Annotated in this window: 53 protein-coding genes and 2 tRNA genes (1 of these 55 running past the window's edge); 39 read left to right on the top strand and 16 right to left on the bottom strand. The window is 54.2% G+C overall.

Annotation, left to right across the window (positions count from 1 at the left end):
* The 7 genes in view from sufB to Abin_RS03110 are tightly spaced (at most 19 nt apart) and all read left to right on the top strand, a layout consistent with a single transcriptional unit that may run on beyond the window.
* Positions 1-1,204, top strand: partial view of a Fe-S cluster assembly protein SufB gene (gene sufB, locus Abin_RS03140; protein ID WP_048844907.1) — the 3' portion only. Its footprint begins 287 nt before the window's first position; 1,204 of the gene's 1,491 nt are visible here — the last part of the coding sequence; the start codon falls outside the window, past its left edge; it ends in the stop codon at positions 1,202-1,204.
* A 13-nt stretch (positions 1,205-1,217) separates the two neighbouring features.
* Positions 1,218-1,988, top strand: coding sequence for a Fe-S cluster assembly ATPase SufC (gene sufC, locus Abin_RS03135; RefSeq protein ID WP_048844906.1), 771 nt, complete (start codon positions 1,218-1,220; stop codon positions 1,986-1,988).
* Positions 1,985-3,259, top strand: coding sequence for a Fe-S cluster assembly protein SufD (gene sufD, locus Abin_RS03130; RefSeq protein WP_048844905.1), 1,275 nt, complete (start codon positions 1,985-1,987; stop codon positions 3,257-3,259). The genes sufC and sufD overlap by 4 nt, the downstream gene beginning before the upstream one ends.
* A gap of 2 nt (positions 3,260-3,261) precedes the next feature.
* Positions 3,262-4,512, top strand: coding sequence for an aminotransferase class V-fold PLP-dependent enzyme (locus Abin_RS03125; protein ID WP_048844904.1), 1,251 nt, complete (start codon positions 3,262-3,264; stop codon positions 4,510-4,512).
* Positions 4,509-4,973, top strand: a complete 465-nt coding sequence (gene sufU, locus Abin_RS03120) for a Fe-S cluster assembly sulfur transfer protein SufU (protein ID WP_048844903.1) — start codon at positions 4,509-4,511, stop codon at positions 4,971-4,973. The genes Abin_RS03125 and sufU overlap by 4 nt, the downstream gene beginning before the upstream one ends.
* Complete coding sequence (locus tag Abin_RS03115) at positions 4,960-5,442, top strand: SUF system Fe-S cluster assembly protein (protein ID WP_084593424.1); 483 nt, start codon at positions 4,960-4,962, stop codon at positions 5,440-5,442. The genes sufU and Abin_RS03115 overlap by 14 nt, the downstream gene beginning before the upstream one ends.
* Positions 5,443-5,461: 19 nt before the next feature.
* Complete coding sequence (locus Abin_RS03110; RefSeq protein WP_048844902.1) at positions 5,462-5,830, top strand: HesB/IscA family protein; 369 nt, start codon at positions 5,462-5,464, stop codon at positions 5,828-5,830.
* Here Abin_RS03110 and Abin_RS03105 read toward each other — a convergent pair.
* From Abin_RS03105 to Abin_RS03095, 3 genes are all read right to left on the bottom strand, one after another.
* Positions 5,778-7,106 (bottom strand): class I SAM-dependent RNA methyltransferase, encoded by a 1,329-nt coding sequence (locus Abin_RS03105; protein WP_255319303.1) that lies wholly within the window; start codon positions 7,104-7,106, stop codon positions 5,778-5,780. The genes Abin_RS03110 and Abin_RS03105 overlap by 53 nt on opposite strands.
* A gap of 2 nt (positions 7,107-7,108) precedes the next feature.
* Complete coding sequence (locus Abin_RS03100) at positions 7,109-9,175, bottom strand: DEAD/DEAH box helicase (RefSeq protein ID WP_048844901.1); 2,067 nt, start codon at positions 9,173-9,175, stop codon at positions 7,109-7,111.
* A gap of 169 nt (positions 9,176-9,344) precedes the next feature.
* Complete coding sequence (locus tag Abin_RS03095; RefSeq protein ID WP_048844900.1) at positions 9,345-9,800, bottom strand: CopD family protein; 456 nt, start codon at positions 9,798-9,800, stop codon at positions 9,345-9,347.
* 171 nt (positions 9,801-9,971) lie between these two features.
* Between Abin_RS03095 and Abin_RS03090 the strand changes: the two genes are divergently transcribed.
* The 27 genes from Abin_RS03090 to Abin_RS02960 all read left to right on the top strand — a co-directional run bounded on the left by Abin_RS03090 (position 9,972) and on the right by Abin_RS02960 (position 38,375).
* The gene (locus tag Abin_RS03090) at positions 9,972-11,447 is read left to right on the top strand and encodes a bifunctional ADP-dependent NAD(P)H-hydrate dehydratase/NAD(P)H-hydrate epimerase (RefSeq protein ID WP_048844899.1); all 1,476 of its coding nucleotides are present in this window, start codon (positions 9,972-9,974) and stop codon (positions 11,445-11,447) included.
* A 38-nt stretch (positions 11,448-11,485) separates the two neighbouring features.
* A tRNA-Leu gene (locus Abin_RS03085) sits at positions 11,486-11,570 on the top strand.
* 88 nt (positions 11,571-11,658) lie between these two features.
* Positions 11,659-12,990 carry a trigger factor gene (gene tig / locus Abin_RS03080; protein WP_048844898.1) on the top strand — a complete coding sequence of 444 codons (1,332 nt, stop codon included), beginning with the start codon at positions 11,659-11,661 and terminating at the stop codon, positions 12,988-12,990.
* Positions 12,991-13,159: 169 nt separating this feature from the next.
* Positions 13,160-13,825 (top strand): ATP-dependent Clp endopeptidase proteolytic subunit ClpP, encoded by a 666-nt coding sequence (gene clpP, locus Abin_RS03075; protein WP_174766843.1) that lies wholly within the window; start codon positions 13,160-13,162, stop codon positions 13,823-13,825.
* Positions 13,826-13,945: 120 nt separating this feature from the next.
* Positions 13,946-15,211 carry an ATP-dependent Clp protease ATP-binding subunit ClpX gene (clpX, locus tag Abin_RS03070; RefSeq protein ID WP_048844897.1) on the top strand — a complete coding sequence of 422 codons (1,266 nt, stop codon included), beginning with the start codon at positions 13,946-13,948 and terminating at the stop codon, positions 15,209-15,211.
* Positions 15,212-15,405: 194 nt separating this feature from the next.
* Positions 15,406-17,931 carry an endopeptidase La gene (gene lon / locus Abin_RS03065; protein WP_048845021.1) on the top strand — a complete coding sequence of 842 codons (2,526 nt, stop codon included), beginning with the start codon at positions 15,406-15,408 and terminating at the stop codon, positions 17,929-17,931.
* A 143-nt stretch (positions 17,932-18,074) separates the two neighbouring features.
* Positions 18,075-18,359, top strand: coding sequence for an HU family DNA-binding protein (locus Abin_RS03060; protein ID WP_006559067.1), 285 nt, complete (start codon positions 18,075-18,077; stop codon positions 18,357-18,359).
* Between the two features lie 92 nt (positions 18,360-18,451).
* A tRNA-Val gene (locus tag Abin_RS03055) sits at positions 18,452-18,526 on the top strand.
* Positions 18,527-18,749: 223 nt separating this feature from the next.
* Entirely contained in the window at positions 18,750-19,115 is a 366-nt protein-coding gene (gene ndhC / locus Abin_RS03050; RefSeq protein WP_048844896.1) for an NADH-quinone oxidoreductase subunit A, read from the top strand.
* A gap of 13 nt (positions 19,116-19,128) precedes the next feature.
* The gene (locus Abin_RS03045; protein ID WP_048844895.1) at positions 19,129-19,692 is read left to right on the top strand and encodes a NuoB/complex I 20 kDa subunit family protein; all 564 of its coding nucleotides are present in this window, start codon (positions 19,129-19,131) and stop codon (positions 19,690-19,692) included.
* Positions 19,685-20,347, top strand: a complete 663-nt coding sequence (locus Abin_RS03040) for an NADH-quinone oxidoreductase subunit C (protein ID WP_048844894.1) — start codon at positions 19,685-19,687, stop codon at positions 20,345-20,347. Before Abin_RS03045 ends, Abin_RS03040 begins: the two co-directional genes overlap by 8 nt.
* Positions 20,348-20,352: 5 nt before the next feature.
* Positions 20,353-21,627, top strand: coding sequence for an NADH-quinone oxidoreductase subunit D (locus Abin_RS03035; RefSeq protein ID WP_371862213.1), 1,275 nt, complete (start codon positions 20,353-20,355; stop codon positions 21,625-21,627).
* Positions 21,624-22,265 (top strand): complex I 24 kDa subunit family protein, encoded by a 642-nt coding sequence (locus Abin_RS03030; RefSeq protein ID WP_048844892.1) that lies wholly within the window; start codon positions 21,624-21,626, stop codon positions 22,263-22,265. The genes Abin_RS03035 and Abin_RS03030 overlap by 4 nt, the downstream gene beginning before the upstream one ends.
* A gap of 11 nt (positions 22,266-22,276) precedes the next feature.
* Positions 22,277-23,605 (top strand): NADH-quinone oxidoreductase subunit NuoF, encoded by a 1,329-nt coding sequence (gene nuoF / locus Abin_RS03025; RefSeq protein ID WP_048844891.1) that lies wholly within the window; start codon positions 22,277-22,279, stop codon positions 23,603-23,605.
* A gap of 5 nt (positions 23,606-23,610) precedes the next feature.
* The gene (gene nuoG, locus Abin_RS03020; protein WP_048844890.1) at positions 23,611-25,692 is read left to right on the top strand and encodes an NADH-quinone oxidoreductase subunit NuoG; all 2,082 of its coding nucleotides are present in this window, start codon (positions 23,611-23,613) and stop codon (positions 25,690-25,692) included.
* Positions 25,693-25,698: 6 nt separating this feature from the next.
* Positions 25,699-26,727 (top strand): NADH-quinone oxidoreductase subunit NuoH, encoded by a 1,029-nt coding sequence (gene nuoH / locus Abin_RS03015; protein ID WP_048844889.1) that lies wholly within the window; start codon positions 25,699-25,701, stop codon positions 26,725-26,727.
* Positions 26,727-27,215, top strand: a complete 489-nt coding sequence (nuoI, locus tag Abin_RS03010; RefSeq protein WP_048844888.1) for an NADH-quinone oxidoreductase subunit NuoI — start codon at positions 26,727-26,729, stop codon at positions 27,213-27,215. Before nuoH ends, nuoI begins: the two co-directional genes overlap by 1 nt.
* A gap of 36 nt (positions 27,216-27,251) precedes the next feature.
* Positions 27,252-27,965, top strand: coding sequence for an NADH-quinone oxidoreductase subunit J (locus Abin_RS03005; protein WP_048844887.1), 714 nt, complete (start codon positions 27,252-27,254; stop codon positions 27,963-27,965).
* Positions 27,962-28,285, top strand: coding sequence for an NADH-quinone oxidoreductase subunit NuoK (nuoK, locus tag Abin_RS03000; RefSeq protein ID WP_048844886.1), 324 nt, complete (start codon positions 27,962-27,964; stop codon positions 28,283-28,285). Before Abin_RS03005 ends, nuoK begins: the two co-directional genes overlap by 4 nt.
* Before the next feature lie 8 nt (positions 28,286-28,293).
* Positions 28,294-30,234, top strand: a complete 1,941-nt coding sequence (nuoL, locus tag Abin_RS02995) for an NADH-quinone oxidoreductase subunit L (RefSeq protein ID WP_048845020.1) — start codon at positions 28,294-28,296, stop codon at positions 30,232-30,234.
* A 60-nt stretch (positions 30,235-30,294) separates the two neighbouring features.
* A complete protein-coding gene (gene nuoN / locus Abin_RS02990; RefSeq protein ID WP_048844885.1) occupies positions 30,295-31,746 on the top strand; it encodes an NADH-quinone oxidoreductase subunit NuoN in 1,452 nt (483 codons plus the stop codon).
* A gap of 10 nt (positions 31,747-31,756) precedes the next feature.
* Complete coding sequence (locus Abin_RS02985; protein ID WP_048844884.1) at positions 31,757-32,521, top strand: biotin--[acetyl-CoA-carboxylase] ligase; 765 nt, start codon at positions 31,757-31,759, stop codon at positions 32,519-32,521.
* A complete protein-coding gene (locus Abin_RS02980) occupies positions 32,505-33,317 on the top strand; it encodes a type III pantothenate kinase (protein WP_048844883.1) in 813 nt (270 codons plus the stop codon). Before Abin_RS02985 ends, Abin_RS02980 begins: the two co-directional genes overlap by 17 nt.
* 8 nt (positions 33,318-33,325) lie before the next feature.
* Positions 33,326-34,972 (top strand): ribonuclease J, encoded by a 1,647-nt coding sequence (locus tag Abin_RS02975; RefSeq protein ID WP_048844882.1) that lies wholly within the window; start codon positions 33,326-33,328, stop codon positions 34,970-34,972.
* 160 nt (positions 34,973-35,132) lie between these two features.
* Positions 35,133-36,449 (top strand): proline--tRNA ligase, encoded by a 1,317-nt coding sequence (gene proS, locus Abin_RS02970; protein ID WP_048844881.1) that lies wholly within the window; start codon positions 35,133-35,135, stop codon positions 36,447-36,449.
* A 2-nt stretch (positions 36,450-36,451) separates the two neighbouring features.
* Positions 36,452-37,699, top strand: a complete 1,248-nt coding sequence (locus Abin_RS02965; protein ID WP_048844880.1) for a lipoprotein-releasing ABC transporter permease subunit — start codon at positions 36,452-36,454, stop codon at positions 37,697-37,699.
* A complete protein-coding gene (locus tag Abin_RS02960; RefSeq protein WP_048844879.1) occupies positions 37,692-38,375 on the top strand; it encodes an ABC transporter ATP-binding protein in 684 nt (227 codons plus the stop codon). Before Abin_RS02965 ends, Abin_RS02960 begins: the two co-directional genes overlap by 8 nt.
* A 23-nt stretch (positions 38,376-38,398) precedes the next feature.
* On the opposite strand, the gene Abin_RS02955 is transcribed toward Abin_RS02960, so the two are convergent.
* Positions 38,399-38,884: a glutathione peroxidase gene (locus Abin_RS02955; RefSeq protein WP_048844878.1), complete on the bottom strand. Its 486-nt coding sequence runs from the start codon at positions 38,882-38,884 to the stop codon at positions 38,399-38,401.
* A 250-nt stretch (positions 38,885-39,134) separates the two neighbouring features.
* Here Abin_RS02955 and Abin_RS02950 point away from each other — a divergent pair, with 250 nt between their 5' ends.
* Both Abin_RS02950 and Abin_RS02945 read left to right on the top strand, forming a co-directional pair.
* Positions 39,135-39,935 (top strand): IclR family transcriptional regulator, encoded by an 801-nt coding sequence (locus tag Abin_RS02950; RefSeq protein WP_048844877.1) that lies wholly within the window; start codon positions 39,135-39,137, stop codon positions 39,933-39,935.
* A 77-nt stretch (positions 39,936-40,012) separates the two neighbouring features.
* Positions 40,013-40,843, top strand: coding sequence for a DUF3108 domain-containing protein (locus Abin_RS02945; protein ID WP_052948154.1), 831 nt, complete (start codon positions 40,013-40,015; stop codon positions 40,841-40,843).
* An 86-nt stretch (positions 40,844-40,929) separates the two neighbouring features.
* On the opposite strand, the gene glmS is transcribed toward Abin_RS02945, so the two are convergent.
* Together glmS and glmU are read right to left on the bottom strand one after the other, a co-directional pair.
* A complete protein-coding gene (gene glmS, locus Abin_RS02940) occupies positions 40,930-42,753 on the bottom strand; it encodes a glutamine--fructose-6-phosphate transaminase (isomerizing) (protein WP_048844876.1) in 1,824 nt (607 codons plus the stop codon).
* The gene (glmU, locus tag Abin_RS02935) at positions 42,753-44,099 is read right to left on the bottom strand and encodes a bifunctional UDP-N-acetylglucosamine diphosphorylase/glucosamine-1-phosphate N-acetyltransferase GlmU (protein WP_048845018.1); all 1,347 of its coding nucleotides are present in this window, start codon (positions 44,097-44,099) and stop codon (positions 42,753-42,755) included. Before glmU ends, glmS begins: the two co-directional genes overlap by 1 nt.
* Before the next feature lie 110 nt (positions 44,100-44,209).
* Between glmU and Abin_RS02930 the strand changes: the two genes are divergently transcribed.
* Positions 44,210-44,899, top strand: coding sequence for an HAD hydrolase-like protein (locus Abin_RS02930; RefSeq protein ID WP_174766844.1), 690 nt, complete (start codon positions 44,210-44,212; stop codon positions 44,897-44,899).
* 37 nt (positions 44,900-44,936) lie between these two features.
* Here the strand turns inward: Abin_RS02930 and Abin_RS02925 are convergent, their stop codons facing one another.
* The 6 genes from Abin_RS02925 to Abin_RS02900 are packed head-to-tail and all read right to left on the bottom strand — an operon-like array spanning position 44,937 to position 50,812.
* Positions 44,937-46,022: a glycosyltransferase gene (locus Abin_RS02925; protein ID WP_048845016.1), complete on the bottom strand. Its 1,086-nt coding sequence runs from the start codon at positions 46,020-46,022 to the stop codon at positions 44,937-44,939.
* Positions 46,023-46,035: 13 nt separating this feature from the next.
* The gene (locus tag Abin_RS02920; RefSeq protein WP_048844875.1) at positions 46,036-46,818 is read right to left on the bottom strand and encodes a nucleotidyltransferase family protein; all 783 of its coding nucleotides are present in this window, start codon (positions 46,816-46,818) and stop codon (positions 46,036-46,038) included.
* Positions 46,815-47,615: a sterol desaturase family protein gene (locus Abin_RS02915; protein WP_048844874.1), complete on the bottom strand. Its 801-nt coding sequence runs from the start codon at positions 47,613-47,615 to the stop codon at positions 46,815-46,817. The genes Abin_RS02920 and Abin_RS02915 overlap by 4 nt, the downstream gene beginning before the upstream one ends.
* Complete coding sequence (locus tag Abin_RS02910; RefSeq protein ID WP_048844873.1) at positions 47,612-48,706, bottom strand: LptF/LptG family permease; 1,095 nt, start codon at positions 48,704-48,706, stop codon at positions 47,612-47,614. Before Abin_RS02910 ends, Abin_RS02915 begins: the two co-directional genes overlap by 4 nt.
* Entirely contained in the window at positions 48,703-49,905 is a 1,203-nt protein-coding gene (locus tag Abin_RS02905; RefSeq protein ID WP_048844872.1) for an LptF/LptG family permease, read from the bottom strand. The genes Abin_RS02910 and Abin_RS02905 overlap by 4 nt, the downstream gene beginning before the upstream one ends.
* A 7-nt stretch (positions 49,906-49,912) precedes the next feature.
* The gene (locus Abin_RS02900; protein ID WP_255319304.1) at positions 49,913-50,812 is read right to left on the bottom strand and encodes a metallophosphoesterase family protein; all 900 of its coding nucleotides are present in this window, start codon (positions 50,810-50,812) and stop codon (positions 49,913-49,915) included.
* A gap of 131 nt (positions 50,813-50,943) precedes the next feature.
* Between Abin_RS02900 and Abin_RS02895 the strand changes: the two genes are divergently transcribed.
* On the top strand, positions 50,944-51,924 hold the full coding sequence (locus Abin_RS02895) for a diacylglycerol/lipid kinase family protein (protein WP_048844871.1): 981 nt from the start codon (positions 50,944-50,946) through the stop codon (positions 51,922-51,924).
* A 32-nt stretch (positions 51,925-51,956) separates the two neighbouring features.
* A complete protein-coding gene (locus tag Abin_RS02890) occupies positions 51,957-52,907 on the top strand; it encodes a hypothetical protein (protein WP_048845015.1) in 951 nt (316 codons plus the stop codon).
* On the opposite strand, the gene spt is transcribed toward Abin_RS02890, so the two are convergent.
* The 4 genes from spt to Abin_RS02870 all read right to left on the bottom strand — a co-directional run bounded on the left by spt (position 52,904) and on the right by Abin_RS02870 (position 57,410).
* Entirely contained in the window at positions 52,904-54,115 is a 1,212-nt protein-coding gene (spt, locus tag Abin_RS02885) for a serine palmitoyltransferase (RefSeq protein WP_048845014.1), read from the bottom strand. The genes Abin_RS02890 and spt overlap by 4 nt on opposite strands.
* Positions 54,116-54,121: 6 nt before the next feature.
* On the bottom strand, positions 54,122-54,373 hold the full coding sequence (locus tag Abin_RS02880; protein WP_048844870.1) for an acyl carrier protein: 252 nt from the start codon (positions 54,371-54,373) through the stop codon (positions 54,122-54,124).
* A gap of 131 nt (positions 54,374-54,504) precedes the next feature.
* The gene (locus Abin_RS02875; protein WP_174766845.1) at positions 54,505-56,280 is read right to left on the bottom strand and encodes a fatty acyl-AMP ligase; all 1,776 of its coding nucleotides are present in this window, start codon (positions 56,278-56,280) and stop codon (positions 54,505-54,507) included.
* Entirely contained in the window at positions 56,280-57,410 is a 1,131-nt protein-coding gene (locus tag Abin_RS02870) for a hypothetical protein (RefSeq protein WP_048844869.1), read from the bottom strand. The genes Abin_RS02875 and Abin_RS02870 overlap by 1 nt, the downstream gene beginning before the upstream one ends.
* Positions 57,411-57,671 lie beyond the last annotated feature (261 nt).

Below are 57,671 nucleotides of genomic sequence, written 5' to 3'. Positions count from 1 at the left end.
CGGCCCGAAGTCGCTGGAAGAAGTCGATCCGGAACTGCTGCGCACCTATGAAAAATTAGGTATTCCGCTGCATGAGCAGGCTATGCTGGCCGGAGTTGAATTGCCGGAAGGTGAAACAGCCCGTCCGCCTGTTGCTGTTGACGCGGTGTTTGACAGTGTTTCTGTCGTCACAACTTTTCGGAAAACGCTTGAAGAAGCAGGCGTGATTTTCTGCCCGATTTCCGAGGCCGTGAAAGACCACCCTGACTTGGTGCGGAAGTATCTGGGCACGGTGGTTCCAGCAGGCGATAACTTCTTTGCAGCACTGAACTCAGCCGCCTTTACCGATGGCTCCTTTGTGTTCGTGCCCAAAGGCGTGCGCTGCCCGATGGAGCTTTCTACCTATTTCCGCATCAATGCCCGGAATACCGGGCAGTTTGAGCGCACCCTGATTGTAGTGGAAGACGGCGCATCTGTTTCCTATCTGGAAGGCTGCACTGCCCCCATGCGGGATGAAAACCAGCTTCATGCCGCTGTGGTTGAACTGGTAGCTATGGAAGATGCGTCCATCAAATATTCCACAGTGCAAAACTGGTATCCGGGCGATGAAAACGGCCGTGGGGGTATCTATAACTTCGTGACCAAGCGTGGCGCATGCCGTGGTGCGCGCTCCAAAATCTCCTGGACACAGGTTGAAACCGGGTCTGCCATTACCTGGAAATACCCGTCCTGCATTTTGCAGGGTGAGGGCTCGGTCGGCGAGTTTTATTCGGTTGCGGTGACAAACAACCACCAGCAGGCTGATACCGGCACGAAGATGATTCATATCGGGCGCAATACGCGCTCAACCATCATCGCCAAAACAATCAGCGCCGGGCAGTCAGACAGCACCTATCGTGGGTTGGTGCGGGTACTGCCAAAGGCATACGGTGCGCGTAACTTTACACAGTGTGACAGCCTTCTGATTGGCGACCGCTGTGGGGCACATACCGTGCCGTATATTGAAAACCGGAACATGGGTGCGCGGATTGAGCATGAAGCCACCACATCGAAAATTTCGGAAGATCAACTGTTCTATTGCCGTCAGCGTGGCCTGTCGGAAGAAGATGCAGTTGGTTTGATTGTCAACGGCTTCTGCCGGGATGTGCTGAAAGAGCTGCCCATGGAATTTGCTGTTGAAGCACAGAAACTTTTGCAGATTAGCCTTGAAGGCAGCGTAGGGTAAGGGAGTGCAAGACATGACCCAGTTTTTGGATATAGCCGGTCTGTGCGCCCGGATTGATGCTGACGGGCAGGAAAAGGAAATTCTGCGTGGGGTGGATCTGAGCATCCCGCCGGGTGAAGTTCATGCCATCATGGGGCCGAATGGTTCTGGTAAATCCACTCTTTCTTACGTGTTGGCAGGGCGTGAGGACTATGAAGTCACAGCCGGTAGCGTGACCTTTCAGGGGCAGGATTTGCTGGCAATGGAGCCGGAAGAACGCGCTGCTGCAGGTCTTTTTCTGGCGTTCCAGTCTCCTATTGAATTGCCGGGTGTGAACAACGCCAATTTTCTGCGCACTGCTGTTAATGCTGTGCGTCGTGCCCGTGGTCAGGAAGAGCTTGATGCCGTCGCGTTTCTGAAAACGGCGCGTGAAGCATCCAAGGCTCTGTCCATGGCCCCGGATATGCTGAAGCGTAACGTCAATGTTGGCTTTTCCGGCGGTGAGAAAAAGCGAAACGAAGTGCTGCAAATGACACTTCTTCAGCCGTCTTTTGCCATTCTGGACGAAACAGATAGCGGGCTGGATGTAGATGCGCTGCGGATTGTGGCAGAGGGTGTTAACCGTCTGCGTTCGCCCAGCTTCTCTGCATTGGTGATTACTCACCATCAGCGTCTGCTTGATTATCTGGTGCCAGACCGCATCCATGTGATGGCAAAAGGACGTATTATCCATTCTGGTGGGCCAGAACTGGCCAAACAGATTGATAGCGAAGGCTACACCCGGTTTCTTGCGGAGGCGGCGTGAACGCAATCATCAAAGATCCCTCAGCCTCACTCGTACCGTTCAAGGCGCGTCTTGACGCGGTAACGGACCCGGCACGACGGGCGGCTTTGGGGGCGTTGCACAGGGTTGGTCTGCCAGACCGCCGTGTGGAAGCATGGAAATATACGGGGTTGCGTTTTTTAAACGAAACAGCCTTTGCCACAGCACCTCAAGAGATCGATCGCGTAAAAGCCCGTGCAGAACTGGAGCGACTGGGCCTGACGTTGGGTGAAGCCGCAAGCCTGCCTCGACTAGTGTTCGTGAACGGTCGTTACGCAGCTGACCTGTCCGTTGAGCCTGAAAATGTTGATCTGACATTTTTCAGCAAGATGCAGGCGTTTGGTTCACTCTCCAGCCCAGACCGCGATGCACTGACCGCCCTGAACGCTGCGCTGGCTACCGATGGTGTTCAGCTAACGGTTCCGGCCGGGATTGATGCTGGTCGTCTGCTGCTGGTGTCTTTGGGGCAGGCTGCTGACCCGATTTCTTTCCATCCGCGTCACTCTGTTACTTTGGAAAATGGCGCAAACCTTTCCCTGCTATGTGTCCAAAGTGGGGAAGGGCGTTACCTGCACAATCCAGTCATGGAACTGTCTGTTGCAGACAATGCCCGCCTACAACATTTGACCATTCAGACAGAAGGTGACGATGCTGCATGTTTGGCAACGCTGTATGCGCAGATTGAAGAGCACGGGTCGTATGACAGTTTTGTGCTTGGCCTAGGGGCGGCTCTTTCCCGGCATGAAGTGCATGCCCGTCTGAACGCTGCGCATGCACAGGTTCATGTCAACGGCGCACAGCGTTTGCAGGGCCGTCAGCTTGGGGATGTTACCAGCGTCATTACCCACGCTGCGCCTGACTGCAATTCACGTCAGACGGTTCGTAATGTGCTTGATGGACAGTCTCGCGGTGTGTTTCAGGGCAAGGTGCTGGTGGAGCGTATTGCCCAGAAAACCGATGGCTATCAGATGAATCAGGCGCTTCTGCTGTCTGAAACAGCAGAAATTGATGCCAAGCCGGAACTGGAAATTTACGCTGACGATGTGAAGTGCAGTCACGGTGCGACAGTCGGCGCACTGGATGATGAACAGATGTTCTATCTGCGCAGCCGTGGCGTGCCAGAAGCCGAAGCACGGCAGATACTCATTCATGCATTTCTGGCGGAAGCATTGGGGCTGATCCCTGATGAACTTGCCCAGACCATTGCAACGCGCATCATGGAACTTCGCTTTCCGGTAACAGGGGAGGCCTGATTATGTCTGCCACAGTTGAAAAACGGCCAGCACACCAGTTAGACAGCGCGGCCATTCGCCAGCAGTTTCCTATTCTGTCACAGCAGGTGCACGACCGGCCGCTGGTGTTTCTGGATAGCGCCGCTTCTGCCCAGAAGCCGAACGCCGTTATTGACTGCATGGCAGACACCATGCGCACCCAGTATGCCAACATCCATCGTGGCCTGCACTGGATGAGCGAACGTACGACCGAAGCTTATGAAGGTGTACGGGATGTTGTGGCGGCTTTTCTGAACGCGCCATCGCGTGAGGAAATTGTTTTCACCCGGAACAGCACCGAGGCCATCAATCTGGTGGCACATTCTTTCGGTGCGTTGCTGAAGCCGGGGCAGGCAGTTGTGATTTCCGAAATGGAACATCACGCCAATCTGGTACCGTGGCAGATGTTGCGTGACCGTGCGGGTATTGAACTGCGTATAGCACCGATTACGGATGAGGGTGACCTTGACCTAGATGCGCTGCGTGATCTTCTGGCCGACGGTCAGGTGGCGCTTGTCGCTGTGACGCATATGTCAAATGTGCTGGGTTCGGTCACACCTGCTCGGCAGATTGCGGACATGGCGCACGAAGCCGGGGCGCAGGTGCTGTTTGATGGCAGCCAGTTTGTGGTACACCGCAAAACCGATGTGCAGGCGCTGGGGGCTGATTTTTACACCTTCACCGGGCACAAGCTGTATGGTCCGACCGGTATTGGCGTGTTGTGGGCGCGCAAGGCTCTTCTGGATGCCATGCCTCCTTTCATGGGTGGTGGAGACATGATTTCCACCGTGACGTTTGAGCGTTCAACATGGGCGCATGTGCCGCATAAGTTTGAAGCCGGAACGCCAGCCATTATTGAAACCATAGCGCTTGGCGCGGCTATAGCGTGGATTGAGCAGATTGGGATGGAGGCAGTTGCAGCGCATGAAGCTGAACTGACAACATATGCGCTTAATCGTCTGGCGGATGTTCCGGGCCTTCGGGTTGTTGGTGCGCCGCACGACCGTGGCGGCGTTATTTCTTTCGTAATGGATGATGTGCATCCGCATGATATTGCGACCCTGCTTGACCGTAATGGCATTGCCGTACGCGCAGGGCACCATTGTGCAGAACCGCTGATGCGTCGTCTGGGGCTTACGGCAACGGCACGTGCCAGCTTTGGGGTTTATACGATCCCGTCGGAAATTGATGCTCTGGCTGAAACGCTTGTGCGGATCAGGAACTTTTTTGTGTGAATAAGGGCGTGGATGGCAGCGCGCTTTATGATCGGTTGATTGTTGAGCGGGCGCGCAGCCCTCTTTTTTCAGGCAGGCTTGAACAGCCAGATATAACCGGTGAAGGGAAAAATCCGCTCTGTGGGGATAAGACACGGGTGGAACTTACCCTTGATCAGGACCATATCAGTCTGGTCAGGCATCATACGCGTGGATGTGCCATCTGTCAGGCCGCCGCAGATTTGATGGCTGAACGGATAACAGGGCTGAAGCCAGCAGAAGCCCAGACACTAAGCCGTCAGTTTTCGGCCATGCTGGTGGCGGCTGATGTGACATCCGCCTCTGATGGTGGAACAGAACAACCTTTCGCTCTGGGGCCGCTTGAAGCATTCGCCCCACTGCAGGCGCACCGGGCGCGTATTCGGTGCGCGGAACTACCGTGGGTCGCTTTGAAGGAGGCGCTTTCTCATGTCGACGTCTGAAAAGGTGCATGATCCTGATATGCTAGACGCCAACCATACAGCCGAGCCAACAGCCGCCGTGTTGAACGCAGATCAGCCTGATGAGGGCGCAGATAAACAGCGTGTGGAAAGCTGGACACCCGATAACGGAGACGTAGCAGCACCTGAAACGGCTGCGCCCAATGGTGTTGCGTCTGAAGATGCTGTGATTGAGGCGATTGCCACGGTTCATGACCCGGAAATTCCGGTCAATATCTACGAGTTGGGCCTGATCTACGCGATTGATCTTTATGATGATGGCCGCGTTAAAATAGAAATGACCCTGACGGCCCCCAACTGCCCCAGCGCACAGGAATTGCCGGTGCAGGTAAAGGAAGCAGTCGAAAAAGTGCCGGGTGTGGTTTCTGCTGACGTCGAGATTGTGTGGGATCCGCCATGGGATATGTCGCGGATGAGCGATGAAGCCCGCCTTGCGTTAAATATGTTCTGATCAGGAAAGGACGGAACCAATGTCCCAGACCACTGTTGCGTCACCTGTAAAACGTGCGCTGCCGCCGCTTATGCGCCTGACCGACGCTGCTGCCCAGCAGCTAGCCCATTTGTATAAAACTGCTCACGCAGGTCAGCTTCTGCGTATTTCGGTCACGACCAAGGGCTGCTCTGGCAAAGCCTATGATATGGAATTTGTAGAAGCCCCCAGCGCAGGCGATGAGGTCATAAAAGACAAAGACCTCACGTTGCTGGTAGATCGGAAAGCCACTTTATTTCTGATCGGTTCAGAAATGGATTTTCGTCAGTCTGATTTTGAAGAAGGGTTTGTCTTCATTAACCCGAACGAGAAAGGCCGTTGCGGCTGCGGTGAGAGCTTCCATGTGTGAAGCCACAAACCGCTTCTACTTCGGCTGACCATAGAAACTGGTCAATAACCGTTACACTACTCACTGTGTAACCCGCACTGTGAAGCCCGGAGGCATCTTTTGCCAATGCTGCCGGGTTACAGCTGACATAAATAACAGTTTTCGGTTTTCCCATTGTTAGCTGCATCATTTGCAGCTTTGCGCCTGCGTGGGGTGGGTCAAGCACCACAACAGCAGCCGCAGTCAGGTCTTTGCTCATAATCGGTTGGCGGTTCAGGTCACGGCAGGATGCTGTGACTCGTGTGCCGCCGCTCCCCGCTTTCAGCGCAGAGGCTGCGGAGGCATAGCCTTCATAAGCCAGCACGCGGGCGTGGTTGGCTAACGGAAAACTTAACGTACCGCAGCCTGCATAGAGTTCAATGATGGTGTCGCGCTTGCCCAGTTTTTTAGGCAGCGCATGAACAACAGCTTGCTGAATCCAAAGCTCACTTTCTGCCGTTGCCTGTAAAAATGCACCGGCAGGAGGAGAGACTTCTGCGTCGCCAAGCTTGTGACGCACACTTCCGCGTTGCGCGACGTTTTCCGCTTCGCCGTTTCCAGACTGCGGCTTCCAACTGATTCGGGGAATAGACAGCAATTCCGCTAATGCGGCCAGTCGTGTTCTGTCACCCGTTGTCAGGGAATGGTCTGTGGACAACAGAACATCCAGCCCCGAATCGAGGACGTTAAGCTGGATGTCACCCGACTGCCTCAATCCTTCCAGACTTCTCAAACCGTCACGTAAAGCTGGTAGAGCGTTTATTATGGTCGGATGAAGAACCAGGCACGATGTCAGATCGACAACATCGGAACTATTACGTGCGTGTAAGCCGAGCAGAATGGCTTTCCCCTGCCGCCGTATAGCCAGATCGGCCCGGCGACGGGAGTGGGGCGAAACCTGAAAATCTTGCGGGTTGGGACTGTCTGTAAAACCTGCTTTTCCCAAAGCGGCTTTAACGCGATCAACCTTCCATTCCAGCAGGGCAGCGGGTCGCATGTGCTGCAAAGTACATCCCCCACATTCGCCAAAAAGCGGACAGGGTGGTTCGACACGATCAGGGGATGCTGTCAGGATTTTATCAAGTACCCATCGCCCGGCACTGTTCTGTAACCGAACAACTTCGCCAGGGAGGGTGAAGGGTACATGCACGATGCTGCCATCAGGCAGACGCGCACCACCGTCACCTTGTGCGCCAAGGTAAGCAATGGTGGCATCGATTGTTGTGGGCGTAGCTGGCCCGTTTTCCGCGATGGACACCGTTAATGCAGCTTTACGGCGTCTTCCTCGGTGACGGAAACATCTGCCGTTGGTGCGGGAAGATCAGCAAGCACAGTGGTGCGACGTGGCAGAAGCATGAAGGATGGAACCTCCGTGCCGAAGCCTACGACATCACCCGCTGGCATGGGCGGAGCTTCATCCCGGTTGTTGCGGCGATCGCGCTGTGGACGCTGCGCATTTGCGTTGCGCTGCGGCTGCTGGTCATGTTGCGGGGCAGCGGGCTTGTGCGGAGTACGCTCCTGCTGTTCGGCAGACGAATCGCGCTGCGGCTGCTGGCGGCCTTGAGTCCGGTTACCGCCGTTTGTGTCAGATGTGCGGGAGTCACGGCTCTGTCTGTCTTTATCACGCCGGTTGTTGGCGTTACGAGGAGGCCGCTTTTCGTCCGACCAGTCCAGTTGCTCAACACCATCAATTGTCAGGCGGGGAATCGGTTTGCCCGTCAGGCTTTCAATCGCATCCGCCAGATTTTTGTCATATGGCGTTGCCAGACTGTAAGCATGCCCTTCACGGCCAGCACGCCCTGTCCGGCCAATGCGGTGCACATAATCTTCGGCATGGAAGGGCAGGTCGAAGTTAAATACGTGCGACAGGCCGCCAATATCGATCCCGCGCGCTGCCACGTCTGAGCAGACAAGTACTTTCAGTTCACCGTTCTTGAACTTCTCAAGTGTTGTGAACCGAACAGATTGCGGCAAGTCACCATGCAGAGCGCCAACAGCAAAACCATGCTTGCTGAGTGAGCGCGTTAGCACGTCAACATCGCGCTTTCGGTTACAGAACACGATGGCGTTCTGCATTTTAGGGTCACGTAGCAGGCGACGGAGTGTGTCGCGCTTGCTGTATTCATCCACAATAACCAGCCCGGCTTCAATCGTCGTGGCGACGGAGGAAGCGCGAGAAACCGTTATTTCCTTAGGCGCATGCAGGAAAGCATCTGCTAGTTGCCGAATGGCCGGGGCCATGGTGGCAGAAAAGAAAAGGGTCTGGCGGTTGGCTGGCAGCAACCCGACAATTTTTTCAATGTCGGGAATGAAGCCCATGTCCAGCATGCGGTCTGCTTCATCAATGACCAGAATACGTGTCTGCGTCATTAGCAGACCGCCACGTTCAAACAGGTCAAGCAGACGGCCGGGTGTCGCAATCAGAACATCGACGCCACGGTTCAGCACATCTTTCTGATCAGCCATGCTCTCGCCACCAATCAGCAGAGCATGGGTCAGTTTCAGATATTTGCCATACTGAACAAAGTTCTCAGCGACCTGAAGTGCCAGTTCGCGGGTGGGCTCCAGAATCAGGGAGCGCGGCATACGGGCACGTGCTCGCGAATCGGAAAGAATTTCGAGCATTGGCAGCGTAAAGGACGCAGTCTTGCCTGTGCCCGTCTGGGCAACGCCCAATACGTCCCGTGCCATCAGAATGGCCGGAATGGCCTGCGCCTGAATGGGGGTGGGGTGCGTATAACCCATATCTGCAATCGCGCGCAGAATAGGCTCGGACAATTCAAGATCAGCGAAGGTTGGCTTTTTTTCCGTATCGTCTTCAGCAGGAACGTCTGCAACCGGAGCCACAGCAGGTTCAGCCGCCACATTTTCTGGCTGTGCTGGTTCTACAGCCGCAGCCTCAACAGGCTGTGCCTCGGCTACAGGCGTGTGTGTGGGGGCGTCTTCCTCGACAGCGTCGGAAGCAGCGACCGTTTTTTTGGCCCGTGGCGCGCGTTTGGTGCGCGGGGCGGATGTCGTTACTGCTTTTTTCCGGGTGCGTCGCGGTTTGGGTTCTTCTTCCGTGACGGCATCTTCAGCTGGAGCATTTTCTTCAATTACCGCAGACGTTTCGACGTCTGTTGCTTCAGGCACACTCTCGGCTTTCGCTTTGGTTGTGCGGCGTCGGCGTACGGGTTTTTTGACAGGTTCAGCGTCTACCGGCGCATCCTGCCCCGTATCAGACACATCAATGCCGCTCTCTACGGTGACGTCAGAGGCTGCCGCAGCCGTGGTTTTGCGGCTACGTGTTGTTGTTCTGCGGGGGCGGGCGGGGGTTTTTGCTGTCAATATGCTCTCGGGGATGCTTCAGTCGTTTCTCAGCATGGACCGACTGGCCCTATGTTTTTCCCCGCGCCAACAATGTGGCGCTAAGGTCATAAACTGAAGCCGGTCAGGCGCATGCTCCGATAAAGGGATTTTGCTGGAGAATCAAGTTTTCCTGATCTTCCTGCTGATTTTACAGGAAAGGATGGCCTAGTGCCGCAACCAGAATGGTAAGAAGCCCTAGTGCCACAATGACCAGTATCTGATTACGGATCGAGTCGAATGTGGCAGGTTGAGGGCGGATTGCCCTGCGGGCTTTCTGGTAGGGGCCCATCTGAACGCGTACAAACAAAGCCGCCATAATCAGACCCAGCAGTTGCATGGCGTTTGTTGTCCATGGTGCGTGAGCAAAGCCACCTTCATGAATAATCATCAGCCAGCCGGTAATCAGAACGGTCGGGATAACGTGCATCAGCATGCGGAAAAAGCGGCCAAGCGTCTGTAAATGCACGGAATTGCGCTGTGTTGAATCCAGCAGCGAAAGGCTGGGGCGCAGGATGATGGTGGCGTAGGCTGCCCCACCTATCCAGACAACAATGCTGATAATATGGAGCGCAAGGATAAGGCTCCACAAAATGGAATGAGGCATGCGAACTCCGCTTAACTGAAAAATATGGCCGACTCTTATGACATAGGCGCGCTGACGAGCCGGGAAAGGCTCAAAAGCGCTCGACTTGATGTCTGATTGCCAAGCACAGGACGTGGGTGCAAGTCAGTAATCAACAGCTTTGCTCATAGCTCTGCCTTGCAGGAGGGTCACATGACTGGTTCCATACCGTCTTCGCTCAGTGTCTATACCCCAGCAGAAATGGGCCTGATTGATCGTCAGGCCTCGGCATTGGTGCCGGTAGAGGCGCTGATGGATGCGGCCGGTCGGGCGGTGGCGCGGGCAGTAAGACGCTATTTCAAACCCTGTAGAGTGTTGGTGGCCTGCGGGCCTGGTAACAATGGGGGAGATGGGTTTGTTGTCGCCCGTTATCTGACGGATGCTGGTTGGCCCGTCAGTGTGGCGGAAATGGTGGCACCCTCACCAGACTCGCCAGCCGAGAAGGCTGCGGCGCTGTTCCGAGGCCCAAGAGTTCCTTTTACTGTTGAGGAAGCCAAACGGACAGATCTGGTTATTGATGCGGTGTTTGGTGCGGGTCTCAGTCGTGATGTGACAGGCCTTCCAGCCGAAATTCTGGCCGCGGCTCGTCAGGTGATCGCAGTGGACATTCCATCCGGCATTGACGGCGAGACAGGGCAGGTGAGGGGATCAGCCCCCCATGCAGCCATGACCGTCACTTTTGTGCGCTTCAAGCCGGGGCATCTTCTCTATCCGGCTCGAGGTTACATGGGGCGGCTGGTTCTGGCGGATATTGGTATGCCAGATGCGGTGCTTGAAGAAGTACCGGCTCGCACATGGCAGAATGAACCCGGCCTCTGGCACCTTCCGGTCCCTGGGCCGGAAAGCCATAAATATACGCGCGGGGTAGTCAGTATCTGCGCGGGTGCGTCGATGCCCGGTGCAGCGCGCCTTTGTGCCGGTGGGGCCAGGGCAGCTGGGGCAGGGCTTGTTCGTGTCGCCGCAGGCGAGGCCGCGCCAGCTTACAGGTTTGGTGCGCCGGGGCTTGTGGTTGATGATGCGCCTTTGCCCGAACTTCTGGGGGATAATCGTCGGGCTGTGTGGGTCTGCGGGCCAGGGCTTACCGAATCAGATGTGGCGGCCACCCTTCCTGCACTTATTGCGGCAAAAAAAACCATTCTTGCGGATGCTGGGGCCTTATCCGCTTACGCCGGTAAACCTGAGCAGCTTCGCGGTGCGTCGGTTATGACGCCCCATAGCGGAGAGTTCACCAAATTGTTCGGGCCGCCAGGGAATAATCCACCACAGGCCGTACGAGACGCTGCGCGCTTCATGGAATCGGTTGTGGTGTTGAAGGGCGCTTCTACGCTGATTGCGGCACCGGACGGCAGGCTGGCCATAAATAATCATGCGAGTCCCGCGCTGGGAACCGCTGGTTCAGGCGATACACTATCTGGTGTGATTGCTGCATTGCTGGCCGCAGGTATGTCTGCGTGGGAGGCAGCGTGTGCTGGTGTCTGGTTGCATGGAGAAGCCGGAATACGGGCTGGATCATGGCCAATTGCGGAAGATCTTGACCTTTATCTGGGTGCTGCGCGAGAAAAAGCGACCCAAATGCAGTCAGAATGTAAGAGATATGCAAAGGGCATCTTGCCGGGAGCCACGCTCTAGGTTAAGTGCTCGCAACCTGTGACGGGGTTTTATATCGTGCGGGTGTGGTGGAATTGGTAGACACGCCAGATTTAGGTTCTGGTGGCGCAAGCCGTGGGGGTTCAAGTCCCTCCACCCGTACCAATTGACTTTGGTGCCCCCGTCCTGTTTCCGCAGCGCCTTTCGGCATGATGCGGGTGTTTAAGTTTGTACCGAAAGGAAGGCCTGGCCGATGCAGGTTACCGAGACCCTTTCCGAAGGGCTGAAGCGTGGTTTTACCATTACGATTCCGGCAGCAGAAATTGAGAAGAAGCAGGATGCTCGCCTCAAGGAAGTTGCCGCAAGCCTGAAACTGCCGGGCTTCCGCCCAGGCAAGGTTCCGGTGTCTATCGCACGTCAGCGCTATGGTGCAGGTGTTCGCGGTGAAGTGCTTGAGCAGGCCGTTTCTGAAGCCCTGCGCTCCACGCTGGATGAACGCGGTCTGCGTCCTGCTGGCCAGCCCCAGGTTGATCTCGTTTCCGGTCAGGACGAAGGCAAGGATCTTGAATTCAAGGTCGAAACCGAAATCCTGCCAGAAATCACTGTGCCAGATCTGTCCGATCTGTCTCTGACCCGCCTGAAAGCTGCTGCCAGCGATGAAGCAATCGACAATGTCGTTGCTGACTTCGCAAAGCGTCAGCGTAGCTTCGAAACGATCACGGAAGATCGTGCCGCCGTGAAGGGCGACGTGGTTAGCGTTGATTTCGTTGGTAAGCGCGATGGTGTGCCGTTTGATGGTGGCACGGCTGAAGATGTGAATGTTGAAATTGGTGGTGAAGGCTTCATCCCCGGTTTTGCAGAGCAGATCGAAGGCATGAAGGCTGGTGAAGAAAAAATCATCACCGTCACGTTCCCGGAAAACTACGGTGCGGAAGAACTGGCTGGTAAAGAAGCTACTTTCGACATCAAAGTGCGCGAACTGAAAAAGCCGGTTGACGCTCCGATTGATGACGAACTGGCCAAGAAGCTGGGTTTTGAAAACCTTGAGCAGCTTCGTGATCTGGTGCGTAAGCAGATTGAAAGCGAATACGAACAGCTTTCTCGTCTGCGTATCAAGCGCGAACTGCTGGATGCTCTGGCTGTTAAAACCGACTTCCCGGCACCGGAAAGCATGGTTGATGCCGAATTCAACCAAATCTGGCAACGCGTTGAAGCCGACCGTAAAGCGGATCAGCTTGATGACGAAGACAAAGGCAAGGACGAAGAAACCCTACGTTCTGACTATCGCAAGATTGCCGAACGCCGCGTAAAGCTTGGTCTTCTGCTGGCTGAAATTGGCCGTAAGAACGCAATCACGGTTACTCAGGATGAACTGGGTCGTGCGATGCGGGCTGAAGCCATGCGCTATCAGGGGCAGGAACAGCAGGTGTTCCAGTTCTTCCAGAACAACCCTCAGGCAATTGAATCGCTTCGCGGTCCAATTTTTGAAAACAAGGTTGTTGATTATCTTATTGAACTCGCGAAAGTGGAGGACAAAGAAGTCACTCCGGAAGAGCTTTCGGACATACCCCCGGCTGATATCTGAGAAATTTATGTCCCGCCAGTGTGAACTGGCGGGACACTCTTTTTCAGACTGTTTTTCTTTTCCGGGGTGGCATCTTGCCACTTTATCTCTATCTTGAATAAGAGCGCTCTGACTGGCATCCGTTTACTGAACGGGGGTCGGGTAGGGTAAATGCAGGTTTTTTACGGGAATGACTAACATGAGGGATCGTGATCCCGTTGAGATTTTCAGCAACGCTTTGGTTCCTATGGTGGTCGAACAGACCTCACGGGGGGAGCGGGCATTCGATATCTATTCCCGCCTGCTTCAGGAGCGGATTATTTTTCTGACAGGTCCTGTCTATGATCAGGTTGCCTCTCTTATTTCCGCACAGCTTCTTTATCTTGAGAGTGTGAACCCGACGAAGGAAATTTCCTTCTACATCAACAGCCCGGGTGGAGTCGTCTCTGCTGGCCTGGCAATTTATGACACCATGCAGTACATCCGCAGCCCGGTCAGCACTGTGTGCATCGGTCAGGCAGCCTCTATGGGGTCATTGCTATTGGCTGGTGGTGAAAAAGGGCATCGTTATGCTCTGCCCAATGCACGCGTAATGGTGCATCAGCCTTCTGGTGGTGCACAGGGTCAGGCCAGTGATATTGAAATTCAGGCTAAAGAAATCCTGATTATCCGTCAGCGCCTGAATGAAATCTATCGTGAACATACCGGCCAGACGCTTGAGGATATCGAGCAGAAGCTTGAGCGTGACAGCTACATGTCAGCTGAAGAAGCGCAGTCTTTCGGTATTGTTGATAAGGTTATCAGCCACCACAAGGCAGCAGAAGAAACTGGAAAAAAGGACAAAGACCATCCTTAATCTGGTGCATACCAACACCCCTGTTATAATGCAGGGGTGGTCTGTCGTTAGAAAGGCAGATAAAATCTGGAATACGGCTCTCGGTTGTCTGAGGCCAGGGATGATCGAGGGAGTGGGCTTATGAACGCGAAGTCCGGTGATTCCAAAAATACGCTTTATTGCTCTTTCTGCGGTAAATCGCAGCATGAAGTGCGTAAGCTTATTGCTGGGCCAACCGTTTTCATCTGCGATGAATGCGTGGAATTGTGCATGGATATCATCCGTGAAGAGCACAAAACCACGTTGGTCAAATCGCGTGAAGGCGTCCCCACACCCAAGGAAATCTGCAAGGTTCTTGATGATTATGTGATTGGGCAGTTTGAGGCCAAAAAGGTTCTCTCTGTTGCCGTGCATAACCATTACAAACGGTTGACGCAGTCTGCGAAAAATAATGACGTTGAGATTGCAAAATCCAACATTCTTCTGATCGGTCCGACGGGGTCAGGTAAGACGCTGCTGGCGCAGACGCTTGCCCGTATTCTTGACGTGCCGTTTACCATGGCCGACGCCACGACGTTGACTGAAGCTGGCTACGTTGGGGAAGATGTTGAAAACATCATCCTGAAGTTGCTTCAGGCGTCAGACTACAATGTGGAACGGGCGCAGCGCGGTATCGTCTATATCGACGAAATCGATAAAATTTCCCGTAAATCTGATAATCCCTCCATCACGCGTGATGTGAGTGGTGAAGGTGTACAGCAGGCATTGCTGAAACTGATGGAAGGCACGGTTGCTTCTGTTCCTCCGCAAGGTGGGCGTAAACATCCGCAGCAGGAATTCCTTCAGGTCGATACCACCAATATGCTGTTTATCTGCGGCGGTGCGTTTGCCGGGTTGGATAAGATTATTGCAGCGCGCGGTAAGGGCACCGGTATCGGGTTCGGTGCAGATGTTCGCTCCCCGGATGATCGGCGTATGGGTGAAATCCTGCACGATGTCGAACCGGAAGATTTGATGAAGTTCGGTTTGATCCCCGAGTTTATTGGTCGTCTGCCAGTCCTCGCAACTTTGGGCGATCTGGATGAAGCAGCGCTGATCCGTATTCTGACTGAACCTAAGAATGCATTGGTTAAGCAGTATCAGCGCTTGTTCCAGATGGAAGATGTGCAGTTGTCCTTTACGGATGATGCACTGAAAGCCATTGCTGATCGTGCCATTAAACGGAAGACGGGTGCTCGCGGTCTGCGTTCCATTCTGGAAAGCATCCTGATGTCCACTATGTTTGATCTCCCTGGGTTGGATAATGTGGAAGAAGTGGTTGTAAACCGCGATGTCGCGGATGAAAAAACCAGTCCCGTTTATGTCTATGGTAAACGGAAAGAAGCTCCAGCAGAGCAATCAGCCTGAAAAACGGCGTAGAAGTAACCAGCAGCCAGCGATCAGAAATGATCTGCTGGCTGTTCTTTCTGTGTAACCCATTGTGAAATGGGGCGTTCGTAACGACATAGTAGAAACAGGCACTTCCGGGTGCCTCTACGGGCCCAGGGGTATGCCGCAGAGCGGGTACTCGGCCTGGATCGTCCTTGAAGGAGGTCATGGTTATGGCTGATAATGAAAAACCACCAGTAAAACGTAAGCGTAAAACACCGGCCAAGGCTCCGGTCGAAAATCAAGCAACCCTCACCACGTCAGTCGAGGCTGTTGCTGATGATGCCAAGTCAGCTTCACCTGTTCAGCCGCAGAAATCTGATCGTGTAGCTGTGTTGCCGCTACGCGATATTGTTGTTTTCCCCCACATGATTGTGCCGCTGTTTGTGGGACGCGAGAAATCTGTCAAAGCGCTAGAATCTGTTACACGTGATGATCGACAGATCCTTCTTGTTGCGCAGAAAGATGCTGCTCAGGACGATCCAAGCGTCGAGGATGTTTATCGCTTCGGGACGGTTTCAACTATCCTGCAACTGCTTAAGCTGCCAGACGGCACGGTGAAAGTGTTGGTCGAAGGTGTGCGCCGCGCAAAAGTGAAAGCGCTGCATGACGTTGACGGCCATTTTGAAGCCGAGATTGAAGAAATTAAGGAAGATCCCGCCGTCGGCGCTGAAGCCGAGGCTCTTGGTCGTTCCATCGTTTCTCAGTTCGAACAGTATATTAAGCTTAATAAGAAGATCGCGTCCGAAGTTCTGGTGTCTCTTAACCAGATTACGGACCTGTCTAAGCTTGTTGATACAGTTGCCAGTCACCTGAACCTCAAGATTTCTGAAAAGCAGGAAATTCTTGAAGCGCCCTCCGTCATGGAGCAGCTGGAAAAAGTCTTCGCACATATCGAGGCCGAAATCGGCGTATTGCAGGTTGAAAAAAAGATCCGCAATCGTGTGAAGCGCCAGATGGAAAAGACCCAGCGCGAGTACTATTTGAATGAGCAATTGAAAGCCATTCAGAAAGAACTGGGTGAAGGCGAAGACGGAAAAGACGAAACCACCGAGATTGAAGAACGTATTGCCAAAACCAAGCTTTCAAAGGAAGCGCGGGAAAAGGCGATTGCAGAACTGAAAAAGCTGCGTGGCATGAGCGCCATGTCAGCCGAATCGACAGTGGTGCGTAATTATCTGGATTGGCTGCTGGGCATTCCCTGGAAAAAACGCACCAAAGTGCGCCACGATCTGGGTGAAGCCGAAACCATTCTTGATACCGACCATTACGGGTTGGATAAGGTCAAAGAACGTATTCTGGAATATCTGGCCGTGCAAAGCCGGTCCCAGAAGCTGAAAGGCCCGATTCTATGTCTGGTTGGGCCTCCGGGTGTTGGTAAGACCTCTCTTGCACGGTCCATCGCCAAGGCAACCGGGCGGCATTATGTCCGTATGTCTCTGGGCGGCATGCGTGATGAAGCTGAAATCCGCGGTCACCGTCGGACCTATATTGGCTCCATGCCCGGCAAGATTATTCAGGGAATGAAGAAGGCCAAGGTTTCCAACCCGCTCTTCCTGCTTGATGAAATCGACAAGCTGGGGGCTGACTGGCGCGGAGATCCGGCTTCTGCGTTGCTGGAAGTGTTGGACCCGGAACAGAACAGTACGTTCGCGGATCATTATCTGGAAGTGGATTATGATTTGTCAGACGTCATGTTTGTGACGACGGCAAACAGCCTGAACATGCCGCAGCCTCTGCTTGATCGTATGGAAATCATCCGTCTGTCTGGCTACACAGAAGACGAAAAGGTGGAAATCTGCCGTCGCCATCTGATCGCCAAGCAGGGCGAAGCGCATAACCTGAAGCCGGACGAATGGTCGATCAGCGATGATGCCCTGCGTGATCTGATCCGTTATTACACTCGTGAAGCCGGTGTCCGTAGCCTCGAGCGGGAAATTGCGAATCTTGCTCGTAAAGTGGTGAAAGAGATTGTGACGGGGAAAGCCAAGAAAGTGGCCATCACCGTCAGGAATCTGGAAAAGCTGGCAGGTGTTAAGCGCTATCGCTACGGCGAGACAGAAGCCGAAGATATGGTCGGTATTGTCACTGGGCTGGCATGGACGGAAGTGGGTGGGGAAATCCTGACCATTGAAAGCGTCATGGTGCCGGGTAAGGGCGGTATTGTCGAAACCGGTAAGCTGGGTGACGTCATGAAGGAGAGCGTGTCTGCTGCGTTCTCTTATGTGCGCAGCCGCGCGACGCGCTTTGGTGTGGTGCCGACTCTGTTTGATAAACGGAGTTTCCATGTCCATGTGCCTGAAGGTGCGACTCCTAAAGATGGTCCATCGGCCGGTGTTGCTATGGCAACGGCACTGGTAAGCGTGCTGACAGGAATCCCTGTTCGGCGTGATGTTGCCATGACGGGTGAAATCACACTGCGGGGTCGCGTTCTGGCGATTGGTGGCTTGAAAGAAAAGCTTCTGGCAGCAGTGCGCGCTGGTATTCGCACGGTCTTCATCCCGAAAGACAACGAGAAGGATCTCGCGGAAATTCCTGAATCCGTGAAGAAAGATCTGGAAATCGTTCCTGTCTCTCATGTGGATGAAGTTCTGATGCGTGCGCTGGTACGTCAGCCCCAGCCGATTGAGTGGGAAGACGTGCCCGAAGCCGTTCCGGCTGCGGAAGGGGTAAAGCCCGTTTCCGTCCTGCCGCATTGAGTGAAAAAACATTCTGTCGCGTAAGTTTGTCCTAGATCAGTTGACGTGACGAAAAACGGCTGCATAGTGCGACCGGGAAGCGGAGAGGCGGACGAACCCGCCCGCCGCGCCACTAATGAGATAGATATAAAGAAAGGCGTAATATGGAGAAGCCGCTTAACAAGCAGGAACTCGTTGCGGCAGTAGCCGACGAAGCAGCCCTGCCCAAGGCGAAGGCTGGCGAAGTGGTCGACGCCGTATTCGGAGCGATTGAAAAAGCTCTGTCTCGTAAGCAGGAAGTCCGTCTGGTTGGGTTCGGTACGTTCGTAACTGCTACGCGTAAGGCGGCTAAGGGTCGTAACCCGCGTACGGGTGAAGAAATCGACATTCCTGCTTCAACCTCTGTCCGTTTCAAACCGGGCAAGGCACTGAAAGACGCTGTAAGCTAATTTCTTCAAAGAAATTAAGTTTTTAGCGAAAAGGCGGCAAAACCTTCAAAAAAGGGGTTGCCGCCTTTTTCAATTTATGACACATAAGCGGCGGGCGATTAGCTCAGCGGTAGAGCGTCTCGTTTACACCGAGATGGCCGGGGGTTCGATCCCCTCATCGCCCACCATCTTACTGTTTTTAAATGGTAAGATCCCACGAGAGAATGAGCACTCTCGATTTCCTGATGAGACAAAAAACCAGTTATTTTCCCGGAATAAACTGGCTTCCCAAGTAATCACGTGAAAGTGGCCGTAACGACCGCCTTTCGGGCATGGTTGTTCGTGGCACTTGGGGGTAGGCTGCGCGCATGATTTTTGGTCTACGCGACCTTTTTCGTGCAGGAGTAGCCGATGCAGTCTGTTCTGGGTGATTACGCGCCAGTCCTTATTTTTGGCGCGCTCTCGGTTACTATTGCAGCCGCTATGCTGGGTATTGCACTGTTGAGCGGCCACCAAAAACCATACGCAGAAAAAACCACGGCTTATGAATGTGGCTTTGAGGCGTTTGATGACGCCCGCCGCCGTTTTGACGTGCGGTTTTATCTGGTTGCCATCCTTTTTATTATTTTTGATCTGGAAGTCGCGTTTCTGTTCCCGTGGGCGGTCAGCCTGTCCCGCATCGGCTTGTTTGGGTTCCTGTCGATGCTGGGCTTTCTGAGCGTTCTGGGTATTGGCTTCCTGTACGAGTGGCGCAAAGGCGCGCTGGACTGGGATTAAGGGGAAAGCGCCTATGTCTGCAAATTCACATGAAGATGCTGTTCTCTGGAACCGTGAGGCTCTGCCACCAGGGCCAGAGCAGGATGCCGTCGTGCGCGGCATTACAGGGGCCATAGCCGAAAAGGGCTTTGTTGTTGCCAATCTGGATAAACTGGTCAACTGGGGCCGTACAGGCAGCCTGTGGCCAATGTCGTTCGGTCTGGCGTGCTGTGCGGTCGAGATGATTCACGCCTATATGCCGCGTTACGATCTTGACCGGATGGGTATTATTCCACGTGGGTCACCCAGGCAGTCTGATGTCATGATTGTTGCTGGCACACTGACCAATAAAATGGCCCCTGTGTTGCGTCGCCTGTATGAGCAGATGGCTGAGCCCCGGTGGGTCATTTCTATGGGCTCCTGCGCCAATGGTGGCGGGTATTACCACTACTCCTATTCCGTAGTGCGTGGGTGCGACCGCATTGTTCCGGTGGATGTCTATGTGCCCGGCTGCCCGCCGACCGCAGAAGCGCTGATTTACGGCATCATGCTGCTGCAAAAGAAAATTCGCCGCACGGGGACCATTCTTCGTGGCTGAACTTCCAGTAAACCCGCAACAGAACCGCTTGCAGGGGCAGGTCGGTTCCATGGCTTTTACGCTGGCAACCTCTTTGCCTGACATCCAGTCAGCCTCTGTTGAAAAAGGGGAACTGGTTGTGCGAACGGTGAGGGATCAGCTTCTGCCGTTAATGCAGATGCTGCGAGATGATCCACGCTATCGTTTTGAGCAGCTTATGGATTTATGCGGTGTTGATTTTCCAAGCCGCGCAGAACGATTTGACGTGGTCTATAATCTGCTGTCGGTCTCCCATAATCAGCGCATTCGCGTGATTATAACCACCGATGAGCACATGCCTGTTCCATCCGTGCATCATCTCTGGCCTTGCGCTACGTGGTGGGAGAGGGAGTGTTATGACCTGTACGGGGTCATTTTCTCTGGCCAACCAGATCTGCGTCGTATTCTGACCGACATTGGGTTCGAAGGGTTCCCGTTGCGGAAAGACTTTCCGCTGACCGGCTATGAGGAAGTGCGTTACGACGTCGAGCTTCGGAAAGTGGTTAAAGAACCCGTTTCTTTAACGCAGGATTTTCGAGATTTCGATTTCGTTTCACCATGGGAAGGCATGCTGACGCTTCCGGGTGACGAAAAAGCACATGAAGTCAGACAGGGTATCAAGAGGACCCGAGGATGACAGACATGAAACCGGTAGATACGTCGACCATCGAAGAGTCTTTCATTCAGAAAGATATTCCCGAAAGCCTATTGCCAGAGCAGGCGCTTCAGAATGGCGAAAGACGGACAGTCGAAATTGACTCTCATGCCCTGAACTTTGGTCCCCAGCATCCGTCCGCGCATGGTGTGTTGCGTCTTGTTCTGGAAATGGAGGGCGAGGTCGTGGCGCGTGCTGTGCCACATATCGGTCTTTTGCATCGTGGCACTGAAAAACTGATAGAATACAAAACCTATCACAAAGCTCTGCCCTATTTTGACCGGCTTGATTACGTCTCTCCCATGTGTGAGGAGCAGGCGTTTGCACTGGCGACAGAAAAACTTCTGGGCATAGATATACCCGAACGCGCCAAATGGCTGCGGGTCATGTTTGCAGAAATAACGCGTATTCTAAACCATATTCTCAATATCACAGCCATGGGGCTGGATTGCGGTGCGGTAACACCCGCCCTGTGGGGATATGAAGAGCGTGAGAAACTTCTGGAGTTTTACGAAGCAGCCTCTGGCGCCCGTTTCCATGCCAATTATTTCCGTCCCGGTGGTGTTGCACGCGATATCCCGGCTGATCTGGAAGACCGGATTGGGGCATGGACGAAAGAATTCCGTGCATGGATTGACGACCTTGAAGGGTTGTTGACGGGAAACAGAATTTGGAAACAACGCACGGTTGGTATCGGTGTTTTCACAACGGAGCAGGCTTTGGCGTGGGGGTTTAGCGGCCCTTGTCTGCGTGCATCTGGTGTGCCGTGGGATCTGCGGCGCAGTCAACCTTATGACAATTATCACAAGGTTGACTTCAAAGTGCCTGTGACACGTCAGGGTGATTGTTACGATCGCTATCTTGTTCGCATGGAAGAAATGCGGGAAAGCGTGAAAATTATCGAGCAATGTCTGACACAAATTCGTCCCGGTGCCGTGAAGGTGCAGGACCCCAAATTCACGCCTCCGCCCCGGGCAGACATGAAGCGCTCCATGGAAGCGCTGATCCATCACTTCAAGTTGTTTAGTGAGGGCTATCATGTCCCACCCGGAGCAACCTATACCGCAGTTGAAAGCCCGAAGGGCGAGTTTGGTGTCTATCTGGTGGCAGATGGCAGCAACAGACCTTATCGCTGCAAGATAAGGCCTACGGGCTTCTCGCATTTGCAGGCTATTGATGAACTGTCCCGTCGCGCCATGCTGGCCGACATGGTGGCGGTTATCGGCTCGCTTGATCTTGTGTTTGGGGAGGTGGATCGTTGAACACCCCATGGAAACCGGCAGAGCAGCCGGAACAATTTACGTTTGATGCAGAATCAGAAGCGGAAATTGTAAAAGTTCTGAAGAAATACCCGGAAGCACGAAAAGCCAGTGCTGTCATGCCCATACTTTACATCGCCCAACGGCAGATGGGGCGTGAGACCGGGAGTGCGTGGGTGCCTCTGGTCGCGATGGACGAAATTGCCAAACGTCTGGATATGGCGCCCATCCGTGTGTATGAGGTCGCGTCTTTTTACACCATGTATAATACACGCCCCATAGGGCGGTATCACCTTCAGGTCTGCACTACGACTTCATGCTGGTTGCGTGGTTCAGATGCTGTTGTGCAGGCTTGCAAAAAAGCTACTGGTATCAACAATGTTGGTGAAACCAGTGAAGATGGCTTGTTTACGCTGACGCAGGTTGAATGTCTGGGTGCCTGCGCCAATGCCCCTATTCTTCAGGTCGATGACGATTTTTATGAAGATATGGATGGCCCCAGCACGGAGGCACTCATCGCTGCGTTACGGACGGACGAACGCCCTGCGGCAGGCCCTGTGACTAATCGCTGTGGCTCCGCACCGGAAGGTGGACGCAAGACATTGCTTGAAACGCCGGAAGCGGCGTCTGAAAACCAATAGGAGAGACGGGCATGTTGCAGGACAAAGACCGGATCTTCACTAATCTGTATGGTCAGGACGACTGGAAGCTGGCCGGTGCCCGTAGACGCGGTGACTGGGATAATACGGCTGATATTCTAGCCAAAGGGCGGGATGCTGTTGTCGCTGAAATGAAAGCGTCCGGTCTGCGCGGGCGTGGCGGGGCTGGCTTCCCGACAGGGCTGAAATGGTCTTTCATGCCCAAGCAGTCAGATGGGCGTCCCCATTATCTGGTGATCAATGGGGATGAGTCAGAACCAGGCACATGTAAAGACCGTGAAGTCATGCGGCACGAGCCGCACAAGCTGATTGAAAGTGCGTTGATTGCGTCATTCGCAATGGGGGCACATGCGGCTTATATTTATATCCGCGGCGAATTTTTTCGTGAAGCAGAGCATCTTCAGTATGCAGTTGATGAAGCTTATGAAGCTGGCCTGATTGGCAAAAATGCGTCTGGTAGCGGCTGGGATTTCGATTTCTACATCCATCGTGGTGCAGGGGCTTACATCTGTGGCGAGGAAACAGCCCTGCTTGAAAGCCTTGAAGGCAAAAAAGGCCAGCCACGCATGAAGCCGCCTTTTCCGGCTGGTGTAGGGCTTTATGGTTGTCCAACCACTGTAAACAATGTCGAAAGTATTTCTGTCGCATCTACAATTATGCGGCGTGGTGGGGCATGGTTTGCTGGTTTGGGGCGTCCCAATAATACCGGCAGCAAACTGATGGCTATTTCAGGTCACGTGAATACGCCTTGTGTTTTTGAAGAAGAGCTTGGCGTTCCGCTGAAGGAAATTATCGAAAAACACGGCGGCGGTGTGCGCGGGGGGTGGGATAATCTGCTGGCCGTTATTCCCGGTGGCTGTTCTGTTCCTGTGTTGCCAAAGTCAATCTGCGAAACCGTGCTGATGGATTATGACAGCTTACGCGCCGAACGGTCCGGTTTGGGCACGGCCTGCATGATTGTCATGGATAAATCGACCGATATTATCGAAGCAATCGCCCGTTTTTCACGTTTCTTCAAACATGAAAGCTGCGGCCAGTGCACGCCTTGCCGCGAAGGCACTGGCTGGATGATGCGGATGATGGACCGCATGGTGCAGGGGCGTGCCGAGCTTGATGAAATTGATCTGCTTGAACAGGTTACCCGGCAAGTGGAAGGCAATACCATCTGCGCGCTGGGGGATGCTGCGGCTTGGCCTGTTCAAGGCTTGATCCGCCACTTCAGGCCGGAAATGGAAGCCCGTATTCGCCAGTATAAAGCAGCGCTTGGTTCAACTGGCTTGGTGCAGGTGCCTGCGCACGGCATCCCAGTGGCAGCGGAGTAAGGCCCATGGTGAGGGTAATAGTTGACGGCACACCGGTTGATGTCGCTCCGGGTTCTTCTGCGCTGCAAGCGTGTGAAGCCGCCGGAAAAGAAATACCGCGTTTCTGCTACCATGAACGTCTGTCCGTAGCAGGGAACTGCCGCATGTGCCTGGTGCAGGTTGTGCGTGCGCCAAAACCCGTTGCATCCTGCGGTTTCCCTGTGTCTGAAGGAATGGAAATTCTGACGGATACAGAAGTGGTGCGCCGTGCGCGTCGCGCGGTCATGGAATTTCTGTTGATCAATCATCCGCTTGATTGCCCCATCTGTGATCAGGGCGGGGAATGCGATTTGCAGGACCAGGCTTACGGTTACGGCACGGGTATTTCGCGGTATCAGGAAGATAAGCGGGCAGTAACTGATAAAAATCTGGGACCGCTGGTTAAGACGGTCATGACGCGGTGCATCCAATGCACACGCTGTGTTCGGTTTTCGACCGAGGTTGCAGGGACGCCGGAACTGGGAATGGTGTCCCGGGGTGAAAATGCGGAAATCACCACCTATGTCGAAAAAGCACTGACATCCGAGCTTTCTGGCAATCTGATCGATATCTGCCCGGTTGGTGCGCTTACCGCCAAACCTTCAGCCTTCCATGCCCGATCATGGGAATATAAGAAGACCGACAGTATTGATGTCATGGATGCTGTCGGTACCAACATTCAGGTGCAGGCTCGTGGCGGCGAAGTCATGCGGATTGTGCCTCGCGTCAATGACGAGGTAAATGAAGAATGGCTGTCAGACAAAGGCCGTTTTTCTGTTGATGGCTTAAAGCGGCGGCGGCTGGACCGTCCGTGGGTGCGTGTACACGGCAAGCTGCATCCGGCATCGTGGCAGGATACATTTGTGTCTTTGGCACGCAGACTGGATGGTGTGACAGGTGACCGTATCGGGGCCATTGCCGGAGACCTCTGCGATGCCGAAAGTCTCTGTGCGCTAAAAGATCTGATGGTGGCCCTCGGGTCATCAAACATTGATTGTCGGCAGGATGGCGCCTGGTATGACACAAGCGCCCGCGAGGGCTATCTTTTCAATAGCGATATTGTCGGACTGGACGATGCAGACGCATTGCTGCTGGTGGGGGCAAACCCGCGGCATGAAGCGCCAGTGCTCAATGCCCGTATCCGTAAGCGGTTCCTCCATGCCGGGCGGGGCGGTTTTCCAATAGCATCGATTGGCGGTTTCCCAACGGACCCTACCTATGACGTGACGGTCCTAGGGGAAGGGCCTGATGCGTTAACGGGGTTGCTTGATGGTTCGAGCCCCTTTGCTGAAACGTTGAAGAACGCAAAGCGCCCCATGATTATTCTGGGCCATGCAGCGCTGACCCGACACGATGCTGAAGTTGTTTACAAAGCCTGCCGTCAGCTAGCTGAACAGGTTGGTGTTGTGAATGATGGCTGGAACGGTTTCAATGTTCTGCATACAGCAGCATCCCGCGCTGGTGCGCTTGATCTGGGCTTTCTCCCCGGTTCACACGGGTTGGCTGCAACCAACATGCTTCGTGGAGGCGTAGATATTCTGTGGCTTCTGGGAGCAGATGAATTCCCGATCGATAAAATCGGCCCGGATACATTCGTTATTTACCAGGGGCATCATGGGGATGCAGCAGCGGCACGGGCAGATATTATTCTCCCGGGTGCAGCCTATACGGAAAAGCCGGGTACGTATGTAAACACGGCCGGCCGTGTGCAGCGGTCGTTCCGTGCGGTCTTCCCTCCGGGCGAGGCAAAGGAAGACTGGCGTATTCTTCGCGCATTTTCAGAAGTCGCAGGTCACACGTTACCTTACGACACTCTGGAAGCGTTGCGTGCACGTATGGCCGCGGTCAATCCGGTGTTTGCGCACATCGGAACGGTTGAAAAATCACCAGCCGGGCTTGCACGCTTGTCAGACGGATCTCCGACAAATGTGCCGGGTGACTTCGGCTCGGGAGAGTTTCGTCCGCTTATTCATGACTATTATCAGACCAATCCTATAAGCCGGGCCAGTCCGACCATGGCGGAATGTTCGCGTGTTTATGCCCCAGCACACGCAGTGGCAGCGGAGTAAAGGCTAATGGCGCAGTTTTTTTATCATACGCTTATTGGCCAGATTATTCTGATGGTGCTGGAAACATTGGCCGTTCTGGTGCCGTTGCTGATTGGTGTGGCTTATCTGACGCTCATGGAGCGAAAGGTCATGGCCGCCATGCAGATGCGGCGCGGGCCGAATGTGAATGGTCTGTTCGGCCTGCTTCAGGCTTTTGCCGATGCCATCAAGATGATTTTCAAGGAAACGGTTATTCCATCGGGTGCCAATCGTGCCCTGTTCTTGTTTGCACCGTTTCTGACGTTTTCGCTCGCTATGCTGGCATGGGCGGTTATCCCAACCGGTAATGGGCTCGCCGTGGCGAACATTAATGTGGGTATTCTTTACCTACTGGCCATTTCGTCCCTTGGCGTCTACGGCATGCTGATTGCAGGCTGGGCCTCCAATTCAAAATACGCCTTTCTTGGTGGTCTGCGGTCTGCCGCGCAGATGGTGTCTTACGAAGTTTCCATCGGGCTGGTGATTGTGTCAGTACTGCTGGCCGTTGGTAGCCTGAACCTGAATGACATTGTGCTGGCACAGCGTCATGTATGGTTCTGCCTGCCCATGTTCCCAATGTTTATCGTGTTCTTTATCTCGGCACTGGCGGAAACCAACCGTGCGCCGTTTGACTTGCCAGAAGGTGAGAGCGAACTGGTGGCCGGGTTCTTTGTCGAATATTCGTCCTTGGCATTTGGTCTGTTTTTCCTTGGTGAATATGCCAACATGATTTTGATGTCGGCGATGGTCAGCATCCTGTTCCTGGGTGGATGGCTACCGCCACTGGGCATTGCGCCGTTCACTTGGCTGCCGGGGCCAATATGGCTGATTTTCAAAATTCTCTTTTGCCTGTTTGTCTTTATCTGGGTGCGCGCCACGTTCCCCCGCTATCGGTATGACCAGTTGATGCGCCTTGGGTGGAAAGTCTTCCTGCCGTTTTCCCTGATATGGATGATTGCAACAGCAGGTTTCCTTATGGCGACAGGCCTGTTGCCCCAGACCGGAGGTATCAATTGATGAGTGCTCTTGGAAAAACCTTCCGGTCTTTTCTGCTGACAGAACTGGCAGCCGGTATGGCTTCCACATTCAACATGATGTTCAAGCCAAAAGTCACGCTGAACTACCCGTATGAGAAAGGGCCACTTTCTCCCCGGTTCCGTGGTGAGCATGCGTTAAGGCGTTACCCCAATGGCGAGGAACGTTGCATTGCCTGCAAATTGTGTGAAGCAACATGCCCGGCTGAAGCCATAACCATTGAGGCTGAAGAGCGTGATGACGGTTCGCGCCGTACCACGCGTTACGACATAGACATGACAAAATGCATCTATTGCGGCCTGTGCGAAGAAGCCTGCCCGGTAGATGCAATTGTTGAAGGCCCCAACTACGAATTTGCGACCGAAACCCGCGAGGAGCTGATGTATAACAAAGACAAGCTTCTTGCGAACGGAGACCGCTGGGAAGCCCTGCTTGCCCGTCGGTTAGAACTTGATGCGCCTTATCGGTGAGAATGTGCAGGCCATATCCTGGCAGGAGGTAAGCTGATGATACCGCAGCTTGTATTTTATGTGTTTGCGACGGTGCTGCTTGTATCCGCCACAATGGTTATTACCGCACGTAACCCCGTGCATTCGGTCCTGTTTCTGATTCTTGGTTTCTTTAATGCGGCAGGCTTGTTTCTGGTGGCAGGGGCCGAGTTTCTGGCCATGCTGCTGGTCATTGTCTACGTGGGTGCCGTGGCTGTGCTGTTCCTGTTCGTGGTCATGATGCTGGATATTGATTTCACGCAGATGCGCGAAGGGTTTCAGCGTTATGCGCCGATAGGGGCTTGTGTAGGCGGTATTCTGTTTGTCGAGCTGATTATGGCGCTTGGTAACTGGAAGATGGCACCTGATACCGGGTTGGCCCCCCTAAGCGGGGCACCGGGGCTGACCAATACCGCAGCTTTGGGCACGTTGATCTACACGCATTATGTTCTGCTTTTTCAGGCGTGTGGTCTGGTGCTGCTGGTCGCCATGATCGGCGCTATCGTTCTGACGTTGCGCCAAACCAATACGGGGCGTCGCCAGAATATCAGCAAACAGCATGCACGCACACGTGAAGACACGCTTGAGCTTGTGGATCTGCCACTTGGCGAAAATGTGTTGGGGAATGGTGGTTTCCTTCGTCCCCATAACTCCTATTACGAAATTGCTGTTCCCGGATCATACGGATCGGGAGGGCAGACGGAGGCAGACGAAAGGGAGAAAGGCGCATGACGCCCGCTATCGCCGCCATTGGGCTTGGCCCTTATCTGGTTGTGAGCGCAGCCTTGTTGGTTCTGGGTGTGTTTGGCATTTTTCTTAACCGGAAAAACGTCATCATCATTTTGATGTCCATGGAACTGATCCTGCTTTCCGCCAATCTGAATTTTGTCGCGTTTTCTTCCGCCCATGCTGACCTTTCGGGCCAGATCATGGTGCTGTTTGTGTTGACCATCGCAGCCGCAGAAGCGGCAATCGGGCTGGCCATTGTCACGGTCTATTTCCGTAACCGTGGGTCTATCCAGGTTGAAGACGTTACGATGATGAAGGGATGAGCGGACTGATGCAGACCGATCTTCACCTGTTTGCTGTTGCCATTCTTCTGCCGCTGGCAGGGGCGGCTGTGGCTGGGCTTGGTGGCCGTCTTATGGGCGATGCCGTCGCCAAAATAATCACTCTGGGCTGTATGGCTATTGCCACGCTTTGCGGGGTAGGGGCTCTGTATGGTGGATGGAGCGCCGGTTTTGCTCCACGCGCTGTTGCTCTGGCTGACTGGGTCAATGCCGGTGGTTTTCACGCAACGTGGACCCTGCGGTTTGATACACTGTCAGTCACCATGACTGCCATGGTGCTGTGTGTCTCATTGTTGGTGCATTGCTATAGCCTTGGCTACATGAGCCACGAGACAATGCCGACATATCGGTTTTTTTCGTATCTCTCACTCTTTACCTTCGCCATGCTCATGCTGGTGTCTTCCAATGATCTCATCCAATTGTTCTTCGGGTGGGAAGGCGTTGGTTTGGCCAGTTATCTGCTGATTGGCTACTGGTATGACCGTCCTTCGGCTACGGCGGCAGCTATCAAGGCGTTCGTCGTCAACCGTGTGGCTGATCTGTTTTTCATTGTGGGGATCGGCCTGATTTATGTGCTGTTCCATACAGTGCAGTATGATCAAATTTTTGCGGCTGTTCCGCAGGTTCTGGGGGCATACTACCCTCTGTTCGGAACAGCATTCAGCATGATTGAAGTCATCTGCTTCCTGCTATTTGTGGGGGCTATGGGCAAGTCGGCACAGCTCTTTTTCCACACATGGTTGCCTGATGCCATGGAAGGGCCAACGCCGGTTTCTGCGCTTATCCATGCAGCCACCATGGTCACCGCTGGTGTGTTTCTGATGGCGCGTATGTCGCCTTTGTTGGAGTTCGCGCCCCAGACCCGGTTGTTTGTCATCTTCATTGGGGCAACAACGTGTTTCTTCGCCGCCACTGTCGGCATGGTGCAGCCTGATATCAAGCGCACGATTGCGTATTCAACCTGCTCTCAGCTTGGGTACATGTTTGCCGCTGTTGGGGTCGGGGCTTATCAGGCGTCGGTTTTTCATCTGACAACCCACGCATTTTTCAAAGCCCTTCTCTTTCTGGGGGCTGGCTCTGTTATCCATGCCGTGCATGACGAACAGAACATGTTCCGTATGGGCGGTTTATGGAAGAAGCTGCCGCTGACTTATGCTGTCATGTGGATAGGCAGCTTGGCACTCGCTGGTGTGTTCCCCTTTGCTGGGTATTGGTCAAAAGATGCCATTCTGAACGCTCTTTGGGCCAGTGGCAGCGGTATGAGCCAATATGCTTGGGTGCTAGGCACCATTACGGCGTTTATTACGGCCTTTTATAGCTGGCGCTTGCTGTTCCTGGTGTTTCATGGCGCACCAGCCGATGCTCATCTGCGCGACGCTGCACATGAAAGTCCTGCTGCCATGACAGTACCTTTGGTGCTGCTGGCAATAGGGGCTGTGGTGGCAGGTGTAGCACTTGCGCCATTCTATATCGGGCCAAAGCAGGAATTGTTCTGGGACGGAGCAATTTTCAACGCGCCTGCTAACACCATCATGGAAACGCTGGAAAATGTTCCTGCACTGATAGCCCTTCTGCCTTCTATCGCAGGGCTGGCCGGGATTGCCTTGGCCTATGTTTTCTATGTGGCGTCACCAGCATTGCCAGCATCCATGGCACGGTCTTTCGGGCCTGTTTATCGCTTCCTGCTGAACAAATGGTATTTTGACGAAATTTATACCGTTATTTTTGTCCGCCCCTATGCCGCCATAGCGCGTGCACTGTGGAAAGAGGGAGATGAAGGGGCCGTTGAAGGGCTGCCGCGTGATCTGGTGCGTGCAACCGCTACTGGTGCTGCAGAGGCTGTCAAACTTCAGACCGGCTCGATTGCAATTTATGCCTTCACCATGCTGGCTGGGTTGGTGGTCTTGCTGACTGTCGCACTGTGTGGGTGAGGAACGGATGATGCAGACTTTCTTCCTCATGATGATTTCTTGTGAACGGAGTGCGTTGCAATGAGCGACAGTGCAGTAAACTGGACGCTGGCTTTACCTGAAATTGCACTTGCGCTTTCCGGGCTGGTTATTCTGGTTGTGGGGGTCTTACAGCGGCGGGGGGAGGGGTTTTTTCCCTGCGCTATGCTGACTATTGCAGCCTTTATCGGCTGTGGTTTTCTGGTCGTTCTGTCACCGGACGGCGTGGGATACGCAAGCACGTTTGTGAATGACAGCTTCGCCCGGTTTATGAAAATTCTGGCGCTGGCCGGTGGTCTGCTGGCAACAGTGGTGACCGTTGGTTATCGGAGAGAGCAGGGCACGGTATCAGACGCGCTTCCGTTTGAAACCCCTATCCTAATGCTCTTCTCGACACTGGGCGCAATGATTATGGCGTCGTCTGCCAACCTGATGACGCTATTTGTCGGGTTGGAGTTGTCATCGCTGTCCATTTACATTCTCTGCGCATTGGAGCGTGATCGCGTTGCATCTTCTGAAGCGGGTCTAAAATATTTTGTCTTGGGGTCACTGGCGTCTGGCATCCTGCTGTATGGCATGTCACTGGTCTATGGATATGCTGGCACGATGGAGTATGGCGGTCTGATCGCAGCCATTCATGCTGGGGGTGAGATCCCTGCCGGGCTTATGGTCGGTATTGTCTTTGTTGTGGTGGGACTGTGCTTCAAGCTCTCTGCTGTCCCGTTTCATATGTGGACACCAGATGTATACCAAGGTGCCCCTACGCCTGTTACAGCCTATATGGCGGGGGCGCCGAAATTTGCAGCCTTTGCTTTGTTTTTGCGGGTAATGGTTGGCCCGTTTGGGATGGTTGCGCCCCGTTGGCAGATCCTGATTGAAACCGTGTCCATGCTATCAATGGTGTACGGCGCGTTCGCAGCCATTCCCCAGACCGATATTAAACGTTTGATGGCTTATTCCTCCATTGGCCATATGGGGTACGCCATGATGGGGCTGGCATCGGCATCTTCTGCTGGTGTGCGGGCTACCTTGATCTATCTGGCGGCATATCTTGTCATGAATGCGGGTGTGTTTGCGGGTATTGCCTCCATGCGGCGCAAGGGGCGGGAAGTGACCGCTATTGCTGACCTTGCCGGTCTAAGCAAAACAGATCCTGGTATGGCTGCGGCCCTTGCGATCTTTATGTTCAGTATGGTGGGAGCACCGCCGCTTGCTGGCTTTTTTGGCAAGTTCATGGTGTTTGCCGCGGCATGGCAGGCTGGTCTTTATGTGCTGGTCTGTGTCGGGGCGGTTTCCAGTATTGTGGGCGCATACTATTACCTTCGCGTCGTAAAGGTTATGTATTTTGATGCACCCGCAGAAGGGCTGGATCGTCCAGCACCCAGCCTGCTGTTTGTGTCTGGCGGTATGGGGCTGGCAACAGTGTTTTTCATTCTGGTGCTTGGTCCATTAATGACAATGGCCCAGCAGGCCGCAATGGCACTGGCTGGCTAAAGGAGAGGGAATGAAGGCAGTTTGTCCGCCTTGGCGGCTTGAATGTTATGATGAACTGACTTCGACCTCGGATGTTTGTCTTGAACGGGCCAGAGCGGGGGAACTCCCCGGTCTGGCTCTTCTGGCTTTGCAGCAGACCAAAGGGCGCGGCAGCCGTGGCCGCAACTGGGTTGATGCCGGCCAAAGCCTTGCTCTTTCTATGTTGCTCGACGGCGAGCAGATGGGGCAGGACGCTTTAGGTGGTTGGCCGTTTGTTGCGTCACTTGCCTTTTTTGACGGGTTGGCAGCGGCCATGCCTGCGGCGCGCCATCACCTGCAAATCAAGTGGCCCAATGATATTTTGTTAGACGGCCAGAAACTTGGCGGTATCCTGATCGAGCGGGAAGGCGACAGGCTGGTTATCGGTATGGGGGCCAATCTGGCAAACGCCCCTAATGCCGATGCGATTGGGCGGCAGGCTGCCAATCTGGCACGGTATGGAGAGGCCCCACAGCCCAAGGCCGTGGCAGAGGCTATTCTCGCCCAGATGACCCATTGGCTGATGGTCTGGCGGGAGCAAGGATTCAGTATTCTGTGTAAGGAATGGCTGAAACGGGCGCATCCTGTTGGCACGCCTCTTGTCGTAAGCGGCGGGACTACTTATGAAAAGGGGCAGTTTGCGGGGCTGGCCGCAGATGGTCGGCTGCTGCTTGAAACGGAAAACGGAATGAAAACCATCGCAACAGGAGATATCCTGCTGGCATCACAGGGGGCAGTAAGTGCTTCTGGTCATTGACGCAGGCAACACCAATGTTGTGTTTGCCGTGTATGATGGCGCAAAATGGCGTGGTACGTGGCGCATAACCATGCAGGCCCAGCGTACGTCAGATGAGTACGCCGTATGGTTGCTGGCGTTGCTGCGCATGCAGGGTATTTCGGCGGATGATATTGAAGGCGCTGTGATTGGCACCGTTGTGCCCGCAGCACTCTACCATCTGCGCACATTATGCCGACAATGGTTTGCGGTTGAACCTTTGCTGGCGTCAGCCCGACTGGATTGGGGGTTTTCCATCAAAATGGACAATCCGGACGAAGTTGGGGTTGATCGCCTTTTAAATGGACTTGCGGCGCACCATCTTTATGGTGGGCCGTTAACGGTTATAGATTTTGGTACAGCAACCACCTTTGATGTGGTTGATCATGAAGGGAGTTATTGTGGCGGCGTCATTGCGCCGGGAATCAATCTGTCTGTTGAAGCCTTGCATCAGGCTGCGGCGCGACTGCCGCGTATTGGTGTCGGGCGTCCGGCAGTTGATTCCGTTATTGGGCGCAACACGGTTGCCGCTATGCGCTCCGGGGTATTCTGGGGCTATATCGGGTTGATCGAGGGGATCGTCGAGAGGATCAGGCAGGAAGTCGGGCAGGACATGAAAGTGCTCGCTACCGGTGGTCTGGCTCCGCTCTTCTCGGAAGGAACAACGGTCTTTGACCATGTCGATTCAATGCTGACCCTGAACGGGCTGCGGATATTGGCAGGGCGCAACCCCCTGCCGCGTCTCACCATCGAAAAAGATCTTTTGACAGAAGGATAGTACTACTAATGACAGAACAGAACGGCGATTTCGCCTTTCTGCCCTTGGGCGGAACAGGCGAAATCGGTATGAATTTGAATCTCTATCGCTTGGGGGAAACCTGGTTGGCGATAGATTGCGGTATTGGTTTTAGCGGTAACGACACACCAGAAGCTGAAATTCTGGTGCCAGACCCGACCTTCATTGCTGAACGGCGCGACAAACTGGCCGGGCTGGTGATTACCCACGCCCATGAAGACCATATTGGTGCCGTGGCCCATGTGTGGCCTCTGCTTGAATGTCCGGTTTACGTAACCCCCTTCGCAGGTGCCGTGCTGCGCCGCAAACTGGGTGAAGCACGTTTGCTCCAGCAGGTGCCGATCCACGTTATTCCTTGCGGTGGCCGGTTTGACGTTGGTCCATTCGATCTTGAGTTTATCCCCGTAACGCATTCCGTGCCGGAAGCGCAGGCCGTTGTGCTGCGCACGCCAGCGGGCATTGTGGTTCATACGGGTGACTGGAAGCTAGACCCTGATCCGCTTGTTGGGCCGCCTACCGACACGAAGCGTCTGGAAGAAGTGGGGAAGGAAGGCGTTCTGGCGCTGGTGTGTGACAGCACCAACGTCATGAGCTCTGGCAAGTCCCGTTCTGAAGCCGAAGTGCGTCGGAGCATGACGGACCTGATCAGTGGTCTGAAGGGGCGCATCGCAGTGACATGCTTTGCCTCTAACGTGGCGCGTGTTGAAACCATTGCCATGGCGGCACAAGCAGCTGGCCGCACGGTTGTGCTGGTTGGCCGTTCGCTGCGTAATCTGGATGTTGCCGCCCGTGAATGTGGTTATCTATCAGGCGTTCTGCCCTTCCTGAGCGAGCAGGATGTAAATGATCTGCCGGATGATCAGATTGTCATGATCATTACCGGCAGTCAGGGTGAGCCACGGTCAGCACTTTCCCGTATCTCGCTGGATATTCATCCGAATGTCTCTTTGGGTGAGGGCGATACGGTCATTTATTCCAGCCGTATGATCCCCGGTAACGAACGTGCCATCATGGCTGTGCAGGACAACCTGTCCCGTCGTGGTGTGACGGTTATTACTGACAAAGACCATTTTGTGCATGTGTCTGGTCACGCCACGGGTGATGATGTCAGCACCATGTATGACCTGGTTAAGCCCCAGTATGCGGTGCCTGTGCATGGTGAATGGCGTCACCTGACGGCTCATGCCGCACTGGCGCAGGAAAAAGGAATTGCACCGGTTCTGCTGGAAGATGGTGACATTCTGCGTCTGGCACCGGGTAAGGTTGAAGTGATTGATACCGCACCCAGTGGCCGTCTGGCGCTGGATGGTAGCCGTTTGCTGCCCATGAATGGCGGAGTGCTGGCTGCACGACGCAAGATGCTGTTCAACGGTGTGGTGATTGCCAGCTTCGCGGTTGATGACGAAGGGTTCGTCATTGGTGAACCCAAGGTTAGTGCCCCCGGCCTGCTTGAACCGGATGATCTGGAAAGCGTGCGGGTGCGGGAAGAGTTCGCAAACGCGCTGGATGTTATCCCAGATGAACTGCGGAGTGACGATCAGTCCTTTCAGGATGCAGCTAAAACCGCTTTGCGCCGTGCTCTGGGCCGCAAGATCCAGAAGCGTCCATTGGTGGATGTGCATGTTCTGCGTGTTTGACACGCAGCCAGCCCAAATTCCCTGTTAAGAAGACCTTGGAAGGAGACCCGCATGATGCGGGTTTTCTTTATGGTCGCAGTGTTTTACAGCAGAAACTGATCGGGAGTGTTTCCGGCGGTTCCGGCCCCTAGGCCGCTTTACAGACAAGGTTGAGTTATCCATGCGTCTTTCGCGCAGTTTTCTCCCCACACTTAAAGAAAACCCGGCAGAGGCGCAGATCGTCTCTCATCGGCTGATGCTTCGTGCAGGGCTTATCCGGCAGACAGCTTCTGGCATTTACGCCTGGTTACCAGCAGGTCTGAAGGTTCTGCGCAATATCAGCCAGATTGTCCGCGAAGAACAGGACCGCATTGGTGCACAGGAAGTGCTGATGCCAACCCTTCAATCAGCCGAACTCTGGAAGCGCTCTGGCAGATATGATGCTTACGGGCCGGAAATGCTGCGTATTCAGGACCGTCATAACCGTGATCTGCTATACGGGCCGACCAACGAGGAAATGATTACTGATCTGTTTGGTCAGACAGTGAAGTCCTACAAGGAACTGCCGCAGGTTCTGTATCATATTCAATGGAAATTTCGCGATGAAATGCGTCCGCGTTTCGGCGTGATGCGTGGCCGCGAATTTCTGATGAAAGACGCTTACAGCTTTGATCTGGATTATGCGTCTGCTGTGTCCAGCTACCAGCGCATGATGCTGGCTTATCTGCGCACATTCCAGCGCCTTGGTGTGCGGGCTGTGCCAATGCGGGCTGATACCGGCCCGATTGGCGGTGAACTTAGCCACGAATTCCTCATTCTGGCCCCCACGGGTGAGAGCGGCGTGTTCTATGATGCCGCCCTTGAAGAACAGGATTGGCTGGATGAGCCCGTTAATACGGATGACGCCGCAGCGCTGGAAGCCTTCTACAAACGCGTAACCACACCTTACGCAGCCACCGATGAAATGCACGACACAGCAGCATGGGACGCCGTGCCAGAAGACCGGCGTCGGGAAGGACGCGGCGTTGAAGTGGGGCATATTTTCCATTTTGGCACCAAGTATACCAAATCCATGGATATTACGGTTACAGGGACGGACGGTGCGCCTCTGAACCCTGAAATGGGGTCATACGGTATTGGTGTCTCCCGTCTTGCCGGGGCCATTATTGAGGCCAGCCATGACGAAAACGGCATCATTTGGCCTGATTCCGTAGCGCCCTTCCGTGCCGCCATCCTGAACTTGAAGGTTGGTGACGAAACCTGTGATGCGCTGTGTGAGCAGATCTACAACACCAACACCGAAGCCTTCCTGTATGATGACCGGTCCGACCGGGCAGGGGCCAAGTTTGCCGATGCGGACCTGATGGGGCATCCGTGGCAGATTGTGGTTGGTCCACGCAGCGCCAAGGAAGGCCGCGTTGAACTGAAGCGTCGTGCCACAGGCGAGCGTCAGGATCTGAGCGTGGAAGACGCTCTGGCTCTGGTTCTGGCAGGCTGATGATGTTTGGTCCCTTCGAGCGGGCAATAGCCGGACGTTATCTCCGTGCGCGGCGTGGAGAGCGCTTTGTTTCTGTTATTGCCATTTTCTCGCTTGTCGGGATCGCACTGGGTGTCGCCACGCTCATCATCGTCATGGCGGTGATGAATGGCTTCCAGGCAGATCTCATGGGGCGTATTCTTGGCCTGAATGGAGATCTGAGCATCTACGGTGCAGGGCGCACCATTTCACACTATGAAGATGTGACTGACCGGGTGCGCAAAGTTCCCGGCGTTATCAGCGCGACCCCATTGGTTGAAGAACAGGTGCTGCTTAGCGCAGGTTCGTTCAATTCAGGCGGCGTTGTGCATGGTATGACCAAGCAGGGGTTGATTGACCTCAAGGGGGTCAGTTCGTCTCTGGTTGCCGGCACGCTTGATGATTTTGAAGGGGACGACGCTATTGTTGTCGGGGTCAGTCTGGCCGAACGGGCCGGGCTTTCCATAGGGTCCCGCATTACGCTGGTGTCCCCCAATGGAGCGGCAACTGCTTTCGGAACCATCCCCCGTGTCCGGGCCTATCATGTGGTGGCGATTTTTGACGCTGGGGTGAATGACTATAATTCCAGCTATGTTTTCCTGCCCATGCATGCGGCGCAAGTTTATTTTCAGATGCCTGATAAAGTCACCCAAATTCAGGTGATGACGCAGGATGCGCAGAATATCCGCCCCGTCACCATGCGGATTGTAAACGCAGTGGGTGATCCGGGCCTGCGTGTGCTGGACTGGACTAACGCCAACAACGCTCTTTTTGGTGCCGTGCAGGTAGAACAGAATGTCATGTTCCTTATCCTGACACTTATTATTCTGGTGGCGGCTTTCAATGTCATTTCCTCCCTGATTATGATGGTGAAGGACAAGACAGGCGATATCGCCGTGCTGCGGACCATCGGCGCAAGCCGTGGGGCGATTATGCGCATTTTTCTGATGTGCGGTGCCTCGGTAGGAGTGACAGGGACAGTCGCAGGCACCCTGCTGGGCGTTGTGTTCTGCATGAACATTGAACGGATACGGCAGGCCTTACAGTCTTTGACTGGCACCAATCTGTTCAACCCCGAAGTCTATTATCTGACACATCTGCCAGCAAAACTGGTGTGGGGGCAGGTGGGTGAGGTTATAGCCATGGCGCTGGCTCTTTCCCTGCTGGCGACGCTTTATCCATCATGGCGTGCGGCCAAAACAGACCCGGTGGAGGCTTTGCGCCATGAATGATGTCGTGCTGCGCCTTCAGGGCGTCAAAAAAACGTATCGGAGTGGCGAGGAAGCCGCGCTGCCCATTTTACAGGGCGCAGATTTTGCCCTGCGCGCAGGGGAGTTGGTCGCTCTTGTCGCGCCATCTGGCACTGGCAAATCAACACTTCTGCATCTGGCAGGCCTGCTGGATACGCCTGATGAAGGCGAGATTGACGTGTGTGGTCAGAACACCCGTGGGTTAGCCGATGCGGGCCGAACAGCCCTTCGGCGTGATCGTATCGGGTTTGTGTATCAGTTCCACCATCTTCTGGCTGAGTTTACGGCTCAGGAGAATGTCATGCTGCCGCAGATGATTGCCGGTGTGCGCAAGGCGGATGCGCGCGCCAAAGCCGAACAGTTGCTGGGCTTGTTTGGGTTGGGCCATCGCGTAAAGCATCTGCCCGGCAAACTTTCGGGTGGCGAGCAGCAGCGTGTGGCCATTGCGCGGGCACTGGCGAATAATCCCGCTTTACTGCTGGCAGACGAGCCTACAGGCAACCTTGATGTGCGCACAGCAGATGTCGTGTTCGAAGAATTGATGAGCGCTGTAAGAGGTCAGGGGTTGGCCGCTCTTATCGCTACCCACAATGAAGAACTGCTGACCCGTATGGATCGCGTTATTACGCTGCGGGATGGGCTGGTGGTGGAGCGCTGATTATCAGCCTCCACCTTACTTCTTCAGCCGTTCAGTAAAACGCGCTCAATAGCATCCCGAACGCGCGGGGCTGTAGGGGGCGTAACACTGGTAAACCAGGCAACCGGCTTGCCTGCACCGTTAATCAGATATTTGTAGAAATTCCACCGTGGGCGACCAAGGAAGCCATTTTCTTTGTTCAGCCACTGGAACAACGGTACAGCATCCGGTCCTTTTACCGAACACCGTGCAGCCATGGGAAAGCCGACACCATAATTGCGGTGACAGAAGGACGCGATTTCGGAGGATGTACCGGGCTCTTGCTGGCCGAAATCATTGCTAGGCACACCAATAATACCCACCCCAGCTTTCTTGAACTGGGACCAGAGCGCCTGTAAGCCTTCATATTGCGGCGTAAAACCGCACTTTGAAGCGGTATTGACAATAAGCAGTGGCTTGCCGCGATAATCGCTTAGATTGATTGTGCCACCTTCCAGACCGGGAAGTGTGAAGTCATAAGCCGTGGTCATGGCGTGGTGCCTCTTTTGTTGCAAACGTCACGGGGGTAAACCCTGTCTAGCGCAAGAAAAGGAAAGCGGCGAGGGGAGAGAAAGACGGAAAGGTGGAAGCCTGCTGCCCTATTGCGGGTTCTTGTCAGACTTCCACCAAATTATCTGGAGATCGTGTCCATTTATTGTTGTTCATTATATTGAACTCGATCCCGTATTTGGAATAATGAGGATATCGCCTCCTCTTGTCAACAAGGAAAATAAGAACGGCATGTCCAAACCACAGGATTCTGTTCCGGCACTCCGTCGGGCCGTGCGTATTCTCGATCTGGTCAAGGCAGCGTCCAGGCCTCCGTTGGCCGCAGACGTGGCCCGCCAGCTTGATCTCCCCCGCAGCACCGTTCACGGTTTGCTAGGGGTTATGGTGGAGCTGGGGCTTCTGGAAAAAACATCCAGCCAAGGCTACCGCCTGGGTACGCGTCTGCTTGATTGGGTCGGCGGAGTCACAGAAAAGCGGGATCTGGTGACAGAATTCTACCAAGCGCTGGATGGATTTTCTGACCTGGGGCCATTTACGGTGACTCTCACCCTTCTTGAGGGGATGGAGGTTGTGTATGTGGCCTGCCGAAATAGCGCGACCGTGCTTGGCGCGTCGTTTCGGGTGGGGATGCGCCTGCCTGCCATATTTACGGCCACAGGCAATGCCATGCTGGCGGAAATGGATGATACCTCTTTCCGCGAATGGCTGACCTTGCACCCGGCTTCAACTTGGCCAGAACCGCTGACCCCGAATGGAATCCGTTCTGTGACCACATTGGTGCGAGAAATTGCCGAGATTCGAGACCGTGGCTACGCGGTGGATGATGAACAGATTCACGACGGCTTGTGGTGTTTTGGGGCAGGCGTGAAAGATTATTCCGGTCGTATGGTTGCTGGTGTGGGTGTCAGCCTGCCGCAGACCGAACTTGGCCGTTATGACGTCAGCGAACTCGGCCGCCGCGCCGCAGCCCTTGCGCAGGCTGTTTCTGGCCGTCTGGGCTATCGAAACGGCGTTGATGGTGCTGAAACCTAAAAAATTATTCTTTAACGTCGGGAGTCGGGGCCTTTCTTCTGGCTGTTTCTCAGGACGCTTCTCTGAAAAGGAAGATTATGCTTCGTTCCCGTTTGGTCTTTGGTGGTACTGCTTGTAAGCGCGTCTTGTCGGTTGCTTGTCTGGCTGGGACGCTGGCGTTCCTTCCCATGCGATATAGCGAAGCTGCGGAACAGACTCCGCAGACAGAAGTGAAATATCTGGTGTTCGTGCATGGGCTGCACGTCATGGATATTCAGGCCACATACAGGCTGGATGACACACAGTATGGCGTTGCGGCACACGTCAAGACGGCTGGTCTGTTCGGCATGTTCATGAAGACAGACCTGACGTTGCAGGCACGTGGACGGTTTGCCGGCGGCAAGATCGAACCAGAAAGCTTTGAAACAGCCGGTTGGTCACGCAAACGCACACGGCATGCCATTATTCATTATCAGGACTCTACCCCACAGGTCGTTTTGATGGACCCCGTTGAAACAGACCGTGAACCGGTAACGGATGAAGAACGCAAAGGTGCGGTGGATACATTGGCCATGTTGATGGGCCTTTTGCATGACGTCAGAAGCACACAAAGCTGTGGCGGTCAGGAAAAAGTGTTTGACGGGCTAAGATTGACAACCCTGTCGTTTCAAAGCGCGGGGGAGCAGAAAATTCCTTCTGGTGGCCCGCTTGATTGGGGTGAAGCCGCGTTACGCTGCAATTTTGTTGGCCAGCAGATCAAGGGCTTCAAATTTTCCAGTGAAAAAAGCAAGTTGCGTAACCCACAACCCGGACGGGCCTGGTTTGAAAAAATTGGCACAATGGGGCTGGTTGCCGTGCGGATAGAGCTTGATCACCCAAAGCTGGGACACATCACTGTGTTGCTGGATGGTACGCCCCGTCAGTTTTAGTAAGCGATTGGTATCAATCAATTAAAAAAGCCCGACAGAGAAAATGCTGTCGGGCTTTTTTGTGGTCAGATTTGCTGTGAAAACGACTATTCCACCGTCACAGACTTGGCCAGATTGCGGGGCTGATCCACGTCCGTCCCTTTCAGAACAGCGACTTCATAAGCAAGCATCTGCACAGGAATGGTTTGCAGAATCGGGGCTGCAAACTCATGGACATGCGGCAACACCACCATATCTTCCGCAATGGCAGAAACACGCTCGGCCCCCTTGGTATCAGTAAACACCAGCAGACGCCCACCACGCGCTTTGGCTTCCTGCAAGTTGGAGAGTGTTTTGTCGAACAGTGGCGTGTAGGGCGCGCTTGCAACAATCGGAACGGTGCGATCAATCAGCGAAATGGGACCATGCTTCATTTCACCCGCGGCGTACGCTTCAGCATGGATATAAGAAATTTCCTTCAGCTTTAGCGCGCCTTCCATAGCAACAGGGAACATGCTTCCCCGGCCTAAATAGAGAACGTCTCGCGCTTCTGCCACGATAGCCGCCATCCGGCGAATAGCATCGCCTTGCGCAAACACGTCAGCTGCCCGGCTGGGAAGGTCAAGCAGGGCCGCAACCAGTTCTTCCTCAGCCAGGGCGTCCAGCGTGCCGCGGGCGCGTGCAGTTGCAATGCTCAGGCAAGCCAGAACGGTCAACTGCGCTGTAAAAGCTTTGGTTGATGCAACAGAAATTTCAGGCCCAGCCACCGTGCCCAGTACGACATCACTTTCACGCGCCATCGTGCTGTGTTCGACATTCAGAACAGACAGGATATGAACCGCTTTCTGCCGTAAGCTGCGGAGTGCGGCGAGTGTGTCAGCGGTTTCCCCTGATTGAGAAATAAGCAGGCCTAATGACCCTGCCGTCAAAGGCGGGTTCCGGTAACGCATTTCACTGGCGACATCGATATCGACCGGTAGCTGCGCAATGCTTTCCAGCCAGTAGCGACCAACCATACCGGCATAAAATGCAGATCCGCAGGCGGTTATGACGGCGCGCGGCACCGTTGCCAGATCAAACGGCAAATCAGGCAGGACAACACGGCGGCTGGCTGGGTCAACCATGCGTTGCAGGGTTTGCCCGATAACCAGCGGGTGTTCATGGAGTTCTTTTTCCATGAAATGACGGTAGCCGTCTTTGCCGATTGTTCCAGCAGCAAGAGCCGTTGTCTGCTCCTTTCGCTGGACTGCGGTGCCATCAAACGTCATGAACGCCGCACCCTGCGGGGTTATGACCACGCAGTCACCGTCTTCCATGTAGGTAATGCGGCGCGTCAAAGGGGCCAGAGCCAGCGAGTCAGACCCAAGGAACATTTCATTATCGCCATAGCCAACGGCGAGGGGGGCGCTATGGCAAGCCCCGATCATCAGCCCTTCATGTCCGGCAAAAATCATGGCGATGGCATAGGCACCTTCAAGCCGCCGTAATGCAGCAAGTGCGGCGTCTTTAGGGGTAAGCCCCTGTGCCAGATGGTAATCAACCAGTTGGGCAATGGTTTCACTGTCTGTTTCAGTGCTGAAAACCTGCCCGGCAGCCTCAAGCTCTCGGCGTAGTTCCTCAAAGTTTTCGATAATCCCGTTATGAACGATCGCGACGCGTTCAGTGCCATGTGGGTGGGCGTTGCAGGTTGTAGGGGCACCATGTGTCGCCCAACGGGTATGACCAATGCCGGTTGTGCCGGCTAAAGGTTCCTTGTCTAGCAGTGCGCCGAGATTATCCAGCTTGCCCGCAGCCCGGCGGCGTTCCACCCGACCCTCGACCAGCGTGGCAATGCCAGCGGAATCGTATCCCCGATATTCCAGACGGCGCAGACCTTCAAAAACGATGGGCGTGGCATGGCGCAGACCGACAACACCGCAGATTCCACACATCAGCCGTTTTCCTTCCGGGCTTTAAGAGTTTCTTTAAAATGTTTGCCGAGTTCAGGTTTGTTGACCTGGGGCGTGCGGCCAAAAGCCAATGCGTCGGGCGGGACATCTTTGGTAATTGTGCTGCCTGCCGCAATCATTGCGTTGGTGCCCACGGATACAGGTGCTACCAAAATGGCGTTTGAACCCACAAACACGTTGTCACCAATGGTCGTGCGGTGTTTGAAAAAACCATCATAGTTACAGGTGATGGTGCCAGCCCCCACATTGGTGCGGGCGCCAATGGATGCATCGCCCAAATAGGTCAGATGATTAGCTTTTGCGCCGTCACCCACGGTTGTGTTTTTGACTTCAACAAAATTGCCAATATGGGCCCCCACACCAATCTCCGCACCGGGGCGTAGTCGCGCATAAGGGCCAACGAATGCGTTGTTGAACACCTCGCAGCCTTCCAGATGACTGAAAGACCGGATTTCCGCACCGCTCCGCACAATGACGTCAGGCCCGAAAACTACATGCGGTTCAACCAGAACGTCGGCTTCCAGTACTGTGTCGGCGCATAAAAATACAGTTTCAGGTGCGACGAGTGTTACCCCGTTTTCCATGGCTTTTTTACGCAGACGCTGCTGCAATGCGGCTTCCGCTTCAGCGAGTTCAACGCGGGAGTTGATGCCGCGTAGCTCGTCTTCCGCAGCTTCAACGGCGCGAACATTCACTCCTTCAGCCACCGCCAGATCGACAACGTCTGTCAGATAGAACTCCCCTTTGGAATTCTCGTTTTTCACATTTTTCAGCCATTTGCGGAACGTCTCGGCATCCGCGCACAATACGCCAGCATTGCACAGGTCAATGGCGCGTTCTTCAGGGGAGGCATCCGCCCACTCAACAATACGCTGAACGTTGCCATCCTGTGCGACGACGCGCCCATACTTGCCGGGCTCTTCAGGGCGCATGGCCAGCAACGCGAGCCCTACATTATCCTGCCGGCGTTCTGTCAGCAGGCTATTGAGCGTTTCGGCAGAAATCAGCGGGTTGTCGGCATACAGCACGGCAACATCACCGTCGCCGAAATAGGCTTCGGCCTGTAGGGCGGCATGGGCTGTGCCCAGACGGTCATGCTGTATGACCACGGGGTAGGGCGCGGCCAGTTCGGCTACATCTTCCATGCCGGGGCCAATCACCACCACAAGCCGGTCAAACACATCTGCCGCATTGGCTATCAGATGTGCCAGCATGGGGCGGCCAGCCAGACGCTGCATGGCTTTCGGGCGGGAGGATTTCATACGTGTGCCCAGCCCGGCGGCCAGCAGGACCGCAGTGGCAGGACGGGATAGGGAAGATGCTGTCATGGTCTGACTGCGGTAAGCCAAGCACAGCCCCCTGTCAAACACCGGGCTGGAGGAAACCGAAAATACGGATATCATAAAATTTTTCAGGACTTTACCAAAAGGCAAAACCAGTGATGAAACAGAAACTTGCCGTGTTTGATATGGATGGAACGCTGCTGGACTCTCTGCCCGATCTGGCCGACTGCGGTCGGCAGTTACTGGCCAGTTATGATCTCCCCGCCGTCTCCGATGCGGAGGTAAGGCGCATGATTGGAAATGGCGTACCTTTGCTGGTGGAGCGTTTGCTTCAGAGCGCATCTGACAAAGGAGCAGCGGATAAAGCCGAAAGTATTGATCACGCGCAGGCCTGCCGTCAGTTCATGGATATTTACACACCACGCGCGACACGGCTTTCCCGTCTTTTTCCCGGTACGGTTGATGCACTGAATACTCTGCGCCAGAAAGGATGGTTGCTAGCTGTTTGTACCAACAAACCGGAAGTGGCTGCTTTGGCTATTTTGGAGCATTATGGGCTTTCCACTCTGTTTGCCTGCGTTGGTGGCGGAGACAGTTTTCCGGTCAGAAAGCCAGATCCGGCGCATTTGTTGGGGACAATAGAAAAGGCAGGCGGCACTCCATTTCGTAGCGTGATGATTGGTGATATGTCGCCAGACCTGCTGGCCGCCCAAGGCGCAAAATGTCCTGCTGTGTTTGCCGCATGGGGATACGGGGACGGCAGTCTGGCTGATCTTGCGCAGGCGGAAGCTGCCAGCATGGCAGATGTGCCAGAAAAAGCAGAAAGCTTACTTGCCGCAGCCTAAGTGCTGGTTGAAAGGCAGGTGTTTCTGTTCATGCTGGTCAGGGTGAAATCTGTTCCAGTTTAGCCAGCACGGCTAACCCTGCCTTGGTAAAGGCCTGTTCACTGAAATGGGAACAGACATACTGTCTTGCTGCAGTTCCCATGTCATGAAGCTGTTCCGGTTTGCGCAGGGCTGTTTCAAGGCAACGCGCTAATGCTGCGTCATTCTTGGGTGGCACCGTCCACCCAGTTCGACCCTGCTGCACGGAGCGGGTTAATTCCCCAACATTGGAGGCAATAACGGGTAAGCCTGCCTGCATGGCCTCGTGCGCAGCCAGACAGAACCCTTCCCAATGCGACGGTTGAAGATAAAGATGCTGTTCGGCCAGAAACGCGGCAGGGTCTGAACAGAAGCCCGGTAACGACACCTCATTCTGCAACCCAAGGTCCCGTATCAGCGCTTCAAGTCGGGGGCGTTCCTCACCTTCACCCGCAAGTGTAAGATGAAAGCGGGGGAGGGAGTCCCGCTGCTTTAACTGCGCCAGCGCCTGACATAACGTATCATAACCTTTGACAGGATGAAGTCTGCCGACAGACCCTAAGCGGACCGTTTCCCCTGCACTCCATGGCTGGCTTTGCGGAGCATCAACACAGGCATGGAATATTGGCCAACACAGCAGCCTGTCTTTCGGAATACCAAGCTGCTTATGGGTGATCTCTGTCACGTAATCGGAATCACCAATCCATAAGCATGAGGCATTACGGCGTAACCGCAGAAGCGTGTCATTGGGGGGGCGCAGGCGGGCAGAATGCTGCCAGCTAATCACGGGCCGCTTCATGATCTGACCGACAAACTGCCCCAGAAGCGTGGCTCGGGTCAGGGATGTCCAGATATGAGTTGGTTGCCAGTGCGCTAATTCGTTTTTCAGCCAGAAAAATGCAGAGCCGTGGTCTTTTTTGCCACCATCCCGAATATGAACATCCAACCCAGCATCACGCATGGGTTTTTCGGCTCTTCCATCGCGACGGCTAAGGGCGAAAATCGCAACCTCGTGGCCAGCCTGCCGCAAAACACGTGTTATGGCTGGTACAGGAAAGGCGGCTCCACCACCTTCTGTGGAATTGATAACGTAGGCAATGCGCATGGGATAATTCTGCTCAGGCTGATGCTTCAGCCGCAAGCAGCTTTTCTGTCAGAACAAGATCGGCTGGCTTATCAACATCAACGGCTGCCCTGCCATCTGACAGGCAGATCAACTCGGCCTTGGCACCCGTCATTTTGGTAATGCGGGAACACAAATCAGCGCGGCTCAGTTTTTTCAAAACCGCCTTTAACAAGACAAATGGCCCCAGAAGCCACGCAATTCGGAGCGGATGTTTGCGGTTTTTTTCAACCCGCAACCATAAGGCTGCAACATTTACGGCAGCCGGTGTACGAAACAGAAACAGGTTGCAACCCGAAAAAGCGAGATCAGAGAGCCGGATAAACGTGCGCTTTGTTACCGGCACGTCACGCAGCACAGTTACTTCAGGTGCGACCGCAGCCGCCACATCGGAGCGTGGACCACATTTTTCTAGAAACTCTGTAATCCATTCCGGTCGCAATAAAGCATTATCTGCAGTCGTCACCAGCAACGGCGTGCCAAATTGCGTTAACCCAGCAAGAACGCTTGCGCTTGGTCCTTCGGGGCGGGAGGGCAGAATGTCTATGCCAGCAGGCACAATGCCCTTCAGCACGGAGGGATCATCAATACAAACGGCAATGCGCCCAACAGCAGGTGTTGCCTGCAGAGCCGTAATGACTCGCAGGATCATAGGCGTGCCGCCGACAGGCAGAATAGCTTTGTGCGAAACACCGGCGGCCACAGCCATAGGGTCAGGCACGCCGGGGCGGGTGCCTGCCAGAACAAGAACAGTCAGCCCGTTAGACGGAGTGTTCATGCCGCATGCCGTGTGTCACGGCTGGATTTTGTGTCTGGCCGGGCGCCATCCGGGCGGTCACGCGGGGGGGAGCCTGTCAGATCCATGACCCACGGATAAACTTTGGCCTGTTTGATGTCATACCCAAGGTTGAACACGGTCGGACTACGCGGACGTGCTTTGGCGTCTTTGTAGTAGCTGCCAAAAACCCGATCGACCACAAAGCTGGTAATGCCAAAATTGCCGTCTTCATCGTGGAAGTGATGCAGCACATGGCGTGCCTTCATACGCTGAATCCAGGCCGAACGCGGCTTGTAGTTCAGATGCTGAATGCAATGGAAGAACTCATAAATGCACGTGATAGCTACACCAGTGCCAAAAGCGGTAGCAGCCGCGCCAACGCCGCCAATCAGATACCCAATAGGGCAGGTGATGATAGCAATTGTCGGCAGGGTGGTAACAGGCGCACCAAACAGGACATCCAGCAGATGCGGGTCCTGATGGTGGTCAAAATGGATGCGCTTCCAAAGCGATGCAGACCATTTCATTTTATACAGAAGCCGCCCATGCAGCACGTAGCGATGCAGCAAATACCAGGCGAGCGGATACACCAGAATAACCGCTGCGATCGCAATGAATGTGGCGGACCATCCGGCGAAAAAATGCACGGCAACAGCCACACTGGCAATAACCAGCGCAAAATAGAGCAGAATGGTCGGATATGTCAGATAAGCGACCCAAAGCTGTCTGAGGTTCATTTTCCCCAGATCAAAGCTGCGGCCGGTTTTCAGGCTCGCATTGTTCAGCGTTCCACTCATTTTGCTTCATTCCTCAAAAGCACCGTAGCGGCTCCCAGCGTGAAAATAATCAAGCCGGGAATGGTCGCAACGGCGGGGGGCAAAAGACCTGCATTCCCCATTGCGCGAAGCAGTCCTTGCGCAACGATGAAAAGCAGCCCCGCCCCAAGACACCAGACGGGCAGCCAGCTTCTGGCCCCCGTCCGAGGAGGGATATAGATCACTGGCATTGCAATTAACAGGAGTACGAGCATGGCGGCAGGGCGCAAAAACCGCTCAAGCAGCCCTGCCTGCAAAAAGCCGGGACTGGAATCAGACGGTAGGTGCCCGCGTAACATGCCGATAATTGTGCCGGAAGACAAAGGCGGGTTTTCGGCAGAAAGCCTTATAAAATCCCATGGATGCAAGGATGTAGCCCAGTTTTTCTGGTCTTCAGGCGATAACTGAACGGCTGTATGATCCTGCACCTGAATGCGTTTTATGCTGTGCAGAACCCATCCTCGCGCATGGGTGTAGTCCGCGCTTTCAGCGTGGATCACTTCTTGCAACAAACCTTTCTTATCGCGTGAGTAGATGTCTAGCCCCGACAGCATATTGCCACCATCGGCCACATATGCCACGCGGGCCACCTGCTGCCCTTCATGAAACCAGAAGGAATGGCCTTTTTCCGGGTGAGGGTCGGTCCGGTTCCACCATGCAGCCAAAGCCTGTTCTGACCGAGGCGTGACCTGGTCATCCATGACAACGCCCACCACGCCAATCAGCAATGCTGCTGGCAACATGCGCTTAAACAGGCCGAGAACTGAAAGCCCCGATGCCTGTAAAATGGCCATTTCACTGGCCATGGTCATCTGGGACAGCATGAACAGCGCACCGATCAGCATACTCAGGGGGAGTGCCCCGGCCAGCAGAAACGGCAGACGCATGCCTGCATAAGTCAGGATGCCAGCAATCCCCAGATGCCGCTGCAAGATGGGGGTTGTCTGCTCAAGTAAGGCGAGAATTTCCAGCAAACCGACCAGCACCGCACTGCATAACAGAACACGGTTGATCAGAACGCCCGAAAGATAGCGAAACAGCACAAAACGAGGCGGCCGGGCAGCTTTGCTCATAATTCAGCCCCAGACTGACGTAGGGCGGCCCGCTTCCGGCTGTTCCATTGGGCTTTTAAGCCCTGAAGAACACCGGCTTTATAAAGAAGCAACAGGGAACAGCCGATTATGAAGGTGAAAGCTGGCCCCCAGATAATCAGCAGAGTGGTTTTTTTTGTAGCAACCATGCTGTGGCCAAATTGCAGAAGGTGGTCAAACCCTACCATGACAATAAAGGCGATAATCAACCCGGCACTGCCGCGTTGACGCTTCCGCATAATGGCAAGGGCTGCGGCCAGAACTGGAATAAAGGGGATAGTCAAACTGCGTGCCAACCTGAAATGCACTTCAGAGCGCATATGTGGGCGCGAAATGGCCGGGTCACGGTCAATAAGACGGTTCACCAGTTCCGGCGATGTCAGTTCTCGCTCGTCCTCGCCACGCTGCCGGAACGGGGAGAGATGAGACGCTTCAGTTAGTGTTCTGGTCGCATGGTCAAATGTTGTCAGGGTCGGCACGCCCTTCCCATTGTCGGTTACAATGGTGCCATCCTCCAGATCAATCTCGACAGCCGAACTGTCTGATGCCAGACGAATGTGTCCTCGGGCTGCAGTAATATCGCGTTCCTGATGGTCTGATGTATCCCGGATGAACACTTTTCTCAGGTTCGAGCCTGCATGGTCCACATGGTCAGCCACCAGAGTCAGGTGGCCAGACGGGCTTGCAAACATGCGCGACTGAAGGCGCGGTGCCCAGCCGGTATGACTCGCGACATAGAAAGCTTCTCTAAAGTCATAGCGGGCATGAGGCTGCACAAAGCCGTACAGCAGAAAAGACAGAAACCCCAGCAGTCCGCCCAGCAAAATAAAGGGACGCGTAATGCGGACAAGGGAAATGCCACTACTGGTGATGGCGTCAATTTCTTCATTCTGGCTCATGCGCCGTATGACGGAAAAGACGCTGACACATAGCGCTGCGGGAATTGCCAGCCCAAGATAATGGGGAAGCAGAGTGCCTAGCAGTTCAATGAACGTGCCAAGATGGTTGTTCCCCGCCGCAAGCAGGTTGAACAGCACAAGCAGCCGTTCAAGCAATAATGCGGTCATGACAACACAAAGCGCTACCAGAAAAGGGGGAATAACCTGCGCAATCAGGTAACGGTCTAGCGTTCCTGGGGTGAAAAACGCTTTCACCCTGCGCAAGAGAGGCTCGTGCTGCATCCGCGCTTCATAGCGCCTTTGCGTCAGAAAGGCGATGGGGGGTAAAATGGTGCATAAATCCGTTCTGCATTACCCCGTTCCCGCCAAGTTCCCGCCGTTGAATGCTGATCCGCCAACAGTCGGTATCTGGCGTAATGGTGACACGATTCCATCCTGCTGTGCGGTCCGAATCTCCCGCACTATGAGATGCTGACGTCGTGCCGACAACCGGGATGGGTGTGCCCGGAATGCAGGTTAGGGTCGCGCGGTGGGAGTGCCCATGGAGCACGAGCTCGGCTCCTTCCTGCCTCAGAACAGTCTGAAGGGTATCCATATGCTCAAGGGCTTTCCGCTGTGTTACCAAACCGGGGGCGGGAGGGTGATGAATCAGCACAACACGGCATAGGCCTTCCTCTCTGCACTGACGCAAAGTGGCGGACAAAGCCTCAAGCTGTTTTCCAGAAAGGCGGCCAGAGGCAAAAAAAGGTGGGGTAGGCACTGCGCTGTTCAATCCGATCAGGGCCACTTTTTCTTTTTGCAAGACGGATGGGAAGCCAGACTCATTCCGCAGCCATTGCGTCCAAAGGCTGCTTTTGGTGTTAAAATGCTCACGTATTAGGGCATCATGGTTGCCTGGCACTAGCAGTGTCGGTGGCAACGCCTGATCTTCAAGCCAGCGTGTTGCTGCTTCATATTCCGACTGAAGGCCAAGATTGGTCAGATCTCCCGTTAAAGCGACAAGATCCGGGCTATGCTGGCGGATATCGTTCATCACTGTCACCAGTGACGCTGCCAGATGCACATGCCGTCGCTTTAGCTGCCAGGATAGAAGAGACAGCAGCCGTTTGAAGTGGATTTCGCGCAAGCTGGGCAGGCTGGCCAATGGCAGATGTGGGTCAGAAAGATGGGCAATCTGAAGAGAGGGCAAAAACGGAGGACTCCGACACAAAGGGGCCTGTCAACGCAGCATGTGACAAGTTCGCGAAGTCCCACTATACCACCGGCATAAGCTGGGGCAAAAGGCACTGGCATTTTATCTGCAAACGCATGAGTGTCTGAGTGCCAGATCGTTTCGCCTTAATTCATAACCCTCGTAGCCGACGTAATCTCAAGGCGGATCGTCATTATCTCGAAACAGCGCGGAATATGCTGGGGCCGATGTTTTACGCGCCCGAAACGGCTGCCGCGTTGCATGAAACCATAGAAGATCTGGCGCGCCAGCAAGTGGAATGTCTGGTTGTTGACGGAGGGGACGGTACGGTTGGTAAGGTGTTGAGCGTGCTTTATGCCTCATCTTACCCAAACCATAACCTGCCTCTGATAGCGGTCCTGCCGTCTGGCAACACGAATCTGATTGCGGCAGATGTCGGGTTTGGATTGCGTGGCGTAGAAGCACTGCAACGCCTGCAAGATAGAGCATCTTCCAAACGTCTATTGTCTGATGTTAAGCAACGTCAGCCTTTAGTGGTCTCATGGCCGGGACAGGAACGGGCAGCAGAACTCGGTTTTTTCGGCGGATTAGGGGCTTTTACGCGAGCGATAGAAATTGCCCATCAGCCCGCAATCCTGAAAAACTATGCTCATGATGCCGCGGTGTTTGCTACATTCGCCTTAACAGCGCGGCAGTTGCTTTCTCCGCGGTTGCGGCAAAGCTGGCTGAACGGAACGCCGGTGGCGTTGGGTCTGGATGGCAATTCTGCCGAAATACGAGATCGTTTTCTATTTTTATGCACCGGTCTGCAATGTCTGCCCCATGGAATATGGCCTTTCTGGCGTTCACAGGGCGTCTCAGACCATGGTATCAGCTATCTGGATGTTTCAGCCCGGCCTGAACATCTGACCAAAGCAATCTGGAATCTGGTCCGTGGCCGTGCCCCCGGCTGGATACAGGCGAGCCAATCTTATCAAAGTGGCTCAGCCGAACGCATCCGCGTCAGAACCGGTCAGTCTTTTGTGTTGGACGGAGAAGTTCTGGAAACGGGCCCAGAGCAATGTCTGGACATAACGGCCGGTCCTGTCGTCTCCTTTCTGCAAGCCTGATGAGTATCCAGCCTCCCTTATTCTCACCAATCATGACAATTAGTCCCCAGAAAATACTCGCAGATCATATAACGCAGGAGCTTCTGACACCTGTGGCGCCAGAGGTTACGGCGTTTGTCAAAAGCATGCTTGGGCATACTAAGCCTCTGGGCGTCTTGTTCTACGGCTCTGGTCTGCGCGGGGGGATACAGGACGATACCCTGCTGGATTTTTACGTTATTCTTAAAAAGCAGTCTGATTGGCCGCGGACGGTGTTTGCCCGCATCGGGAATGCTCTCTTACCGCCAAATGTGGAATACCATGAGATAGCTGTAAATGGCCGGTTGCTTCGGGCAAAAGTGGCTTTCCTAACTCTTGCGCAGTTTCGGAAACTCACTGGCATACAGACGTGGGATACAACTGTCTGGGCGCGTTTTTCTCAACCTGTTCGCCTGGTATGGACGCAGAACAGTCAGGCGCAGCAGGCACTTACTCATTGTGTCATGCGGGCCGTCACAACAGCCGCATACTGGGCAGCAGCTTTGGGCCCACAAAAAGGACAGCCTGAAGCATTCTGGAATGCCCTATACCAGAGAACCTATCAGGCAGAATTGCGGGTTGAAAAAGCGGGCAGGGGGGCTGGAATCGTTGCTAATTATCAGCGGCGTTATAATGACCTTCTTCTTCCCTGCTGGCAGACTATCGGCTTGACGTTCCAGCAAACGGATGAAGCAATAGAAGTTGTTGCCTCGCAAAACTGGCGGCAACAGCAGGAAAACGCCTGGGCGCTTCGAAAAAAACTGGGGCGGCCGCTTAATATCTTACGTCTTATGAAAGCAGCTTTTACATTTTCTGGGGGAGCACGGTACGCTGCTTGGAAAATTGAGCGTCATAGCGGGGTGAAAGTTCCCCTCACTGCATTTGCAGAAAAACACCCCCTTATCGCCGGGCCGCCTCTTCTGTGGCGGTTGTGGCGACAGGGAGTGTTCCAGAAAAACCGTTAAGCGACGGTTTCTTTTAACGCGCCAGCTTCCAGCCCAGCCTGACGGAATATTTCAATCGCCTGATCAATCTGGGCGGCTGTATGCGTTGCCATGACCGAGCAACGTAGCAACGGACGATGATCCGGTGTTGCTGGTGGTAAGCTCAGATTGACGTAGACACCCAAGTCAAGAAGCCGATTCCACATCGGGATAGCCTGTTCCAGTGTTTCCAATGTAACGGCGATAACCGGGCTGACCTGCCGGCTAGCGTTCAAGCCAATCCGGTGAAATCCTGCATGCAGGCGTGCCGCGTTTTCTTTTAACTGGGTTCGGAGTTCCGGATGGTCAGCCAGATCCTCCAACGCTGCCATGGTAGCGGCAATAACTTCAGGCGGTAGGGATGCGGTAAACATATAAGGACGGCAGTTCAGGCGTACCATCTCAAGCTCTGGGTGATCAGACACACAGTAGCCGCCGACGGTGCCCAGGCTTTTTGAGAAGGTGCCAACCACGAAGTCAACGTCTGCTTCAACGCCAGCTTCTTCTGCGACCCCAAGACCTTTTTTGCCCATAACGCCGAAAGAATGGGCTTCATCAACCAGCAGATAAGCCCCGGTTTCGCGCTTTACGGCCGCCATTTCGGCAATCGGTGCCACATTGCCGGTCATGGAATAAATACCTTCCACAACAATCAGCTTTGCACCCGGTGTGCCGTCAAGGCGTTTCAGTCGTTTATGCAGATCATCAGCATCATTGTGACGGAAGCGAATAACCTGCGCGGGGCTCAGGCGGCTACCATCATAAATGCTGGCGTGGCTGTCGGCGTCCAGAATGAGATAATCGTCTTTGCCAACCAAGGTTGAAATCATGCCCAGATTGGCCTGATACCCTGTCGAGAAGACCATAGCATCGCGTCGGCCAAAGTAACTGGCAATGCGTTGTTCAAGCTGGCGGTGAAGAGACTGCGTGCCGTTGGCGATGCGGGACCCTGTGGTTCCCACACCATATTTACTGACAGCATCCTGCGCTGCTTTGATTGCGCGTTCAGACTGGCTCAACCCAAGATAGTTGTTCGTGCCAAACAGCAGGGTTTCGCGGCCTTCAATCAAGCCAACTGTAGAAGAAATCGGTTTTTCGATCACAACGGCAAATGGATTGCGACCACCAGCTTCTACCAGTGCCCCAAGAGCGCTTGCGGTGCCTTCAAACTTGGAAAAAAGTGACGTCATACGCACTCAGCCTTTGTTTTTCAGGTCAACAATGCATTTTGCAAGATCATTGATGGTGCGGATATCCGCCAATTTGTCGAGCGGTACAGAAACATCAAGTGTGTCTTCCACTTCCATGACAAAATTCATCACGGCGAGGGAGTCAAAAGCAAGATCTTCCATAATCTTGCAGTTCCCATCAATGTCACGCGGCACCTTCGGGTTGGCAAGAAGCTTCTGGATGATCAGCGCAGAAACGCTTTCAACGGTTTCACTCATCTCGGATCCCTTCATCCTTGGTCGCAGGTCAGTCTAAACTAAAGTGAGCTTCTGCCCAGTGGACGACCTTATGAGGTAAAAACTGGTTTCTTACCAGCAACCGGCACAAAAGGTCGTTCTGTCTTTGCCTGTCAGCAGGCAGATGCAACTTCCGGTTGTGGTTCAAAAACACCGCTCAGGAACATGGTGCGGGCTTTGGCGCGTGTCAGTTTCCCGGAAGATGTCTGCGGAAGAGCGTGCGGCGGCACCAGCACAACGGAGACATCTACGCCATGGAGGCGACGGAACAGGCTTGAGGCTTCGGCCTGAAGCTCTTCACGCACTTGTGGATCAGTCGCACGACACTGAATAAGCGCGACTATCTCTTCCTGCTCGCCTTTTTCCAAAGAGAACACGGCAACGTCACGGCTACGCAATGACGGAATGTTGCTCTCTGCCGACCACTCCAGATCTTGCGGCCAGATATTACGGCCATTGATAATAATCAGATCTTTTGCGCGTCCAGTGACCACAATCTGACCATCAAGCATATAACCCAGATCGCCGGTGTTTAGCCATTTGTCTTCATCCAGAACTTTTTCGCTTTCGTCTGGACGACGGAAATATCCATCCATCAGGCTTGGGCCAGAAACGAAGATCGTCCCAACTTGACGATCACCAAGCACAGTACCGTCGCTATCCCGGACTTCAAGGCCGTGGCTGGGCAGAACTTTGCCGCAGAGAACAAAAGTTCGGCTGGGGGCATCCGGGCTGGAGGGAGCCTGTGCAAGTCCTTGGCTTTCCAGCACGGCCAGATCAACCGTATCGGTCTGAATCCCCGTATTTAATGGTGCAAAGCTGATGGCCAAAGTCGCTTCTGCCATGCCGTAGCTTGCTTCAAAGGCTTTTGTATTAAACCCGGCAGGGGCAAAGCGTTCTGAAAATTCAGCCAGAATATGAGGACGGATCATGTCGCCCCCAATGCCAGCAATACGCCAGCTAGAAAGGTCGAGTTCAGCAGATGCCGGACGCCGTGCACAGAGTTCGTACCCGAAAGACGGACTGTAAGCGATAGTCCCACGATTTCGGCTAATAAGATCAAGCCAGACATGCGGACGCCGTGCAAACTCTCGTGTTGGCAGCATGTCAACGGTCAACTGACAGGTCATAGGCGTCAGAAAGAACCCGACCAGACCCATATCATGATAAAGAGGCAGCCAGGAAACACAGCGGTCTCCTGTTTCACGGACCTGCAAACCATCATGCGAAATAGCAGCCACGTTCGCCATGCCTGAGCGCTGACTGACGCAAACGCCCATCGGAAAGCGCGTGCTGCCAGATGAAAACTGAAGATAAGACAATGCGTCGGGATGAATTTCTGGCAGGTCGATGTCCGCGATCGGGCGCGTCATAAGATCAGCAGGGGATCCGGCAAAAACCAACCCCATTCCGCTGACGATATCATCCGTCCAGCCTTCAATAATCTGCGGGATGACCACGGCGCTGGCACCTGAACTGCTAATCATGCCGCGTAATGTCGCCAGATAAGCCTCTTTTCCCGCAAAGGCGACCGGCAGAGGCATGGGGGCTGTTACTAGGCCAGCATACTGGCAACCAAAGAAAATACGGGCAAAATCACCATCGCTTTCAGCAACGATAGCAACGCGATCTCCAGGTTGAAGCCCCATTCCCAGCAAACGACGACCTGTTTCAATCGCCTGCTCACGAAGTTTTCTGTAGGGCAGGGCTTCCAGAAGAACCCCTTTACCAGAATAAATATTGAAACCCGCACTTCCCTGCGCAGCATAGTCAAGAGCAGCAGGAAAAGTCGGAAAATCACCGTAACGGCGCGGCTGACCAGAATTGGTTGGAACCGGCTGCAAGGTCTCTTCGTTAGAAGGTGAAGAAGCAGAGTTCATAACGTTCATCAGCTGGCCATTCGAAGAAAATCAACAATTGCGTCGGCGCCCACAGGGGCGGTTGGTTCGTCTCCGCTAAGATCGAACGTGTCGCGTATATAGTCTTTTTGTAGATTTACGAAAGCACCATGTGAACAAAATGCGTCATCTACGGCTTCACCCAGGTAATCTACCGTGTTCAAAACGGGTCCTAACGTCCAGAATCTGTAGTTTTCGTCCCCTTCCCACGTCACATTGTGCGCATTAAGAAAAAGACAGGCGCGCGGTTTCACCAAAAATTCGGCGATCTGAGAGCTGGTATCACCAAGATAAAGGTCAGCTGCAGATGTGTAGGTCATATCAATGCTGCGCGTGCTGCCTGTATCAATAAGCATGTGGGAATTGCTTCCAAAAGCGCGCTCAAGCTGTTTTGCTTCCGATCTCTTGTTATCGAACAGACGATAATGAGGCGCAAAAATCAGATTGTAACGATCTTGATTGGCAAAATGTGACAGCACATTCAGCCCCATTTTTGGCCAGGAAGAGAGGCGCGTGTTAAAATGGGGGTTATAAAGAATAGTCGGGCGGTTGTTGTTGAATAACCGTGCTCGCGTATCCCGCATACGATGTACCATGTCGAACTTGGCATAAACACCCGTATGGTAGCAGCCGGGGCGTATCGCGCCCTGAGCCAACAGGCGTTGCTCCACTTTTCTGCCAGCCATCAAAACATAATCAAAATTCTTCACATCGCGCGCAAAGCCAATGGCGCGATCACCAGCTCCGTGGCGGGTCCAGATCAGGCGTGGTTTTCTCACCCCAAGCTTTCTTAAATAAAGTGAGGTGCGTTCGGGAACGACTATGCCCTGAAACGTTGAGAAATATTTCTTGTTGAAAAATAAGCTCGCTAATCGGGAAAAAACGGTGTGTCCGTGGCGTTCTACGCGCTCACGAAGCAGACTAGGTAGATGCAGGAGTTCGAAGCTGGCCTTCGATTCCGGATAGTAAGACGCCAGTGATCGTGCGTAGTCCAGATGCTCCTGTGTTGTACAGGCAACATGAACTTCAGCATCCGGGTGGCGGCTTGCCATTTCCATTGCAATTGGCAGGGAATGCAAGGTTTGGTGCGGTTGTGCGATGTAGGGGAAAAGAACGCGCATCAGTAGAATAGTACCTCTGTGAGTGAGGCACTTTCGTCGCAGTTTTGGTGCGTCATGGATGCCTCATCATATCCTTGCTCAAGTGGTCTCTTTAAACCACGCTTATGCACAAATCGTGGCAGGAGGCAGGTAGTCAAGATGTCTCGCTCTCAGGGTTCCCTAGCAAGCAGATAAATTTCGTGAGCATCATTGATGTCGCGTAAGGGGCTGAAACTCTTATCTGTAAGAAATTTGTCATGGTGTGTAGATTTTGTGTTGACG

It is taken from the genome of Acetobacter indonesiensis, assembly GCF_000963945.1.
GTDB lineage: Bacteria > Pseudomonadota > Alphaproteobacteria > Acetobacterales > Acetobacteraceae > Acetobacter > Acetobacter indonesiensis.
This window is presented reverse-complemented; position numbering and strand designations above follow the sequence as displayed.

Coding starts and splice junctions, on each gene's coding strand:
- Abin_RS02870 (WP_048844869.1), bottom strand. CDS start 57,410: ATGCGCGTTCTTTTCCCCTACATCGCACAACCGCACCAAACCTTGCAT.
- Abin_RS02890 (WP_048845015.1), top strand. CDS start 51,957: ATGACAATTAGTCCCCAGAAAATACTCGCAGATCATATAACGCAGGAG.
- Abin_RS03060 (WP_006559067.1), top strand. CDS start 18,075: ATGGAGAAGCCGCTTAACAAGCAGGAACTCGTTGCGGCAGTAGCCGAC.
- Abin_RS03115 (WP_084593424.1), top strand. CDS start 4,960: ATGTCGACGTCTGAAAAGGTGCATGATCCTGATATGCTAGACGCCAAC.
- Abin_RS02975 (WP_048844882.1), top strand. CDS start 33,326: ATGACAGAACAGAACGGCGATTTCGCCTTTCTGCCCTTGGGCGGAACA.
- tig (WP_048844898.1), top strand. CDS start 11,659: ATGCAGGTTACCGAGACCCTTTCCGAAGGGCTGAAGCGTGGTTTTACC.
- clpP (WP_174766843.1), top strand. CDS start 13,160: ATGACTAACATGAGGGATCGTGATCCCGTTGAGATTTTCAGCAACGCT.
- Abin_RS03035 (WP_371862213.1), top strand. CDS start 20,353: ATGAAACCGGTAGATACGTCGACCATCGAAGAGTCTTTCATTCAGAAA.
- Abin_RS02955 (WP_048844878.1), bottom strand. CDS start 38,884: ATGACCACGGCTTATGACTTCACACTTCCCGGTCTGGAAGGTGGCACA.
- Abin_RS02985 (WP_048844884.1), top strand. CDS start 31,757: ATGAAGGCAGTTTGTCCGCCTTGGCGGCTTGAATGTTATGATGAACTG.
- nuoI (WP_048844888.1), top strand. CDS start 26,727: ATGAGTGCTCTTGGAAAAACCTTCCGGTCTTTTCTGCTGACAGAACTG.
- Abin_RS02880 (WP_048844870.1), bottom strand. CDS start 54,373: ATGAGTGAAACCGTTGAAAGCGTTTCTGCGCTGATCATCCAGAAGCTT.
- nuoF (WP_048844891.1), top strand. CDS start 22,277: ATGTTGCAGGACAAAGACCGGATCTTCACTAATCTGTATGGTCAGGAC.
- Abin_RS02875 (WP_174766845.1), bottom strand. CDS start 56,280: ATGAACGTTATGAACTCTGCTTCTTCACCTTCTAACGAAGAGACCTTG.
- nuoK (WP_048844886.1), top strand. CDS start 27,962: ATGACGCCCGCTATCGCCGCCATTGGGCTTGGCCCTTATCTGGTTGTG.
- lon (WP_048845021.1), top strand. CDS start 15,406: ATGGCTGATAATGAAAAACCACCAGTAAAACGTAAGCGTAAAACACCG.
- Abin_RS02920 (WP_048844875.1), bottom strand. CDS start 46,818: ATGAACACTCCGTCTAACGGGCTGACTGTTCTTGTTCTGGCAGGCACC.
- Abin_RS02925 (WP_048845016.1), bottom strand. CDS start 46,022: ATGCGCATTGCCTACGTTATCAATTCCACAGAAGGTGGTGGAGCCGCC.
- Abin_RS03090 (WP_048844899.1), top strand. CDS start 9,972: ATGACTGGTTCCATACCGTCTTCGCTCAGTGTCTATACCCCAGCAGAA.
- glmS (WP_048844876.1), bottom strand. CDS start 42,753: ATGTGTGGAATCTGCGGTGTTGTCGGTCTGCGCCATGCCACGCCCATC.
- ndhC (WP_048844896.1), top strand. CDS start 18,750: ATGCAGTCTGTTCTGGGTGATTACGCGCCAGTCCTTATTTTTGGCGCG.
- spt (WP_048845014.1), bottom strand. CDS start 54,115: ATGACGTCACTTTTTTCCAAGTTTGAAGGCACCGCAAGCGCTCTTGGG.
- Abin_RS03125 (WP_048844904.1), top strand. CDS start 3,262: ATGTCTGCCACAGTTGAAAAACGGCCAGCACACCAGTTAGACAGCGCG.
- nuoL (WP_048845020.1), top strand. CDS start 28,294: ATGCAGACCGATCTTCACCTGTTTGCTGTTGCCATTCTTCTGCCGCTG.
- Abin_RS03095 (WP_048844900.1), bottom strand. CDS start 9,800: ATGCCTCATTCCATTTTGTGGAGCCTTATCCTTGCGCTCCATATTATC.
- Abin_RS02905 (WP_048844872.1), bottom strand. CDS start 49,905: ATGCAGCACGAGCCTCTCTTGCGCAGGGTGAAAGCGTTTTTCACCCCA.
- Abin_RS03110 (WP_048844902.1), top strand. CDS start 5,462: ATGTCCCAGACCACTGTTGCGTCACCTGTAAAACGTGCGCTGCCGCCG.
- Abin_RS02910 (WP_048844873.1), bottom strand. CDS start 48,706: ATGAGCAAAGCTGCCCGGCCGCCTCGTTTTGTGCTGTTTCGCTATCTT.
- Abin_RS03005 (WP_048844887.1), top strand. CDS start 27,252: ATGATACCGCAGCTTGTATTTTATGTGTTTGCGACGGTGCTGCTTGTA.
- Abin_RS02945 (WP_052948154.1), top strand. CDS start 40,013: ATGCTTCGTTCCCGTTTGGTCTTTGGTGGTACTGCTTGTAAGCGCGTC.
- nuoN (WP_048844885.1), top strand. CDS start 30,295: ATGAGCGACAGTGCAGTAAACTGGACGCTGGCTTTACCTGAAATTGCA.
- glmU (WP_048845018.1), bottom strand. CDS start 44,099: ATGACAGCATCTTCCCTATCCCGTCCTGCCACTGCGGTCCTGCTGGCC.
- nuoG (WP_048844890.1), top strand. CDS start 23,611: ATGGTGAGGGTAATAGTTGACGGCACACCGGTTGATGTCGCTCCGGGT.
- Abin_RS02950 (WP_048844877.1), top strand. CDS start 39,135: ATGTCCAAACCACAGGATTCTGTTCCGGCACTCCGTCGGGCCGTGCGT.
- proS (WP_048844881.1), top strand. CDS start 35,133: ATGCGTCTTTCGCGCAGTTTTCTCCCCACACTTAAAGAAAACCCGGCA.
- nuoH (WP_048844889.1), top strand. CDS start 25,699: ATGGCGCAGTTTTTTTATCATACGCTTATTGGCCAGATTATTCTGATG.
- sufC (WP_048844906.1), top strand. CDS start 1,218: ATGACCCAGTTTTTGGATATAGCCGGTCTGTGCGCCCGGATTGATGCT.
- Abin_RS02965 (WP_048844880.1), top strand. CDS start 36,452: ATGTTTGGTCCCTTCGAGCGGGCAATAGCCGGACGTTATCTCCGTGCG.
- Abin_RS03045 (WP_048844895.1), top strand. CDS start 19,129: ATGTCTGCAAATTCACATGAAGATGCTGTTCTCTGGAACCGTGAGGCT.
- clpX (WP_048844897.1), top strand. CDS start 13,946: ATGAACGCGAAGTCCGGTGATTCCAAAAATACGCTTTATTGCTCTTTC.
- Abin_RS02960 (WP_048844879.1), top strand. CDS start 37,692: ATGAATGATGTCGTGCTGCGCCTTCAGGGCGTCAAAAAAACGTATCGG.
- Abin_RS02915 (WP_048844874.1), bottom strand. CDS start 47,615: ATGAGTGGAACGCTGAACAATGCGAGCCTGAAAACCGGCCGCAGCTTT.